This window comes from Rhodobacteraceae bacterium Araon29, assembly GCA_039640505.1.
GTDB lineage: Bacteria > Pseudomonadota > Alphaproteobacteria > Rhodobacterales > Rhodobacteraceae > CABZJG01.
In genome coordinates, this window is record CP046865.1 from 3,546,621 (window position 1) to 3,602,500 (window position 55,880).

The 55,880-nt window shown below is 49.2% G+C and carries 50 protein-coding genes and 2 rRNA genes (2 of these 52 cut by a window edge); 35 read left to right on the forward strand and 17 right to left on the reverse strand.

Annotated features, from left to right (window positions below; genetic code table 11):
• A protein-coding gene (locus GN278_17265) for an argininosuccinate synthase (protein XAT62366.1) crosses the window boundary here: on the reverse strand, positions 1 to 773 show its 5' portion. It extends 451 nt beyond the left edge of the window; 773 of the gene's 1,224 nt are visible here — the first part of the coding sequence; its start codon is at positions 771 to 773; its stop codon lies off the left edge, out of view.
• Between the two features lie 157 nt (positions 774 to 930).
• On the opposite strand from GN278_17265, the gene GN278_17270 reads away from it, so the two are divergent.
• The 3 genes from GN278_17270 (at position 931) to ilvA (ending at position 3,821) form a co-directional block, all read left to right on the forward strand.
• Positions 931 to 1,701 (forward strand): hypothetical protein, encoded by a 771-nt coding sequence (locus GN278_17270; protein ID XAT62367.1) that lies wholly within the window; start codon positions 931 to 933, stop codon positions 1,699 to 1,701.
• A gap of 94 nt (positions 1,702 to 1,795) precedes the next feature.
• A complete protein-coding gene (locus GN278_17275) occupies positions 1,796 to 2,548 on the forward strand; it encodes a hypothetical protein (GenBank protein ID XAT62368.1) in 753 nt (250 codons plus the stop codon).
• Positions 2,549 to 2,594: 46 nt separating this feature from the next.
• Positions 2,595 to 3,821, forward strand: a complete 1,227-nt coding sequence (gene ilvA / locus GN278_17280) for a threonine ammonia-lyase IlvA (protein ID XAT62369.1) — start codon at positions 2,595 to 2,597, stop codon at positions 3,819 to 3,821.
• A 246-nt stretch (positions 3,822 to 4,067) separates the two neighbouring features.
• Here ilvA and GN278_17285 read toward each other — a convergent pair whose 3' ends face one another.
• On the reverse strand, positions 4,068 to 4,625 hold the full coding sequence (locus tag GN278_17285) for a TetR family transcriptional regulator (protein ID XAT62370.1): 558 nt from the start codon (positions 4,623 to 4,625) through the stop codon (positions 4,068 to 4,070).
• Between the two features lie 131 nt (positions 4,626 to 4,756).
• On the opposite strand from GN278_17285, the gene GN278_17290 reads away from it, so the two are divergent.
• Positions 4,757 to 5,692: an SDR family NAD(P)-dependent oxidoreductase gene (locus GN278_17290; GenBank protein XAT62371.1), complete on the forward strand. Its 936-nt coding sequence runs from the start codon at positions 4,757 to 4,759 to the stop codon at positions 5,690 to 5,692.
• Positions 5,693 to 6,010: 318 nt separating this feature from the next.
• Entirely contained in the window at positions 6,011 to 6,682 is a 672-nt protein-coding gene (locus GN278_17295; GenBank protein ID XAT62372.1) for a hypothetical protein, read from the forward strand.
• An 87-nt stretch (positions 6,683 to 6,769) separates the two neighbouring features.
• Here the strand turns inward: GN278_17295 and GN278_17300 are convergent, their stop codons facing one another.
• Positions 6,770 to 7,102, reverse strand: coding sequence for a hypothetical protein (locus GN278_17300; protein XAT62373.1), 333 nt, complete (start codon positions 7,100 to 7,102; stop codon positions 6,770 to 6,772).
• Between the two features lie 160 nt (positions 7,103 to 7,262).
• Here GN278_17300 and GN278_17305 point away from each other — a divergent pair, with 160 nt between their 5' ends.
• Positions 7,263 to 8,549 (forward strand): SpoIIE family protein phosphatase, encoded by a 1,287-nt coding sequence (locus tag GN278_17305; GenBank protein XAT62374.1) that lies wholly within the window; start codon positions 7,263 to 7,265, stop codon positions 8,547 to 8,549.
• Here the strand turns inward: GN278_17305 and GN278_17310 are convergent.
• Entirely contained in the window at positions 8,515 to 8,964 is a 450-nt protein-coding gene (locus GN278_17310; protein ID XAT62375.1) for an NUDIX domain-containing protein, read from the reverse strand. The two genes, GN278_17305 and GN278_17310, sit on opposite strands and share 35 nt — an antisense overlap.
• A 78-nt stretch (positions 8,965 to 9,042) precedes the next feature.
• Between GN278_17310 and GN278_17315 the strand changes: the two genes are divergently transcribed.
• The 16 genes from GN278_17315 (at position 9,043) to GN278_17390 (ending at position 27,623) form a co-directional block, all read left to right on the forward strand.
• Entirely contained in the window at positions 9,043 to 10,041 is a 999-nt protein-coding gene (locus GN278_17315) for an Hsp33 family molecular chaperone HslO (protein XAT62376.1), read from the forward strand.
• Positions 10,025 to 10,630 (forward strand): CoA pyrophosphatase, encoded by a 606-nt coding sequence (locus tag GN278_17320; protein XAT62728.1) that lies wholly within the window; start codon positions 10,025 to 10,027, stop codon positions 10,628 to 10,630. The genes GN278_17315 and GN278_17320 overlap by 17 nt, the downstream gene beginning before the upstream one ends.
• The gene (locus tag GN278_17325) at positions 10,627 to 11,775 is read left to right on the forward strand and encodes a CCA tRNA nucleotidyltransferase (GenBank protein ID XAT62377.1); all 1,149 of its coding nucleotides are present in this window, start codon (positions 10,627 to 10,629) and stop codon (positions 11,773 to 11,775) included. Before GN278_17320 ends, GN278_17325 begins: the two co-directional genes overlap by 4 nt.
• A gap of 47 nt (positions 11,776 to 11,822) precedes the next feature.
• Positions 11,823 to 12,425, forward strand: a complete 603-nt coding sequence (locus tag GN278_17330) for a LysE family transporter (protein XAT62378.1) — start codon at positions 11,823 to 11,825, stop codon at positions 12,423 to 12,425.
• Between the two features lie 116 nt (positions 12,426 to 12,541).
• Positions 12,542 to 14,371 (forward strand): ATP-binding cassette domain-containing protein, encoded by a 1,830-nt coding sequence (locus GN278_17335; GenBank protein XAT62379.1) that lies wholly within the window; start codon positions 12,542 to 12,544, stop codon positions 14,369 to 14,371.
• Positions 14,361 to 16,208, forward strand: a complete 1,848-nt coding sequence (locus GN278_17340; GenBank protein XAT62729.1) for an ATP-binding cassette domain-containing protein — start codon at positions 14,361 to 14,363, stop codon at positions 16,206 to 16,208. The genes GN278_17335 and GN278_17340 overlap by 11 nt, the downstream gene beginning before the upstream one ends.
• 117 nt (positions 16,209 to 16,325) lie before the next feature.
• A complete protein-coding gene (locus GN278_17345; GenBank protein XAT62380.1) occupies positions 16,326 to 18,164 on the forward strand; it encodes an ATP-binding cassette domain-containing protein in 1,839 nt (612 codons plus the stop codon).
• Positions 18,161 to 18,694 (forward strand): AAA family ATPase, encoded by a 534-nt coding sequence (locus GN278_17350; GenBank protein ID XAT62381.1) that lies wholly within the window; start codon positions 18,161 to 18,163, stop codon positions 18,692 to 18,694. The genes GN278_17345 and GN278_17350 overlap by 4 nt, the downstream gene beginning before the upstream one ends.
• Before the next feature lie 135 nt (positions 18,695 to 18,829).
• Positions 18,830 to 19,507, forward strand: coding sequence for a hypothetical protein (locus tag GN278_17355; GenBank protein XAT62382.1), 678 nt, complete (start codon positions 18,830 to 18,832; stop codon positions 19,505 to 19,507).
• Between the two features lie 593 nt (positions 19,508 to 20,100).
• The gene (locus GN278_17360) at positions 20,101 to 20,769 is read left to right on the forward strand and encodes a hypothetical protein (GenBank protein ID XAT62383.1); all 669 of its coding nucleotides are present in this window, start codon (positions 20,101 to 20,103) and stop codon (positions 20,767 to 20,769) included.
• A 588-nt stretch (positions 20,770 to 21,357) separates the two neighbouring features.
• Positions 21,358 to 21,900 (forward strand): hypothetical protein, encoded by a 543-nt coding sequence (locus GN278_17365; GenBank protein ID XAT62384.1) that lies wholly within the window; start codon positions 21,358 to 21,360, stop codon positions 21,898 to 21,900.
• Positions 21,901 to 22,016: 116 nt separating this feature from the next.
• On the forward strand, positions 22,017 to 22,778 hold the full coding sequence (locus tag GN278_17370; GenBank protein ID XAT62385.1) for a hypothetical protein: 762 nt from the start codon (positions 22,017 to 22,019) through the stop codon (positions 22,776 to 22,778).
• Positions 22,779 to 23,052: 274 nt separating this feature from the next.
• Positions 23,053 to 23,685, forward strand: a complete 633-nt coding sequence (locus tag GN278_17375; GenBank protein XAT62386.1) for a hypothetical protein — start codon at positions 23,053 to 23,055, stop codon at positions 23,683 to 23,685.
• 272 nt (positions 23,686 to 23,957) lie between these two features.
• Positions 23,958 to 24,563, forward strand: coding sequence for a hypothetical protein (locus GN278_17380; GenBank protein XAT62387.1), 606 nt, complete (start codon positions 23,958 to 23,960; stop codon positions 24,561 to 24,563).
• 272 nt (positions 24,564 to 24,835) lie between these two features.
• The gene (locus tag GN278_17385) at positions 24,836 to 25,441 is read left to right on the forward strand and encodes a hypothetical protein (protein XAT62388.1); all 606 of its coding nucleotides are present in this window, start codon (positions 24,836 to 24,838) and stop codon (positions 25,439 to 25,441) included.
• A 961-nt stretch (positions 25,442 to 26,402) separates the two neighbouring features.
• Positions 26,403 to 27,623 carry a class I SAM-dependent RNA methyltransferase gene (locus GN278_17390; protein XAT62389.1) on the forward strand — a complete coding sequence of 407 codons (1,221 nt, stop codon included), beginning with the start codon at positions 26,403 to 26,405 and terminating at the stop codon, positions 27,621 to 27,623.
• A gap of 6 nt (positions 27,624 to 27,629) precedes the next feature.
• On the opposite strand, the gene GN278_17395 is transcribed toward GN278_17390, so the two are convergent.
• The 4 genes from GN278_17395 to GN278_17410 form a co-directional block, all read right to left on the reverse strand.
• On the reverse strand, positions 27,630 to 28,844 hold the full coding sequence (locus tag GN278_17395; protein ID XAT62390.1) for a cytochrome P450: 1,215 nt from the start codon (positions 28,842 to 28,844) through the stop codon (positions 27,630 to 27,632).
• 120 nt (positions 28,845 to 28,964) lie between these two features.
• On the reverse strand, positions 28,965 to 29,687 hold the full coding sequence (locus GN278_17400) for a hypothetical protein (GenBank protein XAT62391.1): 723 nt from the start codon (positions 29,685 to 29,687) through the stop codon (positions 28,965 to 28,967).
• Positions 29,688 to 29,938: 251 nt separating this feature from the next.
• Positions 29,939 to 30,559, reverse strand: coding sequence for a hypothetical protein (locus GN278_17405; GenBank protein XAT62392.1), 621 nt, complete (start codon positions 30,557 to 30,559; stop codon positions 29,939 to 29,941).
• Positions 30,560 to 30,601: 42 nt separating this feature from the next.
• The gene (locus tag GN278_17410) at positions 30,602 to 30,880 is read right to left on the reverse strand and encodes a hypothetical protein (protein XAT62393.1); all 279 of its coding nucleotides are present in this window, start codon (positions 30,878 to 30,880) and stop codon (positions 30,602 to 30,604) included.
• A gap of 157 nt (positions 30,881 to 31,037) precedes the next feature.
• On the opposite strand from GN278_17410, the gene GN278_17415 reads away from it, so the two are divergent.
• From GN278_17415 to GN278_17440, 6 genes are all read left to right on the forward strand, one after another.
• Positions 31,038 to 31,823, forward strand: coding sequence for a methyltransferase domain-containing protein (locus GN278_17415; GenBank protein ID XAT62394.1), 786 nt, complete (start codon positions 31,038 to 31,040; stop codon positions 31,821 to 31,823).
• A gap of 187 nt (positions 31,824 to 32,010) precedes the next feature.
• Positions 32,011 to 33,879 carry a DNA mismatch repair endonuclease MutL gene (gene mutL / locus GN278_17420; protein XAT62395.1) on the forward strand — a complete coding sequence of 623 codons (1,869 nt, stop codon included), beginning with the start codon at positions 32,011 to 32,013 and terminating at the stop codon, positions 33,877 to 33,879.
• A gap of 2 nt (positions 33,880 to 33,881) precedes the next feature.
• Positions 33,882 to 35,021 carry a DNA recombination protein RmuC gene (gene rmuC, locus GN278_17425; GenBank protein XAT62396.1) on the forward strand — a complete coding sequence of 380 codons (1,140 nt, stop codon included), beginning with the start codon at positions 33,882 to 33,884 and terminating at the stop codon, positions 35,019 to 35,021.
• A 234-nt stretch (positions 35,022 to 35,255) separates the two neighbouring features.
• Positions 35,256 to 36,299, forward strand: coding sequence for a C4-dicarboxylate ABC transporter (locus GN278_17430; protein XAT62397.1), 1,044 nt, complete (start codon positions 35,256 to 35,258; stop codon positions 36,297 to 36,299).
• Between the two features lie 175 nt (positions 36,300 to 36,474).
• Positions 36,475 to 37,284, forward strand: coding sequence for an AAA family ATPase (locus tag GN278_17435; GenBank protein XAT62398.1), 810 nt, complete (start codon positions 36,475 to 36,477; stop codon positions 37,282 to 37,284).
• A gap of 110 nt (positions 37,285 to 37,394) precedes the next feature.
• A complete protein-coding gene (locus tag GN278_17440; GenBank protein XAT62399.1) occupies positions 37,395 to 37,757 on the forward strand; it encodes a glyoxalase in 363 nt (120 codons plus the stop codon).
• Positions 37,758 to 37,769: 12 nt separating this feature from the next.
• On the opposite strand, the gene GN278_17445 is transcribed toward GN278_17440, so the two are convergent.
• The 7 genes from GN278_17445 to cysQ form a co-directional block, all read right to left on the reverse strand.
• A complete protein-coding gene (locus GN278_17445) occupies positions 37,770 to 39,191 on the reverse strand; it encodes a nodulation protein NodH (GenBank protein ID XAT62400.1) in 1,422 nt (473 codons plus the stop codon).
• Positions 39,192 to 39,197: 6 nt separating this feature from the next.
• The gene (locus tag GN278_17450; GenBank protein XAT62401.1) at positions 39,198 to 40,895 is read right to left on the reverse strand and encodes a glycosyl transferase; all 1,698 of its coding nucleotides are present in this window, start codon (positions 40,893 to 40,895) and stop codon (positions 39,198 to 39,200) included.
• A 7-nt stretch (positions 40,896 to 40,902) separates the two neighbouring features.
• On the reverse strand, positions 40,903 to 41,919 hold the full coding sequence (locus tag GN278_17455) for a glycosyltransferase family 2 protein (protein XAT62402.1): 1,017 nt from the start codon (positions 41,917 to 41,919) through the stop codon (positions 40,903 to 40,905).
• A 103-nt stretch (positions 41,920 to 42,022) separates the two neighbouring features.
• Positions 42,023 to 43,060 carry a glycosyltransferase family 2 protein gene (locus GN278_17460; protein XAT62730.1) on the reverse strand — a complete coding sequence of 346 codons (1,038 nt, stop codon included), beginning with the start codon at positions 43,058 to 43,060 and terminating at the stop codon, positions 42,023 to 42,025.
• A 40-nt stretch (positions 43,061 to 43,100) separates the two neighbouring features.
• Positions 43,101 to 44,084 (reverse strand): UDP-glucose 4-epimerase GalE, encoded by a 984-nt coding sequence (gene galE, locus GN278_17465; protein ID XAT62403.1) that lies wholly within the window; start codon positions 44,082 to 44,084, stop codon positions 43,101 to 43,103.
• A gap of 17 nt (positions 44,085 to 44,101) precedes the next feature.
• Positions 44,102 to 44,995 (reverse strand): NTP transferase domain-containing protein, encoded by an 894-nt coding sequence (locus GN278_17470; GenBank protein XAT62404.1) that lies wholly within the window; start codon positions 44,993 to 44,995, stop codon positions 44,102 to 44,104.
• Positions 44,996 to 45,147: 152 nt separating this feature from the next.
• A complete protein-coding gene (gene cysQ / locus GN278_17475; protein ID XAT62405.1) occupies positions 45,148 to 45,942 on the reverse strand; it encodes a 3'(2'),5'-bisphosphate nucleotidase CysQ in 795 nt (264 codons plus the stop codon).
• Between the two features lie 153 nt (positions 45,943 to 46,095).
• On the opposite strand from cysQ, the gene GN278_17480 reads away from it, so the two are divergent.
• The 7 genes from GN278_17480 to GN278_17510 all read left to right on the forward strand — a co-directional run bounded on the left by GN278_17480 (position 46,096) and on the right by GN278_17510 (position 53,983).
• A complete protein-coding gene (locus GN278_17480) occupies positions 46,096 to 46,917 on the forward strand; it encodes an ABC transporter permease (GenBank protein XAT62406.1) in 822 nt (273 codons plus the stop codon).
• A gap of 201 nt (positions 46,918 to 47,118) precedes the next feature.
• The gene (gene dnaK, locus GN278_17485) at positions 47,119 to 49,029 is read left to right on the forward strand and encodes a molecular chaperone DnaK (protein XAT62407.1); all 1,911 of its coding nucleotides are present in this window, start codon (positions 47,119 to 47,121) and stop codon (positions 49,027 to 49,029) included.
• Between the two features lie 74 nt (positions 49,030 to 49,103).
• Positions 49,104 to 50,243, forward strand: coding sequence for a molecular chaperone DnaJ (gene dnaJ, locus GN278_17490; GenBank protein XAT62408.1), 1,140 nt, complete (start codon positions 49,104 to 49,106; stop codon positions 50,241 to 50,243).
• A 64-nt stretch (positions 50,244 to 50,307) separates the two neighbouring features.
• Complete coding sequence (gene radC, locus GN278_17495) at positions 50,308 to 51,072, forward strand: DNA repair protein RadC (protein XAT62731.1); 765 nt, start codon at positions 50,308 to 50,310, stop codon at positions 51,070 to 51,072.
• Positions 51,073 to 51,236: 164 nt separating this feature from the next.
• Positions 51,237 to 51,794: an ATP-dependent protease subunit HslV gene (gene hslV, locus GN278_17500; GenBank protein ID XAT62409.1), complete on the forward strand. Its 558-nt coding sequence runs from the start codon at positions 51,237 to 51,239 to the stop codon at positions 51,792 to 51,794.
• Positions 51,791 to 53,098: an ATP-dependent protease ATPase subunit HslU gene (gene hslU / locus GN278_17505; protein XAT62410.1), complete on the forward strand. Its 1,308-nt coding sequence runs from the start codon at positions 51,791 to 51,793 to the stop codon at positions 53,096 to 53,098. The genes hslV and hslU overlap by 4 nt, the downstream gene beginning before the upstream one ends.
• Positions 53,099 to 53,209: 111 nt before the next feature.
• Positions 53,210 to 53,983, forward strand: coding sequence for a hypothetical protein (locus GN278_17510; protein ID XAT62411.1), 774 nt, complete (start codon positions 53,210 to 53,212; stop codon positions 53,981 to 53,983).
• A gap of 102 nt (positions 53,984 to 54,085) precedes the next feature.
• Here GN278_17510 and rrf read toward each other — a convergent pair.
• Together rrf and GN278_17520 are read right to left on the reverse strand one after the other, a co-directional pair.
• Positions 54,086 to 54,200 (reverse strand): 5S ribosomal RNA (gene rrf / locus GN278_17515).
• A gap of 103 nt (positions 54,201 to 54,303) precedes the next feature.
• Positions 54,304 to 55,880: ribosomal RNA gene (locus GN278_17520) — 23S ribosomal RNA — on the reverse strand; it runs 1,266 nt beyond the window's last position.

Sequence of the window (55,880 nt, forward strand, 5' to 3'; positions counted from 1 at the left end):
CCGTGTTTGCCGCCCAACTCGTTCAGGCGGGTCAGGATCGTCGCCGGCGACATGGCTTCGCCGTTGATCGACACCGCATCGCCGCGCTCAAAGCCGATCTCGATAAACTCGGCGGCATCGGGCGCCTCTTCTGGGCTGACGGTGCGCTGATAGACATAATCGGGCGCTTCGACGGCAGGGTCTTCCAGCACCTTGCCCTCGGATGAGGTGTGCAGCAGGTTGGCATCCACGCTAAAGGGCGCCTCGCCGCGTTTGTCTTTGGCGATCGGGATTTGGTTTTCTTCTGCAAAGGCGATCAGTTTGGTGCGGCTTGACAGATCCCATTCGCGCCAAGGGGCGATGACTTTTATGTCGGGGTTAAGCGCATAGGCGGCCAGTTCGAACCGCACTTGGTCATTGCCTTTGCCGGTGGCCCCATGCGCCACTGCATCGGCGCCAGTTTGCGCCGCAATTTCCACCAGCCGCTTTGAAATGAGCGGCCGCGCAATAGAGGTGCCCAGCAGGTAAAGCCCTTCATAAAGCGCATTGGCGCGAAACATCGGAAAGACGAAATCGCGGACAAACTCTTCGCGCACATCCTCGATAAAGATATTCTCGGAGCTGATCCCCAGTAGTTCGGCCTTTTTGCGCGCCGGCTCAAGTTCTTCGCCCTGCCCCAGATCGGCGGTATAGGTCACCACTTCGCAGCCGTATTCGGTCTGCAACCATTTTAGAATGATCGAGGTATCAAGACCGCCAGAATAGGCAAGAACAACTTTTTTCGGCGCAGACATGGGGTTTCCTGTGACAGTGGATGTTTGAAAGCTCGCAGGCGCGGATAACGGGTTTTGCGGCGCGGGGCAAGAGCAATGGCAAACATGACTTGCGCAGCGGATCAGGTTGGGGTTATTATTTCTGCAATTTTAAAGTGTATTTAAGAAAGTTATTTATATGCAGGCTTGGAACTTACTTCGTCATTCCTTTGTTATGTTATTTGGAAACTTTGCCATCGCGCTGCGCTTATCGGCGGTACTATACGCCGTGCAAGCGATCCCAAACATCTATTTTTTGAATTTCATGTCCGGTGTTGCAGATGCCGAGCTTGGGTCAAGCCCACAATTTTGGCTTTTCGGGTCTTTCAACATGGTCATTTTGATGATCACCGGCTATTGGATCGCTGTGGCCTGGCACCGGTTTATTTTAAGTGAAGAAATACCAAGCGGATATATCCCAAAATTCCATGGCCGGCGCATAATGGCCTATTTTGGCCAAAGCGTGTTATTGGCTTTGCTGATTCTTGCTCTAGGTTTGGCTCTAAGTATCGGATTGATCCCAATAACCATATTTCTTGCCTTTCCCTTGTTCGGTGATCTTAGCCAAACCTATCTAACCTATATATTTTATTTATTGATTGGTCTGCTGATTGCACCCATACTTTTTCGCTTTTCTACGGTTCTGCCTGCGGCTGCATTGGGCAAGCGGTTCATTTGGGGTGCAGCATGGCAGACTACCAAAGGCAGCACAGGCTCTTTAGTGCTGGTCTCACTGGTGCTTTGGGGGGGCTTGGGTTTGGCAGATTGGCTTGTGACCGATCTGATTTCAGGCAGTCTCTTTCTTCTAGTGCTTTGGACAATCCCTTTTCAGTGGGTCTTTCTGATGATCCATATCAGCATTCTCACCACGCTCTACGGTCACTACGTGGAAAAGCGGGCGTTGGTTTAAAGTCGCGGGACACGGATGCGTTAGGCTTGCGCGGCGGGTCAGGTTGGGGTTATGGTTGCTGCAATTTTAAAGTGTATTTAAGAAAGTTATTTATATGCAGGCTTGGAGATTACTTCGCCATTCCTTTGTTATGCTGTTTGGAAATTTTGCCATCGCGCTGCGCTTGTCGGCAGTGCTGTTCGCGGTGCAAAACATCTCAATGATGGCATATTTCGCGTCCGGTACTTCAATTGCCAAGCTTGGATTAAGCCCACAATTTTTGATCATCTGGTCTTTCGACAAGGTCATATGGATGATCACCGGATATTGGATCGCTGTGGCTTGGCACCGGTTTATTTTACGTGAAGAAACACCAACCGGATTTATCCCAAAATTCCATGGCCGGCGCATGATGGCGTATTTTGGCCAAAGCTTATTATTGTTTTTGCTCTGTTGGGCTTTAGGGATTGGATTGACAATGATATTTGTAGATCTTGTTATGTCCCGGTTCGATGATCTTAGCCTAACCTTTACAAAGATGACAGTAATTGGTGCGATAGTTATGCTTATTGCACCCATATTCTTCCGTTTTGCAGCGATCCTCCCTTCGGCGGCATTGGGCGAGCGGCTCGCTTGGGGAGCAGCATGGCGGGCTACCAAAGGCAGCACAGGCGCTTTAATGCTTGTCTCACTGGTGCTTTGGGTGGGCTTGATTTGGGTCAGTGAGCATGCGACCAACCTGATTTCAGGCAATCTCTTTCTTCTGACGCTTTGGGTCATCCCTTTTCGATGGGTCTTTCTCATGATCAATGTCAGCATTCTCACCACGCTTTACGGTCATTACGTGGAAAAGAGAGCGTTGGTTTAAAGGTGCGGGGCTTGCCTTTAGCCTTGCTCTGCGGCACAGCTAGGGCATGAATGATTTTGCCGCCCTTGCCCGCAATTCCGAAACCCAGATGCGCGATGTTTTTGCCGAAACACCGCTGCAGAAAAATCACCATCTATCCGCGCTTTATGACGCCGACATCTGGCTCAAGCGCGAAGACCTTGCGCCGGTGCGCTCGTATAAGCTGCGCGGTGCGTTCAACGCCATGCGCAAACGGCCCGAACAGAAAAAATTCGTCTGCGCCAGCGCCGGCAACCATGCCCAGGGCGTGGCCTATATGTGCCGCCATTTCGGCGTGCAGGGCACTATTTTTATGCCGGTCACCACCCCGCAGCAGAAAATTCAGAAAACCCAGATTTTCGGCGGCGATACGGTCAAAATTAAACTGGTCGGCGACTATTTCGACGAATGCCTTTTGGCGGCGCAAAGCTTTTGCCGCCAAAGCGGAGCGCATTTCCTGTCGCCCTTTGATGATGCGGATGTAATCGAAGGTCAGGCTAGTGTTGCGGTGGAAATTGAACGCCAGCTGGGCGCCACGCCGGATCATATTGTGCTGCCGGTTGGCGGCGGCGGGCTTGCCTCTGGGATGCTAGGATATTTCGGCGATCAGTGCCGCGCAACCTTGGTTGAACCGATGGGCGGGGCCTGTCTTTGGGCCGCGCTCGAGGCCGGTCATCCAGTGGCGTTAGAGCGGGTGGATACCTTTGCCGATGGCGCAGCCGTGGGCCAGATCGGCGCGCTTACATTTGCCCGTCTTAAAGAGGTTGGCCAAGAAAATCTGCTGCGCATCCCCGAAGACCGGATTTGCACCACGATGGTTGAGATGCTCAACCTCGAAGGCATCGTGCTTGAACCGGCCGGCGCGCTGGCCATAGATGCGCTCAAAGATCTGCGCGATGTCATTCGCGGCCGGCGTGTGGTTTGTGTGTCCTCGGGGGGGAACTTTGATTTCGAACGCCTGCCGGAGGTCAAAGAACGCGCCCAGCGCTATTCAGGGGTCAAGAAATACCTCATCCTGCGGATGCCGCAACGCCCGGGTGCGCTCAAAGATTTTTTGAATTTTCTAGGCCCCGATGATGATATCACGCGGTTTGAGTATCTCAAAAAGTCTGCGCGCAATTTCGGCTCGATCCTGATCGGGATCGAAACCAAATCCCCCCAGCAGTTTGACGGGTTTTTCAAACGGCTGGATGAGGCCGGCTTTACCTATTCCGATATCACCAATGACGAGATCTTGGCGCAATTTGTGATCTAGGATCAGGGCCTTTAGGGTGAATGCCCCAATGGCACAGTTGGATGTCAGTTTAGAGGCCAAAGCCTACCTAATTGCAATTGCAATTGAGTGTAGGATGAGTTGACAGGAAGTTTGTGTTTACACGAGATACTTCTGCATCGGCGCAAGTCAGGCTCAAGCCCTTTTTCGCAAGCTGTATATGTGCAACCATCCCTTGCTCATAGGAGTTAATTCATTTGTCAGTCCTGAAAAACACTAGGTGTTAATTTAAGAAATCAACGATAGTACCGCTTGCTTTAAGACCTTTAGGCGGGTCTCAAGAACCTCTCGGTTTTGTGCGTAGTATTTCGCGTTCATACTTGTGGAATAAACAAAATCTGCCAACGCCTTTGCATCGGGACTTGATGGCGAACTGTTAGTTAAATGTAGCTCAAGTAAGGCTGCGAACTTGTTTGCCCATTGATTTGAAAGGTCGATAAGTTCCTCATGTGCGATAGAATTTATACCATCAATCAAATCTGCAATTTCAGGTGAGCTTTGAACGGCATCATACCAATACAGTGGACCTAACTCAAAAAAGGTATCCAACTTGTCACCAAGGTCTTGTTGATTTCGCCATCTCGCTTCGACGGCGGCCATCGTCTTTTCTGCGCCAAAACGTAGCGTTGCGCGTAGAACGGACGCTTTGTTCGGGTATTCATTGTAGAGCGTTTGTCTCGCCACACCGGCAGTTTTTGCGATGTCATTCATCGTCGTCTTGCTGACACCATAACGTGAAAAGACGATTTCAGCGGCTCTTAGGATCTGTACTTTGCGTTCGCTCATTTAATGTATTTCGCTCTATTGACACCAGCTGTCAATTGTTTCAAATAGACATTTGTTGTCTAATTGTATATTTGTGGTGATAAAATACTATTAGAACCACCGGACAAAATATTTTGAAAAGGAGATTTACAATGGCTAAAAAGATCAACCAATCTGGATTTTCCGATTGGAAGCCAAGCCAACTACAGGATCTGAGCGGAAAGACCTATGTCATAACTGGGTCAAACTCGGGGATTGGTTTTGAAGCGGCACGCCTCCTTGGCGAACGCAGCGCTAAAATCATCATGGCTTGCCGCTCAATAAACAAGGGTGAAAAAGCGCGTGATAAACTGAAAGAGACCTGCACCGGTGACGTCGATTTGGTTCAGATCGACTTGAGCGACCTTTCGTCAGTTCGAAAAGGCGCAGATGAAATCAGGGCTCGAGCCAACTCGATCGATGGTTTAGTCAACAACGCCGGGATCATGATGACGCCGCAGGAAAAGACCGTGGATGGCTTTGACCTGCAAATGGGTGCCAATCATCTGGGCCACTTCCTGTTGACCGGTTTGTTGCTGGAAAAGGTCGAAGCCGCCAAGGGGCGTATCGTTGTATTATCGAGCATTGCACATAAGGGCGGCGCTCTCGATTTGGACGACTTCATGTCTGATCGAAAATACTCGCCAACAAGGGCCTACGCGCAATCAAAACTGGCAAATCTGATGTTTGCGTTCGAACTGGACCGCCGTCTTCAAGCTGCTGGCAGTAAAGCTATCTGTATAGCTTGCCACCCGGGTTATACTGACACGAACCTTCAAAGCACTGGGCCGACTGGGCTTCTTAAGGTATTTTGGAGCACAATGAACAAGCTGGCCGCACAAGGTTTGGAGGCAGGTGCAACCCCTACCGTACTCGCTGCCGCTGGAAAAGAGGCCAAACGGGGTGCTTATTATGGCCCCGGTCGATTTGGTGATACACGAGGTCCTATCAGTGATGCAAATGTTGCGGATCATGCCCTCGACCAAGACAAACAGACGCGCCTATGGGAAAAGAGCGAGAAGCTTGCAGGGCTTGAATGGGGTATTTGAAACTGGCAGTGATAGATTTTGACTAAAACCCAACAACGCCCAGTTTGTCCGTAATGCAGCCTTTCGCAAACCCAACCCCCCAGCAGTTTGACGGGTTTTTCAAACGGCTGGATGAGGCCGGCTTTACCTATTCCGATATCACCAATGACGAGATCTTGGCGCAATTTGTGATCTAGGATCAGGGCCTTTAGGGTGAATGCTTCAATGGCACGGTTGGCAGTCCGTTTAGGGCTCGAAGAAGGCCGCATAATCCACTTGAGTTTTTAAGAATGTCAATTGAGAGTGGGCAAAGAGCCGTTGCAAAAACCGAAGTGGGATATGAATAAACCTTCCATCCAAAGAATTTATGGAGAAGCAAAAAGCGCGTTGCAGTTGGCTTGTGGCAAGAGCCCCGTTTTTGTTGATCTGTTGAATTTCTTGAATGCGCAGAATTTCTCTGTTGAAACCATTAACGAATTTACCGGCGGCGTTCCTCGGCATGAAACGCTGCTTTATTCTGCCATTTCTAAAATACCGGACACGTCATTTTTCAAACTAAAATCCGCTTTGATGGCTGGCTACAATCAATTGCAGTGGCGGGTTGATGACGGCGGCTTTTATGCCAAAGGCTCTGACGTTGGTGATGGATATAGGCGTGGAAACTTGCACGCCCTGCTGGTTGGTCCAGAGGACTGCCCATTTGTGGCAAATGACTTTCTGCTCGGTTTCTTTCTCTTGTCGCCAAACACGCTTTACCGTGACCATAAACACTTGGCGCCTGAAATATACATCCCATTGACCGGCCCCAGCGGGTGGCGGTTTGACCAAGGCGCTTGGAAAGATCACACTGCCGGCAGCGCCATTTATAATCCGCCTAATCTCGTCCACGCCACACGGGTTTACGAAACGCCGTTTCTTGCGCTTTTTGGATGGTCGCAAGATATAGGATCAGCCTGCGAAGTTGTTTTTGCAGACGACTGGGAAAACGTTGAAAAAGAGCTCGCACCCTAAAACCCAATGTTCCGGTTGGCGCGTCCAAAGTGTGCTTTTGCCACGATGTAAAACGCTGCGCTTCTTCTGTTTATTTATAGTCCAACCCTAGGCCGCGAACCGCTTTGGTGATTGTTCCAAAAACACCGCGCGGGCGCTGTCATAAACGGTGATAATCGCGCCAAGATCAACGCTGTCGCTGCGCCCTTGGGCGGCGGCAGTTTCACCCGCTTGGCACAGATCGGCAAATTGCGCAAAGCCCAAGTTAAGCGCGCTGCCCTTTAAAAAATGCAAATGCGCTTCAAGATCGGACAGCCCCTGACCATCGCGGAGCAGTTCAATTATGGCGTCCACCTCTTCTAAGAACAGCTCGATAATCTCGGCGAAATCATCAACGCCAACTTCTTCGCGTAGCTCGGCCACGCGGTCCCAATTTATCATCTGATGTCTCCTACTCGTCCCCGCAAATAGCCTGCGCTCCAATAGTAAACAAATCCTTGACCGTTAAGATTTTAGCAACTCAAATTTAACCTTTTAGAGGTTGTTAACCCTATGGCCCCAGTTTGAGTTTGGGTAAAAACGGGGGGGTCAGGTGACACATATGGCACAAACGGCCGAAGGGCCGCATTGCGGCGCGGTAGAACATATTCTGGTGGTTGACGACAGCCGCCTGCAGCGCCGGATTGTATCGGCGATGCTCAACCGCTGGGGCTACCGCGTCACCGAGGCAGGCACTGGCGCGGATGCTTTGCTTCAGTGCAAAGAAAACTGCCCCGACCTGATTGTCAGCGATTGGATGATGCCGGGGATGACCGGGCTTGAGTTTTGTCTGCAGCTGCGTGCGATGAACGCGGATCGCTATAGCTATTTTATCCTGCTGACCTCAAAATCGGAAAAGGATGAAATTGCGCATGGGCTGGAAAACGGCGCCGATGATTTTCTAACCAAACCGGTCAATGCGCATGAGCTGCGTGCGCGCATATCTGCCGGTGAGCGGATTTTACAAATGCAGCGCGAATTGCAGGATAAAAACGCGCTGATCACCACCACCCTGGATGAATTGCAATGCCTTTATAGCGCCTTGGACAAAGACCTGATCCAGGCGGAAAAACTGCAACAATCGCTGATCAAGGACCGACATAAAAGCTTTGGGCCGTTTGATTTATCGCTGATGCTGCACAGCGCTGGACACGTGGGCGGTGATCTAGTCGGGCTGTTTCCCGCCGGCCCGAACCATTTGGGTATCTATGCAATTGATGTATCGGGCCATGGGATCAGCTCGGCGTTGATGACCGCGCGGCTGGCGGGATATTTGTCTTCGGCCTCGGTGGCGCAAAATATGGCGCTGCGCTATGACGATAAAGGACGGGTTCAGGTTTTGCCCCCCGATGAAGTGATCGCCAAGCTCAACACCGCCGTACTGGACGAGCTGAAAACTGATCTCTACTTTACCTTGCTTTTGGCCGATCTTGATCTGCGCTCGGGCGCGGTGCGCATGGCGCAGGCGGGCCACCCCCACCCGCTGATCCAGCGCGCTGACGGGCAGATTGAACAACAGGGCCCCGGCGGGCTGCCTGTGGGGTTGGTCGAGGGCGCGACGGTCGAAGGCTTTGGCACCACGCTTGCCCCCGGTGATCGTCTGCTCATCCTATCAGATGGGGTGACCGAATGTCCAAGCCCAGCAGGCGAAATGCTGGCCGAGGAAGGGCTGGCGCAAATGGTGGATACCCTGCGCCCCAAGCGCGGCGCAGAATTTTTAAACGGTCTAATGACGCAGCTGACGGCATTTTCCGGCAGCGGTGATTTTCCCGATGATGTCTCGGGCATCTTGCTTGAATACTGCGGCGGCGCGGCTAAAGACCCGCCTGCTCTAGATAGTCCAGGATAAAGGCCCGATCCCCGGGGTTTTCGACGAGCTCGGCCGCCAGCGCAGCTGGTACCAGATGATCTGTGTGACCCTCTTCTGTCGGATCCCCCAACCGGCGCACTGGATCGGCGCAATACACCGTGCAGATTTTATCCGCCCAAAGATCATATTCCGGCATATAAACAAAGCGCCGAAATGCGCCCACCCGCCGCGGGCGGGTAATCCGCCAGCCGGTTTCTTCCATCACTTCACGGTAGAGTGCCGAAATAGGATGCTCGCCGGGATCTATACCGCCTCCGGGCAATTGAAATTCAGCCGTGACCGCAATTTGATGGGTCAGCAAAAGCTGATTGCCCAAAGGCAAAATCGCATAAATGCCAGGACGAGACACATATTTTGTCCCACTGCGTGGGGGGATACCATACCGTTTTATCATAGCGCATACCCTTGGACCGATACTTGCCCCCCTTATATAGACAGGGTAAGGCACCACAAGCCGTTAAAAGGAAAGCGAATGTCACGAGCAAAGCAACTGGCCTGGGACGATACGGTTTTACCGTTCCAGTTGGATAAATCAGATATCAGGGGCCGCGTGGCCCGGCTTGATGGCGTGCTAAGCGGTGTTCTTCGCCAGCATAATTATCCACCGCAAGTCGAAGCGCTGGTGGCGGAAATGACCTTGCTCACAGCGCTGATCGGCCACAGCATTAAGTTGCGCTGGAAACTGTCGCTTCAAGTGCAGTCGAAAGGCGCGGTTCGGCGCATTGCCACCGATTATTATGGCCCCAGCAAAGAGGGCGAACCAGCGCGCATCCGCGCCTATGCAAGCTATGATGCCGACCGGCTTGCAGAGGGCGATCCGTTCGATCAGATCGGCGAAGGGTATTTCGCCATTTTAATTGATCAGGGCGAAGGCACACAGCCCTATCAGGGCATTACCCCGATTGCGGGCGGCTCTTTGGCGGCTTGCGCCGAGGCTTATTTTGCCCAGTCCGAACAATTGCCAAGCCGGTTTTCTCTTAGCTTTGGCCGTTCAAGCGAACCCGGGGTCGCCGAACACTGGCGCGCCGGCGGGATCATGCTGCAGCACATGCCAAAATCAAGCCTGTCTGCCACTTCTGGCGAGGCCACGGGCGAAGATGGTCTGCTGGCGGCCGATGACCTGCTGAAAGGCGACGATAGCGAAAACTGGAACCGTGCGAATATTTTGCTCGACACTGTGGAAGAGCTGGAATTGATAGGCCCAACCGTATCGCCGGATGACGTTCTGGTGCGCCTGTTTCACGAAGAAATTCCACGGGTTTATGACGCGCAGACCCTGCGCTTTGGCTGCACCTGCTCAGAAGAGAGGGTGCGCCAATCACTGTCGATCTACTCGGCCAAAGACATTGAATCCATGACCACCCCAGAAGGACGGGTCACTGCCGACTGTCAGTTCTGTGGGGCGCATTACGATCTTGATCCAGCCACTGTCGGGTTCGAGGCCAAAGCTGATGATGTCGCCCAGCGCTGATCCTTTGGCAGCGGTGCACAGCGCGCTTACGTCTTTGTCGGGCGGATCGTCGGATTATGATCTGAACCCCGCAGTGGTTTTGCCCCCCAATCGGGTTTTGCGGCGTGCAGCCGTACTGGTGGCGATCGAACCGCATCCAGATGGCCCAAGGGTGCTGTTGACCAAGCGTGCGGCACATCTTGACCAGCATCCAGGTCAGGTCGCCTTTCCTGGCGGCAAAGTCGATGCCGGTGACCGCGATGATACCGCCGCCGCACTGCGCGAAGCCAACGAAGAGGTTGGGCTTGACCCGTCCAATGTGGACGTGCTTGGTCATTTGTCTGTCCATGAAACAGTGACCGGATTTCGTGTCACCCCTGTGGTCGGTGAACTCTCCACTAGCTTCACACCCGTTCCAGAAGCCGGTGAGGTGGATGAGGTGTTTCATGTTCCTCTGGCGTTTTTAAGCGATCTGTCCAACTATAACGTCGAAGCGCGGCACTGGAACAATCAGTGGCGGCGCTATTACACCGTGCCCTACGGACCCTATTATATCTGGGGGGCTACGGCGCGAATTCTCTACGGGCTGGCCGAAAGGATGCAGCGATGAAACTGACGGGGGACTGGTATAAGACCGCAGCGCCGCAGCGCCTGTGCCGCGTGCTGGATGCAGGCGGCCATCAGGCACTTTTTGTCGGCGGCTGCGTGCGCAATGATCTGCTACACCAAGCGGTAAGCGATATTGATATCGCCACCGATGCGCGGCCCGAGCGGGTGATTGAGCTGGCCAAGGCCGCCGGATTAAAGCCCATCCCCACAGGGATTGACCATGGCACAGTAACCGTTGTGGTCAGCGGCACGGCCTTTGAGGTGACCAGCTTTCGCACCGATGTCAGCACCGATGGCCGGCGCGCAGTGGTGGCGTTTTCCGATGATATTACCGCTGATGCCCAGCGCCGGGATTTTACCATGAACGCACTTTATGCACAGGCCTCGGGCGCGGTGATCGACCCGCTTGAGGGCCTTGGCGATCTTCGGGCGCGGCGGGTGCGGTTTATCAAAGATGCAGCCCAGCGTATCGAGGAAGATTACCTGCGCATCCTGCGTTTTTTTCGCTTTTCTGCATGGTATGGCGATCCGCAACTGGGCTTTGATCCAGAGGCGCTGGCGGCAATTGGTGCCCATATCGACGGATTGGACGGGCTGTCCAAAGAACGTATCGGCAATGAGCTTTTAAAGCTTTTGGCAGCGGCTGATCCGGCGCCCAGTTTGGCGGTCATGCGCGCTACAGGCGCATTGGTGAGGGTTTTGAATGGCGCCGATGATAGGTCCATTGGGCTTTTGGTGCATCTTGAGCAGAGCAACAGAGTTCAGCCCAACCCCATACGGCGCTTGGCAGCGCTTGGCGGCATGGATGTGCAAGCCGCGCTGCGGCTGAGCAAACAGCAAGATAAAACCCTAACGCTTTACAAAGGCGAAATGGGCAGCGCATCGGGCGCAGGGGAACTGGGCTATCGCCACGGCGTGATTGCGGCGCAGGATATTTTACTATTGCGCGCGGCGCAGTTTGAAACCGAAGTGGCGAGCGGGGATTTTAATGCCGCTGACATTGGAGCCAATGCAAGTTTTCCGGTTGCAGCTCAGGATTTGATGCCGCAGTATTCCGGTGCGCAATTGGGCGCAGAGCTACGGACATTAGAGCAGCGCTGGATTGACTCAGGCTTTCAATTGAGCAAAAAGGCGCTTTTGTCTTAAGAAGTTTCGACGCCGGCCGTTAGGGCTGTTGGTTTTTATATTGGGGAATACCTTTGGACCTTTACAGCCTGTTTACTCTTATTCTTTTGGCCGCGTCCTCGGCCTTTACCCCCGGTCCAAACAACGCTTTGGTCGCAGCCTCGGGTGTGAATTTTGGCTACCGCCGAACGCTGCCGCATATTTTTGGCATTGCGCTCGGGTTTGCGGTGATGATTTTCATCATTGGGCTATTTATAGGGCAGCTGTTCCAACAAAGCGCCGTGCTGCGTGAGCTCTTGCGCTGGGCCGGGGTTTTTCTGCTGCTCTATGTGGCGTATAAAATCGCCACGGCAGGCGGGCTCACCGACAGCAGCGGGCAAAGCCGGCCGTTCCGGTTTATTGAAGCGGCGGGGTTTCAATGGATCAATCCCAAAGCCTGGGCCATGGCCGGTGCAATCACCGCACAGTTTATTGATCCGCTGGCAACGTTAAAAACGGCCTTGATTATCGCAGCAGTTTTCGTGGTCACGGGGCTTTTCTCGGCATCTGCCTGGACATTTCTAGGCCAATGGCTCGCGCAGTTTCTAAAAAGCCCAGAGCGGCAGGCTTTGTTCAACAAGGTCATGGGGGCCTTGGTTGCAGCCTGTGTTTTCGGATTGGTGTTTGAGTGATCGTTTGATCCGCGCTTGGAAAACGCGTTTAAGTAGAGCCGCGTTAGATTGCCTCTTTACAAAATTTACGAAGGGCGTATTCTGAGCGGCTTTTTATGACCCGCTGAGGCGCTTTTATGTTCCGCTTTTTTGAAAACCTTGTAGATCCCTATTGCGACTACGCGCAAACCGATCAGCCACCCACCGGTATGTGGCCCTTTATGCTTGAATATTGCCGGCCGTTCTACCGTATTTTTTGGCTGGCCGCATTCATGTCTTTTGTTGTCGCAGCCAGCGAGCTGGGGCTTATATACTATCTTGGGTGGATCGTGGATGCGATGCAGGGTGATCCGCAAACGGCGCTTACAAAGCTTGCACCAACCCTGATTGGCCTGACAATTTTCATTTTGCTTTTGCGGCCGCTGATGTACGGCCTGCATGTTTTGCTTTTGAACCAGACAATATTGCCCAATCTGACCACCGTGGTGCGGTGGCGGTCGCACCGCCATGTGATGCGGCAATCGGTGGGCTGGTTTGAAAATGATTTTGCTGGCCGTATTGCCAACCGTGTGATGCAAACCCCGCGCTCGGCCGGCGAAGCGGTGTTTCAGGTGTTTGATGCTCTTAGCTATTCTATTGCCTATGTCATCGGTGCCTTTTTCCTGCTGTTTCAGGCTGATGTACGGCTAACTATTCCGCTCGTGATTTGGTTTGGCCTTTATCTGGTCTTGCTCAAATGGACAGTGAAAAATGTCGAGCCGGCCTCGAAAGCTTCGTCAGATGCGCGCTCTGAGCTCAACGGCCGCGTGGTCGACAGCTATACCAACATTCATTCCGTCAAAATGTTTGCGCATGAGGATTATGAAATCACCTATGCCAAGGAAGCGATTGAAAACAACCGTCGCAAATTTATCCGTGAGATGCGCATTTACAGCGTCATGGATTTAAATCTTATGGTGCTGAATGGACTGCTGATCATAGGCGTTGTGGGCTGGGCTGTTTTGCTATGGGTCCAAGGCAGTGCAAGTGCTGGCATTGTGGCCGCAGCAGCCGCATTGGTGCTGCGTTTGAATGCAATGACGGGATGGATCATGTGGGCCATAACCTCGTTTTTCCGAGAATTGGGTGTGGTCGCCGAAGGGATGGAAACCATCGCCCAACCCGTGACCTTGGTGGATGCAGCGCAGGCCAAAGACCTAAAGGTGCCAGAGGCCAAAATCGAAATTCTTGATGTAACCCACCATTATGGCCGCGACAGCGGCGGGCTTGACCAGCTTTCGCTGACCATCCAGCCGGGGGAAAAAATCGGTCTGGTGGGCCGCTCAGGCGCGGGGAAATCCACGCTCTTTAAACTGCTGCTGCGGTTTTACGATAGCGAGTCCGGTCAGATTTTGATCGACGGTCAGGACATTGCAGCGGTCACCCAAGACAGCCTGCGCGCCCAGATCGGCATGGTGCAACAGGACAGCAGCCTGTTGCACCGATCCTTGCGTGACAATATCCGTTACGGGCGCAATTCGGCAAGCGAGGCCGAGATTAGCGCCGCCGCCGCACAGGCCCAAGCGGATGAGTTTATCGCCGATCTGCAAGACCTTGAAGGGCGCAGCGGCTATGATGCCCGCGTCGGCGAGCGCGGGGTGAAACTGTCCGGCGGGCAGCGCCAGCGGATTGCACTGGCGCGGGTGATTTTAAAAGACGCGCCGATCTTGTTGCTGGATGAAGCCACCAGCGCGCTCGACAGCGAGGTTGAAGCGGCGATCCAAGACACGCTTTACGGCATGATGGAAGGCAAAACCGTGATCGCCATTGCCCACCGGCTGTCCACGATTGCGCATATGGACCGCATTTTGGTGATGGATGAGGGCCGCATTGTCGAAGATGGCAGCCATAGCGATCTGCTCGCCCAAGGCGGGCTTTACGCCGGTTTCTGGGCGCGCCAGTCGGGGGGCTTTATTGATGTGGCGTAAGCTCTTTGATCCTGCCAGTTGGATTGACACCCAAGCGCCAGCAGACGGCGCGCCGCCCAACCGGCTTTGGGCGTTTGTCCATTGGTGCCTCAAAGGCAGCTATGGCGTCATTGGTCTTGGCGCCGCGACCACCATCGCCGCCGGCGTGCTTGAAATGATCACTGCCGCCTTGCTGGGCTGGATTGTCGATGTGGTGTTGATTACAGGACCCGAGCGCGTCTTTACCGAGCAGCTTGGCTTTATGCTCGCCGCAGTGGTGTTTATTCTTTTGATCCGGCCCGCCATGTTCATGCTGTCGGCCTATGTGCAATCGGTGGCCATTGGCCCGGCGCTGCGCAGTATGATCCTGACCCGCCTGCACCGCTGGACATTGGGGCATTCCACCCAGTTTTTTGAAAATGACTTTGCCGGACGGATTGCACAAAAGGAAATGCAAGGCGCACGGGCGCTGACCGATGTGGTGGTGGATTTTCTGCATACTGTTTTGTTTGCCCTGTCTTCGATTGTGGCTGCGCTGGTGATTGTGGCCAGTATCGACTGGCGCGTGGGCGCGATTGTCGGGCTATGGATTGTGGGCTTTTACGCACTGCTACGCTATTTTCTGCCGCGCATCCGGCAAAGGGCGGCGCGGCGTGCTAATGCTCAGGCGGTGACCACTGGTCAGGTCGTAGATACCATTAGTAACATCAGCATTGTGAAACTTTTCGCCAATGCGTTTTACGAAGACCGCGCCGCGCTAAAAACCTTTGAAGACCTGCAAGGCACGATGACCGATTACGGCAAATTGCTGGTCTGGTTTCGCGCCTGGCTGCTGACCTATGCGGGTGTGATCTTTTTGCTGGTGGTGGGCAGTACGGTGGCGCTGTGGTCGATGGGAAGTGCCACCCCCGGCGCTGTGGTGGCCGCCGGATCGGTGGCCATGCGGCTGATGATGATGTCCGGCTGGGTCAGCTTTTCGATGATGACGCTTTATACTAACTTGGGCGAGGTCGAAGATGCCATGCGCACGCTAAGCCCGCCGCATGGGTTGGTCGATACCCCCGAGGCAGCCGACCTGCAGGTGCGCGATGCCAAGGTGCATTTCGACGCTGTTAGCTTTGCCTATGGCCGTGAAAACGGCGGGGTGCGCAATATCAATCTAACCGTGCAACCGGGCGAAAAGCTGGGCATCGTGGGCGCATCGGGCGCCGGCAAATCCACCTTGGTTGCGCTGCTGCTGCGGCTGCATGATACAGAAGCCGGCAGCGTGCAAATTGATGGCCAGAACGTCAGCGCGGTGACCCAAGACAGCCTGCGCAATGCCATCGGCATGGTCACCCAAGAAACCGCCATGTTCAACCGCTCGGCGCGCGATAACATCCTTTATGGCCGCCCAGAGGCCAGCGAAGCCGATCTAAACGCTGCCGCGCAAAAGGCCGAAGCCGACGCGTTTATCGCCGAACTTCGCGATTTTAAGGGCCGCAGCGGCTATGACGCCCATCTGGGCGAGCGCGGCGTTAAACTGTCGGGCGGGCAGCGCCAGCGCATTGCACTGGCCCGCGCCATACTGAAAGACGCGCCGATCTTGGTGCTGGATGAGGCCACAAGCGCGCTCGATAGCGAGGTTGAAGCGCTAATCCAAAACGCGCTCAATCGGGTGATGGAGGGCAAAACCGTGCTGGCCATCGCGCACCGGCTGTCGACCATCGCGCGGATGGACCGGATTATCGTCATGGATCAGGGCGAGATCGTCGAGCAGGGCACGCATCAGGCGCTGCTGGACCGAAACGGTCTTTATGCACGCTATTGGAACCGCCAGTCCGGCGGCTTTATCGGGGTTGAGCAGGCCGCCGAATAGGCACGCCTTTAACAACCTGAAATATAATATAATTGTTCTTTATCAATTTTAAGTATTTACATCTGCGCCCAACCGCGTATTCTGGGCGGCTTTTTATTATTTATATTGGACGCCCCCATGTTGCGCTTTTTTGAAAACCTTGTTGATCCTTTTTGTGATTACCCACCCGATGATAGCCCGCCACAAAAGGTCTGGCCTTATCTGCGCGATCAGTGCCGGCCGTTTTATCGAACGCTTTCGGTCTATTGCGGCATATTGATCGCAGTTGCCGGGATTGAGCTTGTAATGATCTATGGCATTGGCTGGTTTGTTGATGTAATCCAAAGTACCCCCGAAGTTATCAGTCAGAACATTCCCGCGGCACTGATTGTGCTGATCGGTTTTTTCCTGCTGATCCGGCCACTCATTTATGGGCTGGATGCTTTGCTGATCAATCAAACGCTGGATGTAAATATCGTCGCCTTGGGGCGGTGGCGGGCCTATCGTCAGGTGATCCGCCAATCGGTTGGCTGGTTTGAAAGTGATTTTGCCGGCCGGATTTCAAGCCGGGTGATGGAGGCGCCCAAAGCGGCTGCGCAGGTTGTGCAGATGGTTTTTGAAACACTGCTCTATGCTCTCGCCTATACGGTGGGGGTGTTTATCTTGTTGCTTCAAACCGACCCAAGGCTGGCCGTGCCCATGGTCATCTGGTTTGTGCTTTACGGTTTTTTGATGCGCTGGACCATTAAACGGGTCACCCCCGCGTCGAAAGCCGGATCAAATGCAAGATCGGAGTTAAACGGCCGGGTGATCGACGGGTTCACCAACATCCATGCGGTGAAAATGTTTGCCCATGATGCGGCAGAGGTGGCCTATGTCCAAGACGGCATGAATGCCACACGCAGAGCGTTTTACCGGCTCAACCGCATTGAAACCATCATGAATATCATGCTTTGGGTTTTAAACGGGATGTTGGTCGTCGGCGTGACTGGCGGCGGTATTATCCTATGGAACATGGGTCAGGCCAGCGTCGGAATGGTGGTGGCCACAACCTTTTTGGTGCTGCGGATTGACCACATGAGCAATTGGGTCATCCGCAACGTTGGCGGGCTCTTTAAGGAAATTGGGGTGGTTGCCGAAGGCCTTGAAAGCATTGCCCACCCGGTGACATTGGTGGATGCGCCGGGGGCCAAGGACCTGACCATTTCCAAGGCGGCGATCACAGTGCGCGGCCTCACCCACCATTACGGCCGCGACAGCGGCGGGCTTGACCGCCTATCGCTGACCATCCAGCCGGGGGAAAAAATCGGTCTGGTGGGCCGCTCAGGCGCGGGGAAATCCACGCTCTTTAAACTGCTGCTGCGGTTTTACGATAGCGAGTCCGGTCAGATTTTGATCGATGGTCAGGATATCACAGCAGTCACCCAAGATAGCCTGCGCGCCCAGATCGGCATGGTGCAGCAGGACAGCAGCCTGTTGCACCGATCCTTGCGCGACAACATCCGCTATGGCCGCAATGCTGCCAGTGAGGCCGAGATTAGCGCCGCCGCCGCACAGGCTCAAGCGGATGAGTTTATCGCCGATCTGCAAGACCTTGAAGGGCGCAGCGGCTATGATGCCCGCGTTGGCGAGCGCGGGGTGAAACTGTCCGGCGGGCAGCGCCAGCGGATCGCTCTGGCGCGAGTGATTTTAAAAGATGCGCCGATCCTGTTGCTGGATGAGGCCACCAGCGCGCTCGACAGCGAGGTCGAGGCGGCGATCCAAGACACGCTTTACGGCATGATGCAGGGCAAAACCGTGATCGCCATTGCCCACCGGCTGTCGACCATTGCCCATATGGACCGTATTTTAGTAATGGACGAGGGCCGCATTGTCGAAGATGGCAGCCATAGCGATCTGCTCGCCCAAGGCGGGCTTTACGCCGGTTTCTGGGCCCGCCAGTCGGGGGGCTTTATTGATGTCGAGGCCACAGAATGAAACGGATAATGGTGGTCGGCTGCCCCGGATCGGGCAAATCCACGGTGGCGATCAAGATCGCCCAAACGCTTGACCTGCCCGTGGTGCATCTGGATCAAATCCACTACGCACCGGGCTGGCAAAAGCGTACAAAAGCCGAAAAGATAAAGCTGGCAACGCGCGCGGAACAAGCTGATAGATGGGTCATCGACGGCAATCTATCGGCCACCTATCCGCATCGCCTTAGCCGCGCCGATTGCTGTGTCTGGCTTGATATCCCTTTGCACATCCGGCTCTGGCGGGTGCTAAAACGGCGGCTTTCTGGCGCGCGCAAAGGTCTGCCGCGGGGCAGCCTCGATCGGCTGACCTGGGAGTTTATAAAATATGTTTTGCGCTCTGATCGGTTGACCCGTCCAAAATACCAAAAATTACATCTTGAGGCAGGCAGCACGCCATTTCATCACCTGCACAGCACGCAAGAGATCAACAGTTTTCTCTCAACGCTTTCTGCGCCCCTGCTCAAGGCAACAGATAGAGGAGATAGAAATTGACGTTTTTCTTGGCACGCGCGTTGGTAATTCAAACAAGTTTGGCGCCTGTTATGTGGCACTGGCTTATATCAAGGCTAAACTGGAATGTTGCCGCCATAGTAATGGTATCAAGCATAGCCGCATTTACCGCCGTCGGTGCGCGGATACGGCCAAAGCACGTGCTGCGGAAAAGAAGAAAGCTTTTCACCAACAGATGTAAAGGGCGCTGTGCCCCAGCTGCAACAGGAATTGGGGCGCTGTTTTCAAAACCTTAAAAACGGGATGATTGAAATGAAGAAATTTCTAAATAAATTCATTACGCTATTTTCTTTAGGCGCAATGAGTATGTTCATGACCGCATGTGAGACGGCTGAATCGCATACAATATTTCATAAACCATCAGAAGATTTTCGTTCTGAGGAAATAAAATCAATACCAAAAGATTCACCTTTTACTGTAGAGGATATATATTTTGCCATCGAAGGTAAGGAGGCTGAACACGATAAGCACTATATTTGGTTAGGCGCTTATACCTCCTCTAAAAATAGGGAAATTGATATCTTAAAATCTTCATTGATTTTTGGAGAAACAAATATTGAGAATAAATTCAATGAAAAAATATCATTGAGTACAAAAACCGACACAGAAAATATATACCAAAATTCTTTGGATAGCTTTAAATTATTTACGATAGATCCGGCAACAACCAAGCAATTTTTGAACGAGACGGGTGAAAGAAAACTAATTCTGTCCGTTCTCGTAGATGGGAAGGAATTTAGTATTACTTTTGAATTAGATGTCAGAACCGACACATATACGGTGTTCCCAACTTAAGGAAAGTTTTTGTCATATCGTCACCTGCGGTCATTACCGGCGCGGCCGGTGTTAGTTTAGGTGCTACAGGGGTCGGATACGTCACAGGTAATTCATAATAACCCTTTCTGGCAAGGATAGCATCCTTGCCAGTCGCTCAATGGAGAAAATCATGACAAATATGTGCAAGGACTTTCCGATAGGTTTCAAAAAGAAATTTCTTGTTGCAGCACTGATTGCCACAGTTAGTTTTTGTATGTTTATCTTTGCGACTCTTTATTCAGGCATAAATACGTTACAAAAAGTTTTCACAACACTCTTTTTCCTAAATATATCCATTCCTATCTGGAAATGGTTTCAAAGAAAACGAGATGAATTTGTCAACGAAAATGATTATTCCAAAAATGTCATGGATATTTCTATTAAATTGATACGCGCGTCAATTGTTATGATGGCCGTTACCTTAACGATCTTAATTTATCTTGAGTACTTTGCCTAAGGTTTTTGACTGATATTTTTATTACTCTTGGCCCTGGGCCAACAAAGCCACAAAATGGTAAACGCACCGCACCTACAAATCCTAATTTTGTAGCTGCACATTTTAGGAAAGTCACATGATCATTCGTCAAACATTGTTCCAAGTAAACAGCTTTTGTAAGACAAACCCTTGGACAGTCCTTTGTTTGTTTGTCAGCTATCTGGTGCTCGAAGGCGTATCTTTTATATTTGATAACCACGTTGCAACATTTTTCGATATCTTTGGGTATCTTGCAATATTTTCAGTGACCGTGACACTGTTTGCCGCAGATATGAAATTATTCGAACCGTCCATCAAGTTTACCGCTGCAAAAAAACATTTTTGGGCAACCGTAATCGTATTTTTTATAGTTGTGTTAGTGGTGGTTTTTTTCTTTTTCATTTTTGTGGGGGCGCTCATTTTTTTAAATATTGACGTCGAAAATCTGGTTATAAGCCCATGGTTTTTTGCCTGTTTGTCATTTTTTATGACTTGGTTACTGCTAAGGTTAAGCATATACGTTCCACTGAGCCATTTGCCCGCGGAAACCCGGCCTACTCTTGTGAAATCCTATATTTCCTCGCGCCGTATAAACCGTGACATTTTTCTGGTGGCTTTTATTGAAGCTCTTGTTTGTTTGCAGATGATTTTTGATAGCCCAAGCCTGTTCTTTGAAGCCATGGTAACCGCGCTCTATTCTGTGATTTCCATTTTCAGCGCAGGGTTCATAGTTACAGCAGGAAAGAAACTCTATACCGAGGTTTGAGTTTTTTGCATTTTTATATCAACGCATGCCAGAGAGCCGTGGTGGGTATTTGTGCGTAGGGGTTTTGATCGAAAGGAAAAGTTGCAATGGGTTTAACGTCACGCATCATCATCGCAGTGGTTATTTTTGCTACCATGTTTGGATTTCTTATTTTGTTTGGTCCTCTGCCTCTTTGGCAAATGGGCGTTCTTGGCGGGGTATCTGCTTGCTTAGGCTTGATCGTTGAGAAATTCATACGGAAAATGTTATGAGCCACTTTTCCCCAACTGCCGGTTGGACTGTGTCTATAATTTGTACTACAAAATAGCGGATGCGCCGCCGTTTGCCTGTTGCAACTTTAACGGTGTCGTTTTCTTTAGATGATAGAAAACTGCCAATATTAAGAATGTCACACGTATTTAAAAATCTGCCTTCCGATGATCTTTTGGTTGTGGTGGCGATGCTGTCGTCCGCCCTCAGTGCGTGGATACGGCCTGCACGTGCTGCGGAAAAGAAAGCTTTTCGCCAACAGATGTAAAGGGCGCTGTGCCCCGGCTGCAACAGGAATTGGGGCGCCCTTTTCAAAACCTTAAAAACGGGACGACTGAAATGAAGAAATTTCTAAATAAATTCATTACGCTATTTTCTTTAGGCGCAATGAGTATGTTCATGACCGCATGTGAAACGATGGAAAAACATACAATATTTCATAAACCATCAGAAGATTTTCGTTCTGAGGAAATAAAATCAATACCAAAAGATTCACCTTTTACGATAGAGGATATATATTTTGCCATTGAAGGTAAGCGGATCAGCCCCGATGAGCACTATATTTGGTTAGGCGCTTATACCTCCTCTAAAAATAGGGAAATTGATATCTTAAAATCTTCATTGATTTTTGGAGAAACAAATATTGAGAATAAATTCAATGAAAAAATATCATTGAGTACAAAAACCGACACAGAAAATATATACCAAAATTCTTTGGATAGCTTTAAATTATTTACGATAGATCCGGCAACAACCAAGCAATTTTTGAACGAGACGGGTGAAAGAAAACTAATTCTGTCCGTTCTCGTAGATGGGAAGGAATTTAGTATTACTTTTGAATTAGATGTCAGAACCAAAACATATACGGTGTTCCCAACTTAAGGAAAGTTTTTGTCACATCTGGTGAAGAGAGCGGGCTCACTTTCGCAGCACGCGCCTGAGCCGCCGTTTGCCTGTTGCAACTTTAACGGTTGTTGTTATCGTTAGAAAATAGAAAAATGCCAATATTAAGAATGTCACACGTATTTAAAAATCCGTCTTCCGATGATCTTTTCGGTTGTGGTGGCGATGCTGTCGTCCGCCCTCAACGCGTGGATACGGCCTGCACGTGCTGCGGAAAAGAAAGCTTTTCGCCAACAGATGTAAAGGGCGCTGTGCCCCGGCTGCAACAGGAATTGGGGCGCCCTTTTCAAAACCTTAAAAACGGGACGACTGAAATGAAGAAATTTCTAAATAAATTCATTACGCTATTTTCTTTAGGCGCAATGAGTATGTTCATGACCGCATGTGAAACGATGGAAAAACATACAATATTTCATAAACCATCAGAAGATTTTCGTTCTGAGGAAATAAAATCAATACCAAAAGATTCACCTTTTACGATAGAGGATATATATTTTGCCATTGAAGGTAAGCGGATCAGCCCCGATGAGCACTATATTTGGTTAGGCGCTTATACCTCCTCTAAAAATAGGGAAATTGATATCTTAAAATCTTCATTGAGTGTTGGAGAAACAAACATAGAAAATAGGATAAATGAAAAAATAACTTTGGATACAAAAACCGACACAGAAAATATAACCCGAAACCCTTTGGGTAGCATGAACATATTTACGATAGATCCGGCAACAACCAAGCAATTTTTGAACGAGACGGGCGAACGAAAACTAATTCTGTCCGTTCTCGTAGATGGGAAGGAATTTAGTATTACTTTTGAATTAGATGTCAGAACCAAAACATATACGGTGTTCCCAACTTAAGGAAAGTTTTTGTCACATCTGGTGAAGAGAGCGGGCTCACTTTCGCAGCACGCGGCTCAGCCGCCGTTTGCCTGTTGCAACTTTAACGGTTGTTGTTATCGTTAGAAAATAGAAAAATGCCAATATTAAGAATGTCACACGTATTTAAAAATCCGCCTTACGATGATCTTTTCGGTTGTGGTGGCGATGCTGTCGTCCGCCCTCAACGCGTGGATGCGGCCAAAGCACGTGCTGCGGAAAAGAAAGCTTTTCGCCAACAGATGTAAAGGGCGCTGTGCCCCAGCTGCAACAGGAATTGGGGCGCTCTTTTCAAAACCTTAAAAACGGGACGACTGAAATGAAGAAATTTCTGAGTAAACTCATTAGGCTATTATCTTTAGGCGCAATTATTATATTTATTTTTTTAGGCGCAATTATTCTGATGATGGCTGCATGGGGGACGGCTGAATCGCATACAATATTTCATAAACCATCAGAAGATTTTCTCTCTGAAGAAATAAAATCAATACCAAAAGATTCACCTTTTACTGTAGAGGATATATATTTTGCCATTGTAGGTAAGGAGGCTGACCACGATGAGCACTATATTTGGTTAGACGCTTATACCTCCTCTAAAAATAGGGAAATTGATATCTTAAAATCTTCATTGATTGTTGGAGAAACAAATATTGAGAATAAATTCAATGAAAAAATATCACTGAGTACAAAAACCGACACAGAAAATATATACCAAAATTCGTGGGATAGCTTTAAATTATTTACGATAGATCCGGCAACAACCAAGCAATTTTTGAACGAGACGGGTGAACGAAAACTAATTCTGTCCGTTCTCGTAGATGGGAAGGAATTTAGTATTACTTTTGAATTAGATGTCAGAACCAAAACATACACGGTGTTCCCAACTTAAGGAAAGTTTTTGTCACATCTGGTGAAGAGAGCGGGCTCACTTTCGCCGCGCGCGCCTAAGTCGCCGTTTGTCTGTTGCAACTTTAACGGTTGTTGTTCTCGTTAGAGGATGGCAAACTGCTAATATTAAGAATGTCGCGTATTAAAAAAAACATCTTCCGATGATCTCTTTGGTTGTGGTGGCGATGCTGTCGTCCGCCATCGGTGCGTGGATACGCCCAAAGCACGTGCTGCGGAAAAGAAAGCTTTTCGCCAACAGATGTAAAGGGCGCTGTGCCCCAGCTGCAACAGGAATTGGGGCGCTGTTTTCAAAACCTTAAAAACGGGATGACTGAAATGAAGAAATTTCTAAATAAATTCATTACGCTATTTTCTTTAGGCGCAATGAGTATGTTCATGACCGCATGTGAGACGGCCGAAGTGCATACAATAATTCATAAACCATCAGAAGATTTTCGTTCTGAAAAAATAAAATCAATACCAAAAGATTCACCTTTTACCATAGAGGATATATATTTTGCCATCGAAGGTAAGGAGGCTGACCACGATGAGCACTATATTTGGTTAGGCGCTTATACCTCCTCTAAAAATAGGGAAATTGATATCTTAAAATCTTCATTGAGTGTTGGAGAAACAAACATAGAAAATAGGATAAATGAAAAAATAACTTTGGATACAAAAACCGACACAGAAAATATAACCCGAAACCCTTTGGGTAGCATGAACATATTTACGATAGATCCGGCAACAACCAAGCAATTTTTGAACGAGACGGGCGAACGAAAACTAATTCTGTCCGTTCTCGTAGATGGGAAGGAATTTAGTATTACTTTTGAATTAGATGTCAGAACCAAAACATACACGGTGTTCCCAACTTAAGGAAAGTTTTTGTCACATCTGGTGAAGAGAGCGGGCTCACTTTCGCCGCGCGCGCCTAAGTCGCCGTTTGTCTGTTGCAACTTTAACGGTTGTTGTTCTCGTTAGAGGATGGCAAACTGCTAATATTAAGAATGTCGCGTATTAAAAAAAACATCTTCCGATGATCTCTTTGGTTGTGGTGGCGATGCTGTCGTCCGCCATCGGTGCGTGGATACGCCCAAAGCACGTGCTGCGGAAAAGAAAGCTTTTCGCCAACAGATGTAAAGGGCGCTGTGCCCCAGCTGCAACAGGAATTGGGGCGCTGTTTTCAAAACCTTAAAAACGGGATGACTGAAATGAAGAAATTTCTAAATAAATTCATTACGCTATTTTCTTTAGGCGCAATGAGTATGTTCATGACCGCATGTGAGACGGCCGAAGTGCATACAATAATTCATAAACCATCAGAAGATTTTCGTTCTGAAAAAATAAAATCAATACCAAAAGATTCACCTTTTACCATAGAGGATATATATTTTGCCATCGAAGGTAAGGAGGCTGACCACGATGAGCACTATATTTGGTTAGGCGCTTATACCTCCTCTAAAAATAGGGAAATTGATATCTTAAAATCTTCATTGAGTGTTGGAGAAACAAACATAGAAAATAGGATAAATGAAAAAATAACTTTGGATACAAAAACCGACACAGAAAATATAACCCGAAACCCTTTGGGTAGCATGAACATATTTACGATAGATCCGGCAACAACCAAGCAATTTTTGAACGAGACGGGCGAACGAAAACTAATTCTGTCCGTTCTCGTAGATGGGAAGGAATTTAGTATTACTTTTGAATTAGATGTCAGAACCAAAACATATACGGTGTTCCCAACTTAAGGAAAGTTTTTGTCACATCTGGTGAAGAGAGCGGGCTCACTTTCGCCGCGCGCGGCTCAGCCGCCGTTTGCCTGTTGCAACTTTAACGGTTGTTGTTATCGTTAGATGACAGCAAACTGCTAATATTAAGAATGTCACAGGTATTTAAAAATCCGCCTTACGATGATCTCTTCGGCACCGCATCCTTCGGCGGGGGCAGTGTTGGCTGCAAAAAGATTAGCTGAGCAAACGCGGCAAGGAGAAATCATGAAACACAAGCTAATTTTTCTATTCATAAGTGCAACCGCAGCATTTTTTTCTGCCGTGTTACTAAGCTTTGTCCAAGAAATAAACTATCTCGAATTTATCGGTATTTCAAGTAACGTCAGAACACCTTCGTGGATATTTGGTATCATAATGTGGCCATCATTTTATCTGTACTTAACAAAGATATGGCGGCACGAACTTCGAGAGAAAAAACGATGATCAAAAACATTCAAATTCTCGGCCTGGTGGGCCTAGCAACAGTGAATCCTATCTGGATCATGCTAAACCAATCATCAATGTCTCTAATCATAGTTTCATTACTTTTAATTCTTAACTGGGTTGGGATTTCATATTTGATAAAACAAGCGATCAAATAAATACGACAAATACTTCTTAAATAATGACTAAGTGGATATCGTCTTTCGCTCAATGCGCTAAAAACATTATCCACAATGGGCTCGAAGAATTAGCTGATAAGCCGCCTTGCTCTCTTTAGGCTTAAACGATTGTCGACGAGGTTTGAGAGTTATCAAAATACAAACAAGAATGATAATCATGTGGTGATATATTCGCCGCCGCGCCTTCTAATCTTCCGCTGTGATTGATTGATGCGCCCTAACGATCACAAACAGCAGATCGGGCAGGCAGCACGCAAGAGATCAACGGTTTTCTCTCAGCACTTCCTGCGCGGCAAAAAACCCGTTAAACGCGGCGCATGAATGAATTTACCATCACACGGCTTGGCCATCAGGGCGACGGCATTGCCGAGGGCCCGCTTTATGCGCCGCTCACCCTACCCGGTGAAGTGATTACCGCTGTGCAAGATGGCCAAAAGCTGGGCGATATCCGGATCGTTAAACCTTCGCCCGACCGCGTTGCCCCGCCCTGCCGCCATTTCAAATCCTGCGGCGGATGCCAGCTACAACATGCCTCGGACAGTTTTGTGGCGGGTTGGAAAGTCGATATGGTGCGCACAGCGCTTGCGGCGCAGGGGCTGCAGACCGATCTGCCGTCCGTGCTTACATCGCCAGCCGCCAGCCGCCGCCGCGCCGTATTTTCCGCCCGCCGCACCAAAAAATCCGCGCTGGTCGGCTTTCACGCCCGCAGCTCGGATGTCATCATAGACATCCCCGATTGCCAGCTGGTGCACCCCGATCTGCGCGCCGCGCGCCCGGCGCTTGCGGCGCTGACCACGCTTGGCGCCAGCCGCAAGGCCGAGCTAAACATTACGCTGACACGCTTTGATCAGGGCCTTGATGTGGCGGCCCACGGCGGCAAACCCCTAGATGGCCCGCTGCGCGCAGCCTTGGCGCAGCACATGGCCGAGCACCGCTATACCCGCCTAAGCTGGAACGGCGAGGTGGTGGCCATGCAAACCCCGCCGCTGCAACGCTTTGGTAATGCCGCCGTCACCCCGCCGCCGGGCAGTTTTTTGCAGGCCACCGACGCAGGCGAAGCCGCGCTGGTCCGCAGCGTGCAAAATGTGATCGGCAGCGCGCGCAAAGTGGTTGACCTTTTCAGCGGCTGCGGCACATTTTCATTGCCGCTTGCCCAAACGGCCGAAGTGCACGCGGTCGAGGGCGAAGCCGAAATGACCGCCGCCCTTGATGCCGGTTGGCGCCGGGCCGAGGGATTGAAAAAACTCACCCATGAGGCGCGCGATCTCTTTCGCCGCCCGCTGCTGGTGGATGAGCTGGACAGGTTTGACGCTGCCGTGATCGACCCGCCCCGCGCCGGCGCCGATGCGCAGGTGGCCGAGCTGGCCAAAAGCACACTGAAAACCATCGCTTATGTATCGTGCAATCCGATAAGCTTTGCCCGCGATGCCGCGCATCTCTGCGCCAATGGCTACAGGCTCGAATTTGTGCAGACCGTGGATCAGTTTCGCTGGTCCACCCATATCGAGCTGATCGCCGGCTTTACGCGCAACACTTGACCGCGGCTACGGCGCAAGACGGTACGCAAGGGGCAAAACTTCGGGGCTGGTATTGCCGCTATCGGGAAGATAGCGCGGCGTTCCAATCACCTCAAAATCTTCAAGCGCCACCACCAAAGCACGCAAAGCCGAAGCCATATCCGTGCGCGCCACAAAATGCCCAAGACAGTGATGCGCGCCGCCGCCAAACCCGTGATGGCGCCGCTGTTTTGCTGTGATGTCAAACTCAGGCAGCGAACCAAGCGCTGGATCCTTGGCGCTGACATGCACCAAAAGATGCAGCGTTGTGCCCTTGGCAATTTCTACCCCGTCATAGACAAAGCTCTCGGTTGCCTCGCGGGTGACCCATGTGGTGGTCGGCCAAGCACGAATGGCTTCCTCGATGGCATTGGGCACCAAGGATGGATCACGTTTTAGCGCCTGCCACTGCATCGGATGACGGTCAAAAAGCGCCATCAGAAACCCCAACTGGCTGCGCGTTGTGTCCACCCCGCCGAATATCAGAATAACGATTAAATCCAACAGCTCTTGCCGCCCGATCTGCGAAAATTTCTGCGCCGCGCGCAGCAACCGGGCGGCCAGACCTTCACGGTCCTGGCCCCGCTCGGCCGAACCGATCAGCTGATCTGCCAAACGCATCAAGCGATCACAGGCGGCGTTGACCTCATCTTCATGGGTTTTGTAGTTGAGCCCCATGGCCAGCCCAAGCGTGCTGGCATCGCGCGCCACCGACTGCCATGTCCGCAGCGGCAGGTTCAAAAGAACGCAAATCGCCTGACCGGAAAAGGGCAGTGCAAAATCGCGCTGAAATTCGCATTCCCTGCGGGTTTTAAGCCCATCGCAAAGCCTTTGGGCAATGGCATCAAAAGCGGGCACAAGCGACAGGATAAAGCCCTCATCCAGCGCCGCGAGTGCCACCTGCCGCAGCTGCTTATGCCCCGCGCCCTCTTGCGAAATGACACTGCGCTGCCAGAAATTGGCAAAACTGCCCTGCGCGTTTTGACTTTGCGGCCAGGCATAGCTGCCCTGCCGCAACCGGCGATCGCGCAAAAGCCGGCCCACATGATCATAGGACAGCACCGCAAGCCCCAAGGGCGTTCGCGCGCACCAATGCTGATCGCGCGCCGCAAACACCGCCCCCGATTTTGTCGAAAACCCCGGCGCGCTTAACGCGAGAAACGGCAGGTTGGCCGTAGTCCCTTGATCGTTATCCTTTACCATACTCCTCCGCGAAGATGGGCGCCTTATGTACCCTAGTGCCGAGGCCAAAACCCTGTCTATAGGGTTTTTCCACGCTTTCGCGCCGTTTTGGGCAAATTTAGTGGTGGTAAAGTCCCCTCCTTACAATTTTTTGATTTCGAACTCGTAAATTTTGAATGATTTGCAATCTTGTGTACTGATAAGCTCGATCTCTTCGGGATATATTTGCCCCTCATAGAGCCATCGATAGATTGCTCCATAGCCATTATTTAGAGCAAGCACGCGGTTTAAAGCTACGCGTTTGAACCGTTTTTGTTCTTGGTTAATGATGGTGTTAATATTCACCGTATTGCTTAGGACCGCGACATACACCGTGGCCCGTCTAAAATTCAAACTTAAAAACTTACGCCGTACTGTTTTGACATGCGCATATACGGGGGAATTCCATTTCCAAAAACTTGGCCAATGCATGCCTGGGATTGGAAGGCCCTGCCCCTTGGCATTCCATTCTCTATACAGTTCGGGCGCTTTCTTTTTGCCGATCAGCCAGTCTTCATACCCTTGGATAACAAAATCATCACAGTCTAGGGATTTGGAACTGTTCCTTATCGGCGCACCGGGCACCCGCCGCAATGCACGCTTAATTTCCGGCTGGCGCGGGGGCTTATTGCGGTCAATTCCACGTGCCCGTTCGATGGGCGCTGATCCATCGATTTGAACCCGAAACAAATTTTGAAAAAACGGTCCAAGATCATCCTGCGGATCACCCATAGCCTTGCCCTGCGATGCCAATAACATCAAAAACACAGCTACGACGGGCACCACAAAAGCAAAAGGAAAAGCAGTTAGTTTTGGTCTATTCATTCGATTGCACCCCTTTTGAAATGTGCTGTTGCGTTTGACGGCCCAGATAAAACTCTGGGCTGCCAGACCTCTCGTATTCACACTCTTCGTCCACATCATTCCATCTACCGCCACGATCTAGGCAGGCGTCTATCGAAATGTGATCACCGAATATTATCCAGCAAGAGACCAAAACAGCGAACAGCACTATAACTATCAAAAATGCGTTCTCCATATCGCTATATTTCTGCAATAGACGCCCAAATTATGGGTCATTTATGAACGCCCTCTGTCACAAGTTCTTGCCAGATGCGGACCGCATGTTTTTCCCAAAACGCTCTGACATCTTCCAAACTGCCGTCGACCGGAAAATCTTGATGATATAAAAGGCGGGCATATAAAATATCCGCAAAAGTTGCCGTTTTATATTTCTTATCATTGCGATAAAGGTCAGTTATTGATGGGATCGACAGCCACGTGGATTTTAAACCAATTGCAGCAAGAAGCGCTTTTTCCAAACAGTCGTCTATGCCATTTATGTTGACGTAAATTATGATTTTCCCGGCGCTTTTCCATGCCTTTTCTGACACATAACAAAATGGTGGATCGTTCTTTGTAACACCAAAGATCGACAGAATTGACCGCCCGCCTGTTTCATTTTTCCAGCGTTTGATTTCTTTCAGTCCAATTTCATCGGAATAATCTATGAATAAGGGCCGCATATTTGTGGTGGGACCAATCTTGAATATCAGGTCAGCATGATCAATATCGCTTGCAGGCTTTGTTGTAATACCAATTGCATTCACGGAATTGATCATCGCTGCCGATATGTTTTCCATATCACGATCTGAAACTGCAACACTGTTTAAGGATGGCTTTACATGAACGGGCATGACAGAAATTGTTTTTTCTTTGTATCGCCGGGCGCTGCGGGGTCAATCATTGAGGTATTCTCGACATTCAAAAAGGCTGGCTTCAAAGCCAATTCGCATATAAACTTCGTTGAGCAGCGAGGAATGATCTATGGGATCGCTCGGCGATCTTCTGGGTCCATCAATCAAAATGCCCTGATCATCAAAGCTAAAAAGGTCTGCTTGCAGCTCAACTGCATAGTCACTTACAGTGCCATCATTTTTAGCTATATCAGCCAGAGATGCGCTAGCAAAGAAGCCCAATATGAGAGATGCGCGCATAATTTTTGAACAATTTTTCATCTCATCCTCTGGCTAAATTAGAGTGATTAAAACGGCGCGCACTCTTTAAAATATATTTTTTCTTTGCAAAATACTCGCATAACGTGCAGCGTGCAATGGCATTCTATCACCCGCTTTGAACCCCGCGCTTTGCGAAAAAATCATTACAGGCCACCCGATGTCGATCACAGATACCAAGACCCAGTATAAAACCCCCAGCAATTTTAAATCCCGCGGCAATCTGCACGCCAAATATGCAAGCCAGAACTGGCAATTATGGCTGGCACAGCGCATCCATATTCCAGACCACAGTGATGTGCTTGATATCGGATGCGGCACCGGCGGGTTTTGGCGTGCGGCGGTTGATACCTATCCCGAAAGCCTATCGCTCACCCTGCTCGACAGCGCCGAGGCCATGCTGGATGAGGCGGTCAAAACCGTCACCTCGGCCGGGCATTACCGCGCGGTGCGCGGCGTGCTGGCCAATGCTATGCAGCTGCCGTTTGAGGGCGGTCGCTTTGATGCGCTGTGCGCCATGCATATGCTCTATCACCTGCCAGACCCGGCGCAGGCCCTGGGTGAAATGCGCCGCGTGCTGCGCCCCGGCGGATGCATCGCCATAACCACAAGCGGGCGGGACAACCTGCGCGCTTTGCATGCGCTTTCTGCGCAGGTCTTTGGCGGCGCAGGGGTGGATCCGGCCGCTGCAACCTTTGGACCCGCAGATGCCGAGGCGCTTCTGGCGGATGGGTTCAAAGACATTAAAACAGAGGTTTTGCGCGACCCTTATGCGGTGACAGATCACCGCGATCTGCTGCACTACCTGCGCTCTTTTCCGCCCGCAAGTGATGCCAGCGAGGATCAGCTTGCGCAGTTGGAAAAACTGATCTTAGATGAAATGAACGCCTCGGGTGGCATATTTCACCTGCGCACCCAAGCGGCGCTGATCACCGCCCGCGTCTAGCTCAGTGGGGCGCATTTTGCCGCCGCCGCGTTACAGCCGCCATACCGACGCGATACCGACATCGTTTTTTGGCCGCTTTTAGGTGGCCAACGACATGGCAAAGCGGCCTCTGCTGCAGCCGCAAGGCTGTAGTGTTAGGCAAATTTCACATGGTAGAATCGGAAAAGATTATGCTAGGTTTTGTGGTATGGTCACACTCAGCCCCAATATGGCGGAAAGTCCGGGCAAAATCCGCCAGCTCGATGACGCCGCAATAAACCGCATCGCCGCCGGCGAAGTGGTCGAAAGGCCGGCCTCTGCGATCAAAGAATTGGTGGAAAATGCCCTAGACGCCGGCGCCACAGACATCACCATAGACACCGCCGCCGCCGGCAAAACCCTGATCCGCGTGACCGACAATGGATGGGGCATTTCACCCGCTGACCTACCGCTTTCCTTGGCGCGTCATGCCACGTCCAAAATTGACGGATCAGACCTGTTGAATATCCACAGCTTTGGCTTTCGCGGCGAGGCACTTCCTTCACTGGGCGCTGTTGGCCGGTTGACTTTAACCAGCAAAACCAAAGGACAAGACGCGGCTCAGATCACCTGTGCTGGCAGTGTTATCTCAGACGTCAAACCTGCGGCTTTGAACCAAGGCACTGTGGTTGAGCTGCGCGATTTGTTTTATGCCACTCCGGCGCGATTAAAATTTCTACGCAGCGACCGCGCCGAAGCCCAAGCCATTAATGACATCATTAAACGCCTTGCGATGGCGCAGCCAACGATTGGATTTTGGCTACGTGATGTCGGCGGCGACACACCGAGAACCATATTTCGGGTCGCCCGCCAAAGTGGCGATATGTTTGACGCCTTACAAGGCCGCCTATCTCAGGTTTTAGGGCGTGATTTTGTGGCCAATGCCCTGACCATAGATGCAGAGCGGGATCAGCTAAAGCTGTCCGGCTTTGCAGCTCTGCCAACCTTTTCGCGCGGCGCGGCAGTGATGCAGCATCTTTTTGTCAACGGCCGGCCAGTTCGTGACAAACTGCTATACGGGGCTCTGCGCGGTGCATACTCAGATTTTCTATCACGCGATCGCCATCCGGCTGCTGTACTTTTCATCAATTGCGATCCGCATTTGGTGGATGTTAACGTACATCCCGCCAAGACCGAGGTTCGCTTTCGCGACCCTGGAACGGCGCGTGGATTAATCGTCTCAGCCCTGCGTCACGCTTTGGCCGAAGCTGGGCACCGCGCGTCGAGCACGGTCGCCGGGGCCGCTTTGGGGGCAATGCGGCCCGAAACAGATAAAAGGCCAATATATCAAATGGACCGGCCCAGCGCCCGATCCCTCTCCAATAGCTATCAAGCCCAAGCGCCACAATTTGCCGAAACGGCCGCAGTCTTTGCACGCATTTATGAGGATAAAACGCCGGCCCCTGAGGCAAACGGCCCCTCCCAGTCCCAAACCCAAACGGACCCAGCAGAAAATGACTTTCCCTTAGGGGCTGCACGGGGTCAGGTGCATGAAAATTATATCCTTTCCCAAACCACAGACGGTCTCGTGATTGTCGATCAACATGCAGCGCACGAGCGGCTGGTTTACGAAAAACTCAAAAAGCAAATGGCCGAAAACGGTGTGGCCGCGCAAGCACTCTTAATTCCAGAAATTATTGAACTTTCTGACACAGACTGCCAAAGGCTAATTGATTTTGCAGAGGCCTTGAAGCCATTGGGATTGGTTCTTGAGGCTTTTGGCCCCGGTGCTGTGGCCGTTCGAGAAACTCCTGCGATTTTGGGCAATGTGGATGTAAAAAGCTTGATTTTAGATATTCTTGATGAACTGACGGACAGCGGCACATCACAAGTCCTTAGTGATAAAGTAGAAGCGGTGCTCAGCCGCGTCGCCTGTCACGGATCAGTGCGCTCGGGCCGCCGAATGCGCGCCGAGGAAATGAATGCGCTGCTCCGCGAGATGGAGGCAACCCCGCATTCCGGTCAATGCAATCATGGTCGGCCAACGTATATTGAACTGAAACTGGCTGATATCGAACGGCTTTTCGGGCGTACATGACCATGGACATCGACTTTAGCAATCCTGTAATACAGTTGGCCTTTCTGGGCGCTGGCATTTTTATCATCCTGCTGCTTCTAATGGTGCGCGCCGCCACTAAGTCAGCTAAAGTTATCGCGCCTCTGGCGCGTCATATGTCGGACCTTGGCCAACGTGTGCAAGCCCTTGGAGATGGGCAGGAACGTTTGGCTGGCGGGCTTCATCATGTCTCAGAAGCTCAAGCCCAAGCGCAGGCTAATATGCTAAAGCTGATGGAACAAAGATTAGCGATGGTCCAACAGCAGATGAACGAAAACCTTCACGGAACAGCGCGGCGCACAGCACAGTCTTTAGGCGATCTTCAACAACGCTTGGCAACCATTGATAAAGCACAGGAAAACATCACGAAACTATCCGGTGATGTGCTTAGCCTGCAAGATATCCTGTCGAACAAACAAACCCGTGGTGCTTTTGGGGAAATTCAGCTGAATGATATCGTCTTAAATGCGCTGCCCAGCGACAGCTACACTTTACAAGCCACACTTTCTAATGGCCGCCGTGCGGACTGCCTAATCCATCTGCCCAATCCCCCGGGGCCAATTGTGATTGATAGCAAATTTCCCCTTGAAGGCTATGAAGCGCTGCGCAATGCATCCACGGACTGGGAGGTAAGCGAAGCAAGAAAAGCCCTGCGCACAGCAGTCAGAAAACACATTAGGGATATTTCTGAAAAATATATCCTAGAAGGCGAAACTGCCGATGGGGCGTTGATGTTTCTGCCTTCAGAAGCGGTCTATGCCGAATTGCACGCGAATTTTTCTGATGTGGTGCAAGAAGGTTTTGCTGCGCGGGTGTGGATTGTATCACCAACCACCTGCATGGCCACCTTAAATACAATGAGGGCCATATTAAAAGATGCCCGCATGCGTGAGCAGACCGGCGCAATTCGGCGCGAATTAGGGCTTCTATTTCAGGATGTTGAGCGCCTTGGAACCAGAGTTGAAAACCTTGATCGGCATTTTGGGCAAGCAGCAAAAGACCTGTCTGAGATAAAAATCAGTGCTGACAAAGCAGGACGACGGGCGCGGCGGCTGGACAATTTTGATTTTGAAGAACTGGCCAATACCAGTGATCCCTCGCCGATCCCCCTTGAAAAACCATAAGCCCAATTCGTGATACGCGTTGCTAAAAAGATGGCCAAGACCATTGCGGTTTAACCAGCCAACACCTGCAATAGTTCTTTTCAATGGAAAAAATTTCCTATCTGCACCCTGAAATATGGAATTTTCGTCCTCATGGGGTTTTGCGTAAAATTTTCACCTTGTATCAACTGGTCTCAAGGTTTAGGCCAACCCATTATCTTGCTCGACATATCAGGCATTGTCAGGAGACCAAAAATGTCATTTCTGAAAACCATTGTTGCCAGTACTCTTGCCTTCACAGCTTCACTCGCAACATTTTCTGTAACAGCTCAAGCACAAGAAGTGACACTGAGGTTTCAACATTTCGTTTCTCCACAATCGGCAAACCCTAAATACTTCATCGAACCGTGGGCGCGTAAAGTTGAAAAAGATAGCAAGGGACGGATTAAAGTTGAAATCTATCCGTTCATGCAGTTGGGCGGCGCCGCCAAGAACCAATATGATTTGGTACGCGATGGGGTACTAGATGGCGGATGGGTCATCCCCGGCTATCAACCCGGCCGCTTTCCCGAAGCCGAAGCCATGGAACTGCCCTTTATGGTCACAAAATCGGCAGAGGCTGCCAGCCGCGCAGCTTGGATATTCACCCAAAAACACCTTGCTGATGATTTTGCCGACGTCCACCTGATTGCGGCCCATATGCACGGACCCGGGATTGTACATAAAAAGGGCCCTTCGATTTCATCTGTCGCTGATTTCACCGGGCTTAAGTTGCGCGGGCCGTCCCGCCCTGCAACATTGCTGCTGGAAAAGCTTGGCGCGTATCCGCTTGGGATGCCTGTCCCTGCCTTCCCTGAAGCTCTGTCAAAGGGTGTTGTTGACGGCGGTGTTATCACTTGGGAAATGGCTCCATCGCTCAAATTGAACGACCTGACCGATAGCCATACTGATGTTGCTGGTAACAAATCGCTTTATAACCTTTATTTTATCTGGGCTATGAACCGCGATAGCTATGCCGCGCTGCCGGATGATCTGCGCGCTGTTATTGATGCCAACTCGGGGGCAGAAACATCGGCCTGGGCCGGCCGGGCACATGATATAGGCGACACCGAAGGCCGTGACTTAATGGCCGCATCCGGAAACCAGATTGCCACATTAGGTCAGGCTGAAACAGACGAGATCAAGGCCCTCGGCGACGCGGTCATTCAAGAATGGATTGCTGATGCCAATGCCAAAGGCCTGGATGGGCAGCTTTTGGTCGATGATGCCAGAAGCGCTGTGGCTGGAACCTTAAACTAACTCTGCGGCGGGTTGCTCAACAGCCACAGCGCAACTGGGCAAAACTTTTTAACTCTGTGCCACTTGTTTCAAACACCACTGTTTCATTAAAGTTGCATAATCATTTCTCTTCACCTTGACAGCACAAGGGCTTATAGGCTCTGTGAAAAGAGTTGCAGTTTGCAGGACGAAATAAATGGCCCATATAATTGTTGTAGGCAATGAAAAAGGCGGCGCTGGAAAATCTACCGTTTCCATGCATGTGGCAACCGCATTGGCCCGCATGGGCTTTCGGGTCGGCGCATTAGATCTGGACCTTAGACAACGTTCATTGGCCCGCTATTGCCTCAATCGTAGCACTCATATTTCTCAAGATGGGCTCGAATTGCCCGGTCCAACAAGCTATGAATTACCAGAAATTGACAAAGCCAGCGTGCCTGAAGACGAAAACATATTTGACCATAGGCTTTCCGCCGCAATTGCCCGGATGGAGCCACAAAGCGACTTTATTCTTATCGACTGTCCGGGCTCACACACGCGCTTAAGTCAGGTTGCGCATTCACTTGCTGATAGTCTGGTGACACCACTGAATGACAGTTTTGTTGATTTTGACCTGCTGGCACATATTAGCAGTGATGGTGAAACCATTGAGGGGCCTTCTGTATATTCCGAAATGGTTTGGAACGCGCGTCAGCTGCGCGCTCAGGCCGATCTGTCCCCAATTGATTGGGTTGTTTTACGCAACCGTGTTGGCGCACAGCAGATGGTCAATAAACAAAAAATGGAGCGCGCTTTGGAAAAGCTGTCCAATCGCATCGGGTTTCGAATTGCCCCGGGCTTCAATGAACGTGTCGTGTTTCGCGAACTGTTTCCCCGCGGCCTTACTTTGCTTGATCTCAAAGATGTAGGCGTCAAGCAACTCAATATCTCAAATATTGCCGCGCGGCAGGAATTGCGCGATCTGATCAAGGCCTTGAACCTGCCAGATGTAACGCTCAATTTTTAACTCTAGCGGATTGAAGCAGATCTACTGCTTAGCCCAAACCATCAGGCTTTTTCTTTGCAAAAATACTCCCGCCGGAGGCAGTCTAGGAATCCACTACTGACAGATTTTAAATGAAAATTGATCATATCCAATTGGCAATACCAGAAAATTCCGAACAACTTTGTCGTAGATTTTGGGCTACGATATTAGGCTTTGAAGAACTGGAAAAACCGGAAAACCTGCGTGCCCAAGGCGGTGCTTGGTTCCGGCATGGAAGTGTTGAAGTTCATCTTGGCGTCGAAAAAAAATTTCGCCCCGCAGAAAAAGCCCACCCTGCTTTTGCCGTGGCAGAGATCACCCTTTTGGCAAATACCCTAACGACCAATGATTACGATGTTTTTTGGGATACCTCAATTCCCACTAGACGCCGGTTTTTCACCAATGATCCGGCCGGCAATCGTATTGAATTTGTGGAAATTTTTCGCACTACGTGAATTTTAGTGTTCTTAGCGCCAAGTCTTAAATCCGAACATTGAATAATCCCGATGGTATATTTCTTTAACTGAGCCTTCGATATCGCTGTCATAGATTTCATCAAGCCAATTTAACTTCGGGTCATGCTCGGGCTCAAACCGGGGCGCTGTTTTGAGGGCGATCTGGTCGCACAAGCTTACAAGGCCTTGGGTTACCTGATCTTCTCTGATCACTTGATCGGGCAAACAAAACCCTGCAAAACCTGTTACAATGGCGCTTTGACTTGCCCAGTGGCTATCAATTCGGATGTTGGTTTGCAAATTTAGATTTGGCTTCAAGAACTGAAGAAATGTTTTGAATGCTGATTTGTGCATTTCGACTTTAAATTCTTCGTCCGGCGGCGGTAGAGTGAGTCCATAGTTTTTTTCCAGATGATGCTTGATGCCTGGATAACTGTGCTCGCTATCAGTAAGGATTTTATCACAAAACGCTTGATACGCCCGGGCAACCGGATGTCGCAGAACTGTAAAAGACCGATGGATCGAATGTTGATTTTTCCATTTTCGGAGAGTGTTTTGTGAAAAATTCTGCTGTAATTCATTTTGCTGCACGCTGTCCAGTTTTGCCATCCATTTCAGGATTGATGGCGTCGGCCCTGAGGGGATCGGCATGAACAATAAAGGCGCTTTTTTTGCAGCTATAAAATGGGGTACCGAGGGCCCTCGCTGCGGTTCGAAGTTTGGAGTATGCGTTAAGATAAACGGATCAAGTGTTGCCAATTCCGCGCGCATTTTTGGATAATTTTTAACTTTGGCCTTTAGAGGCTGAGGGTTTTGCGGTTTGAGTTTTCGACCTAGCCGATCAAGAGGCTTTTGTGACCCAATGTAACGGGCTAATCCATTGACAATATCCAACTCTGTCAAATCATCATAGGTGATGTAAAAACATGTCTGCCCAGATTTTTGTAGCTCTTGAAGAAGTAACTTTTGGAAGAGTTGCAAATTTTGCAACCGACCGGTGAATTCCTGTAGATTAAATTCAATACTTTGCTCTTTCCTTTTTGCCACGTTGGTCAATTTCCATTGATCTGTAGCCTGCGCTATTTTCCAGGACACATAGCTATCTAAGGGATTGCGGGTTAGAACAATTTTGGCACAATCCGGGTCTGGTAAAATAACCTTCAAAACTCTGGGGTCGTGGTCATGGAAAAAACGAAAGCCAACGGTTTCAGAGCTTTGATCACGGATCGCATAAAGCAACTGCATTGGATCACCGTCGCGCTCTTTTTGACTGATCCCCAAAAGATCAGTCCTGTTTGGATACCCAATAAAGCTTGGATTAAACGCCTCTCCAACGCATGAAATATCATCATAGGCGTTAAGATGGGTTTCAAGCAGATTAGATCCCGTTCGCATTTCAGCAAACACAACAAAATATTTGAATTTTTGTGCCATAATATATTACTTTTTTAAATACGGCTTAATTGCCGGCTTTTTTCTAGGTTCGGTATTCAAAGCGGAAATATTTCCAATCGCATAGGGGTGCATACCTTGATTTTGAAGCTCTCGCAGGAACGCATTGAAGCCTGTTAGGTCATGCATTTTGGGAAGGTTTATCAAAGGATCCTGTGCTGGCATACCAGTGGTTGATAAAGCCATCTGCAACGCCTCAGCGGGTGATGAAAGCAAATCCTCAAAAGTCCACAAATGGACCTGTGCTCTGGTCCATTTGTTTTTCAATTGCTCAATATACTTCATTTCGCGCTGTTGCAGCAGCGCTGCTTCTTGGCGTAATTGTGAAAATGGCTTTTCCGATCTGAACAGGGAAATAGCCCAAGCCCCACTGACCACCATAATCCGCGCATTGCTATCCAATGCGATAATATCGCCTAATTCTGGGGTATCTGCCGGGCCATATTGAAAACATTGATGTTCTCCTTGGGTGTTCCAGATTAAATTGGTCAAAAACGCTTTGACATTACGATCACGCAGCTTGGCGCTCGAACTTAACCCACCTTTGAAAACATCGCTTTGATTAGAAAAATAGGCACATTCAGGATCGAATAAATGCCCGTGAACGCGGGCTTTTGAATGCTCTTCAAACCAGCTTTCAAAATCAATGAATATCTCAGAAAACCCTTGAAAGACCGAATATTCGCTTGCAGTAACCTCTTGGACATAATCCGCATTTGGAAACCTGCTTTGCATATAAAGACCCGGGCGGCCTTTTGTGCTGCGTTCACGCGCGCGCACAAAATATCGCTTTACTTGCTCAGCATTTGGTAGCGAGTCTGAGGTTTTCTGGTCATTTTCGCTTAGAAAATGACTATACAGTCGATCAGCACTCGGCCAAATTTTGCGCGCAACAAAGCAATTTGAACGCCGCAGTAGCTGTAAATGATCATCGTAAAAGATGTGCGGTTTTCCCTGATGATCAAAGACTGATAAAGTCAAAGATTGACTTTGAATATTCTTGCTGTGGCGGCGAACCAGCGTTTGGAAATAGCTTTCATCAGGAATCCACACCCGTTTGAAATAGTAATCAAGATCAGATCTCTGGGGATCAGCCATGATAGCTTTCAAGGTCACAGATGAAAGACACCACCACTGCGAACCCATATGGGGCACAATTGAGTTTGGAATCTTTCGCTTGACGCCCAGAGCACGTTGAATTTTTACCGATAAATCAAACAATCGCCTTTGTTTTTTCCAGGAAAATGGAAATCTTAAAGTAAAACGCTCGGCATCAAGGCCCCCTTCCGTCCAAGAGACATCCGCCGTGGTTGCCGACTCAATGAAATCTACATCCGGTTGCCCAGCTAGGTAACTTTTTAAGTCTTGAACTGGCCGCAATGGAAGGCAAGAGCCCGAACATAAAAAAACATGATCTGTTTGGGGAAAGTCCTGAAACATAAGCTTGACCGAAGCGAGTGTGGCTGCAACCAAACCCCAGGTTCCCCATTCGCACTTGTGCCGTTTGGAAAACCGTATGAAAGAGTTTCCCGATAATCTGTCCTTTAGGGCCAAGATATCTTCATGTGCAATTCTTTGGTCAAGGTGCAAAACAACTGGGCAATTTGCTTTGGTCCAGAACTCGGAAACCTCAACCACCCTATCAAGCGATTGGTGAACCAAAATTATGATACCTAACGAGTGCATTGATATGCTATGCCCAATTCCCTTTGGAGATCAGCCCAAGTATTTCAAGCTGCCGCCAATTTGAATATTTTTCAGACCAGTTGGTCCACATCTCTTTATTGTCCTGCAAGGCATCATGGTATTTTTTATATTCATAACTCTGAGCATAGTGTTCATTGCGCTGAATTTCCAACTTTGCCTTTTCGGATAATTCTTCTAAGTCCACAAATTTTGTATGCAGCAAGACCCCGCACGCCTTTTCACCGCCATCCCGGTCATAGATGAGATTTAGACCACGCGGCAAAAGCATATGCGTCGACAAATCATAAGCATATCCTGTTTGCCATTTAATAAGGGGAATTTTATTTAACGCTGGTGCTTTCAAAGGGTCATTTTGAAAAAACTGACGGGCGCGGGGTCCACCCTGAATCCATAAGTTTTGCATCAACGGGTTATGCTCAAAAGTGTAATTTCCGGTGTCAAACCAACCCGACATATCCAGCGGGTTTTGCCCAGCACGATACGGTGTTTTTTCTAATTCGGCCTTTGGATACATATCTAAAAGCATCGCACCAAAAGCACGGGTACAAGATGTATCTAGCCAATCGGTCAAAGCACTGAGCGGTCGAGTATCACAGTATGGATAGACAAAAAGCTCGTCCGCATCCACTATTAAACACCAATGATTGTGCCCATATGATCTTAATAGCCATGTAATCCAATCCATTCCAAAACGGGATTTTCGGTAACTACCTTTGGTACTCCAAACGGAAACATCAGTTTGTTTTTTTAAATAGTCCGGTCCTTCATCACTGCTTCCATTGTCTACAATTAGAAAATGACCAACACCCAGATTACGATAATATTCAAGAAAATAAGGCAGCCGGATATATTCATCTTTTATCGTTGTGAAAAGTAATACATCTGATTTTTTGATAGCAGTTGTATGATCCAGTGAAAGCGCTAGCTCGCGCCGTTTCCGCAGCGCTCGAAGGTTTAAGCGCCTACGGCGCAAACGTAGCCGATAAGACTGTCCAAACTTCATAGCACGCACCAATTTGTAAATCTTATAACACAGCAAGGCTGTTCAATACATGAATTAACAAGTGCAAAAATACCAGCCTCTTCAAACGAAGAACTTTTATGCATCATACCCACCCTCCTTTGGACATCAGTCCCAAAGCTTCGAGTTGCCGCCAGCCTAAAAATCGTGTCGATGCTGTGCACCAAAGTTCTGGTTTGGAAATCACACGATTATAATAATCTTCATAAAGCGCGCTATTTTCAAAGTGCTCTTTTCGATGTCTCTCTTCTTCTGATTTTGTGACAATTTGAGGTAAGAATTTACTATGGAGCAAAATACCGCTGGGCGCTATACTGCCATCCTCTTGGTAGGTTTTATTGAGCTGTCTTGGTAAAGCTGAATGTGTAGAGCTCACATAGGTAAAGCGCCTGTTCCATTTGATCAAAGGCACTTTATTGAGCGTTGGCGATTTCTTCGGGTCTTTGGCAAAAAAACATCTTGCGCGCGCGCCGCCTTGAATCCAAAGGTTTTCCAAAATCGGCTTTTTTTGAATGGTATAATTACCGTGATCAAACCACTTTAGAATCTCAAAAGGGGACCTGACCTCGGGACTATTACCCTGCCCAATCCGGCCTTTGGGATACATATCAAGCATCATTGCGCCAAATGAACGGCGGCCGTTTTGCTCTAACCATTTTGTTAATGCTGGCAACGGACGAGTGGTCCAATTTGGATAGATTAGGATTTCATCTGCGTCGAGCGTCAGGCACCAATGGCCATGGCCGTATTTAATCATCAACCAAGTGAGCCAATCGATACCAAAGCGTGATAATTTATAACTATGCTCAGTACGCCAGATAGAAATATCTGGCTGTGCTTTGAGATACTCAAGTGTTCCATCAGAGCTGGCATTATCTACGACTATAAAATGACAAATACCCAACGCCCTATGATGGTTTAAAAAAAAGGGCAATCTTTGTAATTCATTTCTGACGGTAACGAATAACAAAATATCATTATCTTTTATAGAACCCGTCTGGTTGAGAATAGGGTTCAATTGATAGCTTTTTCGCCAAGCTCGAAACAGAAAACGTCGTCTTTTGATGCGTAATTTATATGCGGTCCAACCATCAAGACCAGATTGCAATAAACGTTTAATCATATGGGTAAGAGGTGGAAACGTGAACCGCGCCAAATGCGTTTTACTTGACATAATCAACCTTTTGATCCCAGCGCCAAGCATCGGTAATCATTTGTTTTAGATTTGACCGATGCGGCGTCCACCCTAATTCCTGTGCAGCGCGCTTTGATCCAGAAACGAGTTTTTGACAATCTCCGGGGCGCCTGTCACCGTTTTTTATCGGAATGTTGTGATTGGTAATACGCGAGGCCTGATCAATAACTTCACGTACGGAATATCCCTGACCAGTTCCAAGGTTAAAAATTTGATTACTTTTGCCTTGATTTAACCACTCAAGTCCAAGGATATGAGCGTCAACGAGATCACTTACATGAACATAATCACGAATGCATGTGCCATCTTTTGTATCATAATCCGTTCCATATACAGTCAACATATCACGCTTGCCCGAGAGCGTTTCCAAAATCAAAGGTATCAAATGTGTTTCCGGATGGTGACATTCGCCAATATCGGCATCCAGATCCGCGCCAGCAACATTGAAGTAGCGAAAAATCACGTATCGCAAATCACTTGAAGACGAAAAGTTTTTGAGCATTTCTTCGATTGTGCGTTTCGAAGCCCCATATGCATTAATCGGATGCTGAGCGCAGGTCTCGTCAAGGACCACATTGTCTTGTTCGCCGTATGTTGCGCATGTGGATGAAAATACAAACTTGTCACATTTATGGGCGACGGCAGCTTCGATCAAATTAAGCGACCCCTGCACATTATTGCGCCAATACATGCCTGGCTCTTTCATACTTTGCCCGACCTGACTAAGGGCTGCAAAGTGCATCACGGCCTTTGGATTGAATTTCGTGAAAACTGCATCTAATGCAGTTGGGTCCAATAAATCCCCTTGAAAGAACGGACCAAACTTTACTGCATCTTTCCAGCCTGTAGAAAGATTATCAAAGGTGACCGGTACATATCCTAGGCGCTTTAGTGCTTTACAGGCATGCGAGCCAATATAACCGGCGCCTCCCGTGACCAAAATATGTGTCAATTTTTGCCCCCAGCGCGTTATTGAGCAGCCTTGTTTGTAACAAGTGTCTCATGCAAATAATCAGTGAGTTCGGCATTTAAATCGCTGCGCGCAAGTGCAAAAGATATTGTTGCTTGGAGAAAACCAGCTTTCGAACCACAATCAAAACGGCGGCCATCAAAGCGAAATCCGTTTACAGGGCGCCCCTCTTTGATCTCTTGGGCAATCGCATCTGTAAGCTGTATTTCTCCGCCAGAGCCTACTTTAAGATTACCAATATTTTCCATAACAGATGGCGTCAAAAGATACCGCCCAATGACTGCTAAATTAGAAGGCTCAGTTCCAGCTAATGGCTTTTCCACCATTTTCTTGACCGGCAATAAGTGACCAAACTGCTTTTCCACATCCAAAATACCAAAGGATGATGTTTGATGACTTGGTACTTCCATCGCAGCAACCATGCTGCCACCGGTTTCCTGATACGCTTCTATCATTTGCTGCAAACACGGTTTTTCCGCGGCAATGACATCATCGGGCAAAATAACTGCAAAAGGCTCATTCCCGATTAATTTGCGGGCGCACCAAACTGCATGCCCCAAACCCAACGCGCTGTGTTGACGAATATAGGCGATTGATCCGCTATCCATATTGGTGGTTTCAAGGGTTTGTAAAAGCTCATTTTTGCCCTTTTCCCTTAATATAGCTTCAAGCTGTGGAGCATGATCAAAATAATCCTCTAGGGCGCTCTTGCCCCGGGCTGTTACGAAAATAAACTCGGTAATACCGGCGGCTCTTGCTTCGTCAATTGCATATTGAATCAGGGGACGGTCAACGAGCGTTAGTATTTCTTTTGGAATTGACTTCGTGGCCGGTAAAAACCGAGTGCCAAGCCCTGCCACCGGAAATATTGCTTTTGTGATTTTTGTATGCATTTTAAAATTACCCCATAGTATATTTCTGTACCCTAGGGGATATGTGTGAATTAAAAAAGGTAGAAATGTGGCCAATTTTGGGAAACTATGCCCGTTCAGTCATCAATACAAATGGCAAAAAATGTCACTGAGCAGCCATGACGGTGACTATTTTATTTTTTTAAATTTACGCCCTTTACCAGGGCTATAAAATACGGATTCTCATACTTAGACTTGCCATACTCTAGAGGCGCATGCGTATCAAATCGAACCACTGCACCACCAGCTGCATTTAGAATCGCATGACCTGCAGCTGTATCCCACTCCATAGTTCTACCCAACCGTGGGTAAAAATCGGCCTCACCAGCCGCAAGCAAGCAGAACTTTAAAGATGATCCAGCACTGGTTGATTTTGCCACTGAATATTTAGATATATAGTCATCTGTATTTTTATCACGATGTGATTTTGAGGCTACGACGATCAACGATTCATTGTTAGGGTGTTTGACTGAAATGGGTAGAAGCTGCCCCTTTGTTTTTTCTTCAAAAAATCCTTTTTCCTCTAACGGCTGTCCTGTGGCATCAGTGTAAAAAAGCCGTTCTATGGCCGGGGCGTAAACAATTCCACGGGTTGGAACGCCTTCCTCAATTAAAGCAATATTCACAGTGAACTCAGAGGTTTTTTTGATAAATTCTTTGGTACCATCCAAGGGATCGACGATCAAAAATGTTTTGTGCTGCTCCTCTTGCGAGCTTGCCTGCTCCTCCGTCACAATGGGGAGATCAGGAAACGCCAATTTCAAACCAGCAAAAATTATCTGATCTGCAGCTTTGTCGGCTAAGGTGACCGGGCTGTCGTCAGCTTTTGTTTCAAATGAGAGGTGATCTGCATTATAAATATCCATGATCACTTTGCCCGATCTCAAGGAGAGGTCACGCAAAACGCGCGTTAATTTTTCGTAATCCAATGTAAATAACTTTCTGCTATTTTTGGCCCTACTTGACTTTCCCACTTGAAAGTATGCTATTATAGAACATTATTTTTTTGCTTATGCTACTTAATTCACTTTTCAGCAAGGTATTCTGGGTCACATTTCCCATCGGTTATTTAGGTGCTTTTAATGTTTAGAACATATAAATCTCAAAGCTCAGCTGGCTTTGCTTTGAATATATCGTTGCAGATTTTTCATGCCACCGTGCGCAGCATCAGACAAAAACATCGTTCACCAATAGTGGGCTTAATGTCGGAAATGATGCAATCTGCCATGTTGGTCGGTGTCTTTCTAATTTTTTTCCAAGTTCTTGGGCTTAGGGGTTCGGCGCTTCGCGGCGATTTTGTGATTTATATCATGAGTGGAATTTTCCTTTTCATGACCCATAATAAGGCTGTCGGAGCCGTTGCAGGTGCAGAAGGCCCAACCTCTCCAATGATGCAACACGCGCCTATGAACACCGCAATTGCGATCAGCTCAGCAGCTTTGGGCTCTCTTTACTTGCAGACATTATCCATGCTGGTAATTCTATTAATCTACTACGTCGTATTTACACCTTTTGTGATTGATGATCCAGTTGGCGCGTTTTCGATGTTCCTCTTGGCCTGGTTCACTGGCTGTGCTGTTGGGCTTTTAATGTTTGCCATAAAGCCTTGGGCCCCTACGTTCACAACCGTTCTAAGGACCCTCTATCAAAGAGCAAATATGATCGCCTCGGGTAAAATGTTTGTAGCGAACACATTGCCCAGTTTTATGTTGGCGATGTTTGATTGGAACCCGCTATTTCACACAATCGACCAAGCGCGTGGCTTTGCATTTATCAATTACAACCCCCACAACAGTTCGATCATTTATCCAATTAATGTCGGAATTGCTCTTATGGCTCTGGGTCTTATTGGTGAATATTACACGCGAAAAAGGGCATCTTCGAGCTGGGGTGCGAAGAACTAGCCCAAAACTTTCCAAAATGACTGGTAATTTTGCTAAATTTTACCTCTCAAAAGTCTAGCAAAGGTTGCAGGCACCCAACAGCCTGACTATATACACGCAACGCAGATCATGCGCATGAACTAAATTGCTGATTTTGCGACACAAGCGCCAAAAAGGGTTTGTGTCGCGTGTTATTGCCTGAACCTAAGAGGGATAGAAAATATGGCCAAAGTTATCGGTATTGACCTTGGAACCACAAACAGCTGTATCGCGATCATGGACGGATCGCAGCCTCGTGTCATCGAAAACTCTGAAGGCACGCGGACAACCCCGTCAATTGTTGCCTTTACAGATGATGAACGCCTTGTAGGCCAGCCCGCAAAACGGCAGGCTGTAACAAACCCTGATAATACTATTTTCGGTGTTAAGCGATTAATCGGTCGCCGCGATGACGACGCTGATCTTGCCAAAGATAAGAAAAACCTGCCCTTTGAAGTGGTCGATGGCGGGAATGGGGACGCATGGGTTGAAGCAAAAGGCGAAAAATATAGCCCAAGCCAAATTTCAGCGTTCATATTGCAAAAAATGAAAGAAACCGCCGAAAGCTATCTTGGCGAAGAAGTCACGCAAGCAGTGATCACCGTTCCAGCGTATTTCAATGACGCTCAGCGTCAGGCAACAAAAGACTCTGGTAAAATTGCTGGCCTTGAAGTGCTACGCATTATCAATGAACCAACTGCAGCCGCGCTCGCCTATGGATTGGATAAAAAAGAAACAAAAACCATAGCGGTTTATGATCTTGGCGGCGGGACTTTTGATGTTACCATCCTGGAAATCGACGATGGACTGTTTGAAGTTAAATCCACCAATGGAGATACCTTTCTGGGCGGTGAAGATTTTGACATGCGGATTGTCAATTACCTTGCAGAAGAGTTTAAAAAAGAAAACGGCGTCGATCTGAAAAAGGACAAGATGGCCTTGCAGCGGCTTAAAGAAGCTGCCGAAAAAGCCAAAATCGAATTGTCTTCATCCAATCAAACCGAAATCAACCAACCATTTATTTCAATGGACGGCTCAACCGGCCAACCGTTGCACATGGTTATGAAAATGACCCGAGCCAAACTAGAAAGCTTGGTCAATGACCTCATCAAAGCCTCGATGAAACCCTGCCAAGCAGCGTTGAAAGATGCCGCTCTGAGCACTGACGATATTGATGAGATCGTCTTGGTTGGTGGCATGACACGTATGCCCAAAGTGATCGAAGAAGTAACCAAGTTCTTCGGTAAAGAGCCACATAAAGGGGTCAACCCGGATGAAGTTGTTGCGATGGGCGCCGCCATTCAGGCCGGCGTTTTGCAAGGCGATGTTAAAGATGTGGTTTTGCTTGATGTGACACCATTGTCATTGGGCATTGAAACTTTGGGAGGCGTCTTTACACGACTGATCGACCGTAACACCACAATCCCGACCAAAAAGTCACAGATCTTTTCGACTGCAGAAGATAATCAAAGCGCAGTGACTATCCGGGTCTTCCAAGGTGAGCGGGAAATGGCCACGGACAATAAAATTCTTGGTCAATTCAATTTAGAAAATATCCCACCAGCGCCGCGCGGAATGCCGCAGATTGAAGTTGCCTTTGATATTGATGCAAACGGTATTGTTTCTGTGTCAGCCAAGGACAAAGGCACTGGCAAAGAGCAAACCATCACAATCCAAGCATCTGGCGGTTTATCAGATGATGATATTGATCAAATGGTGCGCGACGCAGAAGAAAACGCAGAATCAGACAAAGAGCGTCGTGAATTGATTGAAGCTAAAAATCAGGCTGAAAGCTTGATCCATTCGACCGAAAAATCAATGGAAGAACATGCCGATAAAGTGGATCCAACAACTATAGAAGCCATTGAACTGGCTATTGTGGCACTGAAGGACGAACTCGAAACCGAAAATGCTTCTAAAATCAAATCTGGGATTCAAAATGTTACGGAAGCTGCGATGAAACTTGGCGAGGCGATCTACAAGGCTGGCCAAAGTGAAGCAGATGACGAACCAATGGCAGCCGATGCTGAAGGTATGGATGATGATATCGTTGATGCCGACTTTGAAGACTTGGACGACGGAAAACGGCAATAACTTCTGTAGTTATACCTAATAAGCCGGCCCAGAACCAATGGGCCGGTTTCTGCGTTTATTGAGGAACTTGATCGATGTCAAAACGTGACTATTACGAGGTATTAGGCCTATCAAAGGGCGCCTCGGCGGATGAGATCAAAAAAGGTTACCGTGCCAAAGCTAAAGAGTTGCACCCAGACCGAAATTCTGACAATCCCAACGCAGAAACCATGTTTAAAGAAGTCAACGAAGCCTACGATGTGCTCAAAGATGCAGATCGCAAGGCAGCTTATGACCGCTATGGCCACGCCGCATTTGAAGGTGGTATGGGTGGTGGTGGCCGCCCCGGTGGCGGGCCGGGCGATTTTTCAAGTGCCTTTTCAGATGTGTTTGATGATCTATTCGGAGACTTTATGGGCGGCGGTCGTGGGAACAGCAGAAATCGCGCATCCCGCGGCTCTGATCTGCGATATAATCTGCAAGTCACGCTAGAAGACGCCTATTCCGGCCTTCAAAAGTCGATCAATATTCCCACCTCTGTAGAGTGCGGGTCTTGTAATGGCACAGGCGCAGAAGGCGGATCGGAACCGACCACTTGCCCAACCTGCTCTGGGATGGGAAAAGTGCGCGCGACTCAAGGTTTTTTCACTGTCGAAAGAACCTGCCCAACCTGTTCAGGCATTGGGCAAATGATTAAAAACCCCTGCAAAAAATGTGGCGGCCAAGGTCGGGCGGAAAAAGACCGCGCGTTGAGCGTAAATATACCAGCAGGTGTTGAAACAGGCACGCGTATACGTCTTTCGGGCGAAGGTGAGGCCGGGCTGCGCGGCGGACCCTCAGGCGATCTTTATATTTTTATTGAAGTTCGGGAACACGGTATTTTTCAACGCGAGGGGGGCAATCTATTCTGCCGTGTGCCTGTCTCGATGACATCGGCTGCTTTAGGTGGTGATATTGAAGTGCCCACAATTGACGGTGGGCGCAGTCGGGTAAAAATCCCATCGGGCAGCCAATCAGGACGACAAATGCGGCTCCGAAATAAAGGGATGCCTTCGATCAAATCATCACAAATCGGGGATATGTTTATCGAACTTGCGATTGAAACTCCGGTCAACCTGACATCGCGGCAAAAGGAACTTCTGCGCGAATTTGAAGCAATGTCCGAGGACAATAACCCGGAAAGCAAAAGCTTTTTTTCGACCGTTCGCTCTTTTTGGGATACGATGAAAGGCTAATCTTACTGCAAAGCAGGTTGGCACTGTTAACCCTGCATTAATGCACATCACCGAAAAAGAAATGATGGAGCATGAAAGCGATGCAGACGAAGCCGAATTACCACTATTTTTGCAAGGTGAAATGTCGCCTTTTCTAAAAGGCGGCGCTAAACTTCCCTCCTATATAAAAGGTCATCGCAAACGCCTTCGGCATCGTTTTATGGATGGTGGGGCTTCGGCTGTACCTGATTATGAATTGCTTGAGTTGGTTTTATTTCGCGCCATTCCGCGCCGTGACGTTAAGCCATTGGCGCGTGCTTTGTTGGATCAATTTGCAGATTTCAATGGGGTTCTTTCCGCTCCTTTTGATCGCTTGAGTACAGTGCCAGGGGTTTCGTCAGCCGTTTTTGAGGAACTTAAAATAGTAGAAGCTGCTGCGCACCGGTTGGCCAAGGCAAAAATCATTGGGCAGCCGGTTTTATCGTGCTGGGACGCGTTGCTTTCCTATTGCCAAACAACACTCGCCCATAGGTCTATTGAGGAATTTCGTGTGCTTTTTTTAGATCGCAAGAACAACCTTATTGCCGATGAAAAGCAAGGCAGCGGCACAGTAGACCATGTTCCAGTTTATCCTAGGGAAATCATTAAACAGGCCTTGCAGCTGAATGCGTCAGCTTTAATTCTTGTGCACAATCATCCCTCTGGCGACCCCACACCCTCGTCTGAAGATATCAAGATGACCGATGAAATTGTGACAGCATCAGCTATATTGGGGCTTACTGTTCATGATCACCTGGTGATTGGAAAATCTTCCGAATTTAGTTTTCGGTCAGAGGGGCTATTACCCTAAAGACCATTGGCAAACCTGACTAAGTCAGCAAAGTCGTTAATTTGCGCTATTGAACTGGATATGGTTATGGATAGGCTGCATCCACTAAATTGACTTTTCCCCAGTGAAAGCCTTGCGCCCGAAGCCCATAACTTCCATATACAATTGAATTATAGGAGATATCTATGGCGGACGATACCTTTCCCGGATGGCATGGAACTACGATTATTGGCGTTAAAAAAGGTGCCAAAGTTGTGATCGCGGGTGATGGGCAAGTATCCCTTGGCCAAACAGTGATTAAAGGAACTGCCCGTAAAGTGCGCAAGCTTTCGCCCGGTGGGTATGAGGTTATTGCCGGTTTTGCTGGCTCAACAGCTGATGCCTTTACACTTCTTGAACGGCTTGAAGCAAAGCTAGAAGCAACACCCGGACAACTGGCCCGTGCGTCTGTGGATTTGGCCAAAGACTGGCGCACAGATAAGTACCTTCAAAAACTCGAAGCCATGTTGATTGTTACTGATGGCACTCAGCTCATGGTTATTACAGGAGCTGGAGATGTGCTTGAGCCCGAACATGATGTGGCGGCAATAGGGTCGGGTGGAAATTACGCATTGGCAGCGGCTCGCGCGATGATGGAAAGTGATAAAGATGCAGAAACGATTGCGCGCGAAGCCATGGCCATAGCAGCAGACATTTGTGTGTACACGAATGGCAAGTTAACGGTTGAGGAATTGTCACAATGACTGATTTGACCCCAAGGGAGATTGTGTCCGAGCTAGATCGCTTTATCATTGGTCAAAAAGACGCAAAACGAGCGGTTGCTGTGGCTCTTCGATCACGCTGGCGGCGCAAACAACTGGATGTGAATCTTCGAGATGAGGTTTTTCCAAAAAATATCTTGATGATCGGCCCAACAGGCGTTGGCAAAACGGAAATCAGTCGTCGGCTGGCAAAGCTCGCCAGAGCACCATTTATCAAGGTTGAGGCCACAAAATTTACAGAAGTGGGATACGTTGGGCGCGATGTTGAACAAATCATTCGTGATTTGGTAGACAGTGCGATCGCCATGATCCGCGAGCAAATGCGCGAGGATGTCCGCGTAAAAGCCGCCCGTGCAGCAGAAGACCGCGTCATTGAGGCAATAGCTGGGACAGATGCACGCGAGTCAACACGCGAGATGTTTCGGAAAAAATTACGTGCTGGTGATTTGGACAGCCATGAAATTGAGCTTGAGGTCTCCGATACCAGCAACCCGATGTCAATGCTTGATATTCCCGGTCAACCGGGTAGCCAAATGGGCATGATGAATTTAGGTGATATTTTTGGCAAAGCCTTTGGGCAACGCACGAGAAAACGCAAGATGCTTGTTTCTCAAAGCCATGACGTTTTGGTAGGCGAAGAAGCCGATAAATTGCTTGATGATGAAGCCGTCACCCGGCTCGCGCTTGAGGCGGTTGAACAAAACGGTATCGTGTTTCTTGATGAAATTGACAAAGTGTGTGCACGCAGCGATGCGCGGGGCGCGGAAGTTAGTCGCGAAGGTGTTCAACGTGATCTATTGCCACTTATTGAAGGCACAACCGTCAGTACCAAACATGGGTCTGTAAAAACTGACCATATCCTGTTCATCGCCTCTGGGGCTTTTCATGTTGCCAAACCTTCAGATTTGCTGCCTGAACTGCAAGGGCGTTTACCAATCCGCGTTGAGCTACGGGCTTTAACCGAAGCTGACTTTGTTCGTATTTTAACAGAAACAGACAATGCGCTTACACTGCAATACACTGCGTTAATGGCCACCGAGGGTGTAGAAGTGACCTTCGTTCAAAACGGCATCTCAGCACTTGCGAAAATAGCAGCGCAGGTTAATCATTCTGTGGAAAACATTGGCGCGCGCCGGCTTTACACAGTACTAGAACGCGTGTTTGAAGAGCTGTCTTTTGCAGCACCAGACAAACCTGGTGAAAAAATTACGGTTGATGCAGGTTTTGTTGAAGCCCATATTGGCGATCTTACCAAGAATATGGATCTTAGCCGTTACGTTTTATAATTAATTGTCTTTTGGTTTTTTTTATATAAAATAGAGATAAGCTCATGCCAAAATACATTCTCTAATTTTTCCAGTTTATGTTTTTTGATTTAAGAGGTTTTGTTATATACCATGGAAATTTCAATTAATTACATACGCCCAGAGGGCGATCCACGCAGTGGTCCGGCCAAAATTGGTTGGCTATTTGATAAACCGCTTTCCTCGATTGTCTATTTTCCGCCAGAGCGATTGCGATCAGCCGACGTCAATCGATCTCATGCAAAATCTGCATCACGCTGCCCAGCGATAATAGGACTAGAACATCGATATGTTATGGTACGCTGTCCTTTTGATCTTCACCTTGGATTTGATCGCGATAAAAATGGAAAACCCCTCCTAAAAAATCTGTTGGGCGATAAAACTCCAGTCCGACGCTCTAAGCTAAATAATTTACTGACTGTCGTTGCAGAAAGTGAATGGAGGTATGCAGATCGTCCGATCATTCAACTTAGCCTTCCCTATCTTTTCATCGCTGATGAGCCTGTGTTCATATCCCAAGTATCACCTTTTTTACATTATCAAGACTCTGATCCTCTTCCGGGGACGATTTTTGGGGGTCGTTTTCCAATAGATATCTGGCCACGGCCGTTAATGTGGGCTTTTGAGTGGCACAACACAGATAAACCGATCCGATTAAAACGCGGCCAACCGCTTTTTTACTGTCAGTTTGAGCTAGATAACCCCGAACGCAGTTTTCAAGTTGTTGAGGCTGAACGAACACCAGAGCTTGAAAACTATCTTTTGCAAATTTCGGCTGCAGTTAACTACGTTAATCAGACGTTTAGTTTATTCAAGGCGGCTCGTGAGGTTCGTCCTAAGACTTTGCTCACGCCGTTAAAGCGGTGACTAGTTTAGGTCAGCCTGCTGTTAGAGCCGAGTGATTTGGTATGTCTTGATATATTTGATTGATCATTTAAGAGAGATATTTTTTTCATGGGTCTTTATTAGGTTTGGCGGTGACTTACTCTCCCACGCCTTAAGACGCAGTACCATCAGCGCAACGGCACTTAACGGCCGGGTTCGGAATGGAGCCGGGTGTTTTGCTCGTGCTATGGCCACCAAACCGAATAAAGATCCATGATATCAAAGTGTTGTCCAAGTCAGGTAATATTTATGGGTTGGTATGCTTTATTGACCGTAAAATCAGTATTTTAGTCTGACTGTTACTGGATCAAATCAAGCCTATCGGGCCATTAGTACCGGTCAACTGAACGCATTGCTGCGCTTACATCTCCGGCCTATCGACGTGGTGGTCTACCACGGCCCTCAGGGATACCTTGTTTTGAGGGGGGCTTCCCGCTTAGATGCCTTCAGCGGTTATCCTGTCCGATCATAGCTACCCTGCACTGCTGCTGGCGCAACAACAGGTCCACCAGTGGATCGTTCACCCCGGTCCTCTCGTACTAGGGGCAACTCCTCTCAAGTATCCTACACCCACGGCAGATAGGGACCGAACTGTCTCACGACGTTCTAAACCCAGCTCACGTACCTCTTTAAACGGCGAACAGCCGTACCCTTGGGACCTGCTCCAGCCCCAGGATGAGATGAGCCGACATCGAGGTGCCAAACACTGCCGTCGATATGGACTCTTGGGCAGTATCAGCCTGTTATCCCCGGCGTACCTTTTATCCGTTGAGCGATGGCCCTTCCACTCGGGACCACCGGATCACTATGGCCGTCTTTCGACTCTGCTCGACTTGTCAGTCTCGCAGTCAGGCTGGCTTCTGCCATTGCACTCAACGAGCGATTTCCGACCGCTCTGAGCCAACCTTCGCGCGCCTCCGTTACTCTTTAGGAGGCGACCGCCCCAGTCAAACTACCCGCCACGCAGGGTCCCGGATCCGGATAACGGACCGCGGTTAGACATCAAAAGTGCGAAGGGTGGTATCTCAAGGGTGGCTCCACAGAAACTAGCGTTCCTGCTTCAAAGCCCACCACCTATCCTGCACATCACAATTCTGATGCCAGTGCGAAGCTGTAGTAAAGGTGCACGGGGTCTTTCCGTCTAACCGCGGGAAGCCTGCATCTTGACAGGCAATTCAATTTCGCTGAGTCTACGTTGGAGACAGCGGGGAAGTCGTTACGCCATTCGTGCAGGTCGGAACTTACCCGACAAGGAATTTCGCTACCTTAGGACCGTTATAGTTACGGCCGCCGTTTACCTGGGCTTCAATTCGGAGCTCTCACCCCTCCTTTTAACCTTCAGGCACCGGGCAGGCGTCAGACCCTATACGTCGTCTTGCGACTTCGCAGAGCCCTGTGTTTTTAGTAAACAGTCGCCACCCCCTGGTTTGTGCCCCCAGCCAATACTTGCGTAGAAACTGGGCCTCCTTCTCGCGAACTTACGGAGGTATTTTGCCGAGTTCCTTCAACGTAGTTCTCTCAAGCGCCTTGGTATGCTCTACCAGTCCACCTGTGTCGGTTTAGGGTACGATCTCATGGAGGGCTATTTCCAGGGACTGATCAGCGGCCTGCCCAATCCGATAAGGGCAAACAACCTTCACAATCCGTCACTTCCTCCTGGCCCAGGAATATTAACCTGGTTCCCATCGCCTACGCCTTTCGGCCTCGGCTTAGGGGTCGGCTTACCCTGCTCAGATTAGCTTTAAGCAGGAACCCTTGGACTTTCGGCGAGAGTGTCTCTCACACTCTTTGTCGCTACTCATGTCATCATTCTCACTAGTGATCTCTCCACCGGATGCCTTACAGCCCGGCTTCACAGAAAATACCTTATCCTCCAAGG

Coding starts and splice junctions, on each gene's coding strand:
- GN278_17270 (XAT62367.1), top strand. CDS start 931: ATGCAGGCTTGGAACTTACTTCGTCATTCCTTTGTTATGTTATTTGGA.
- GN278_17275 (XAT62368.1), top strand. CDS start 1,796: ATGCAGGCTTGGAGATTACTTCGCCATTCCTTTGTTATGCTGTTTGGA.
- ilvA (XAT62369.1), top strand. CDS start 2,595: ATGAATGATTTTGCCGCCCTTGCCCGCAATTCCGAAACCCAGATGCGC.
- GN278_17285 (XAT62370.1), bottom strand. CDS start 4,625: ATGAGCGAACGCAAAGTACAGATCCTAAGAGCCGCTGAAATCGTCTTT.
- GN278_17290 (XAT62371.1), top strand. CDS start 4,757: ATGGCTAAAAAGATCAACCAATCTGGATTTTCCGATTGGAAGCCAAGC.
- GN278_17295 (XAT62372.1), top strand. CDS start 6,011: ATGAATAAACCTTCCATCCAAAGAATTTATGGAGAAGCAAAAAGCGCG.
- GN278_17300 (XAT62373.1), bottom strand. CDS start 7,102: ATGATAAATTGGGACCGCGTGGCCGAGCTACGCGAAGAAGTTGGCGTT.
- GN278_17305 (XAT62374.1), top strand. CDS start 7,263: ATGGCACAAACGGCCGAAGGGCCGCATTGCGGCGCGGTAGAACATATT.
- GN278_17310 (XAT62375.1), bottom strand. CDS start 8,964: ATGATAAAACGGTATGGTATCCCCCCACGCAGTGGGACAAAATATGTG.
- GN278_17315 (XAT62376.1), top strand. CDS start 9,043: ATGTCACGAGCAAAGCAACTGGCCTGGGACGATACGGTTTTACCGTTC.
- GN278_17320 (XAT62728.1), top strand. CDS start 10,025: ATGTCGCCCAGCGCTGATCCTTTGGCAGCGGTGCACAGCGCGCTTACG.
- GN278_17325 (XAT62377.1), top strand. CDS start 10,627: ATGAAACTGACGGGGGACTGGTATAAGACCGCAGCGCCGCAGCGCCTG.
- GN278_17335 (XAT62379.1), top strand. CDS start 12,542: ATGTTCCGCTTTTTTGAAAACCTTGTAGATCCCTATTGCGACTACGCG.
- GN278_17340 (XAT62729.1), top strand. CDS start 14,361: ATGTGGCGTAAGCTCTTTGATCCTGCCAGTTGGATTGACACCCAAGCG.
- GN278_17345 (XAT62380.1), top strand. CDS start 16,326: ATGTTGCGCTTTTTTGAAAACCTTGTTGATCCTTTTTGTGATTACCCA.
- GN278_17350 (XAT62381.1), top strand. CDS start 18,161: ATGAAACGGATAATGGTGGTCGGCTGCCCCGGATCGGGCAAATCCACG.
- GN278_17360 (XAT62383.1), top strand. CDS start 20,101: ATGATCATTCGTCAAACATTGTTCCAAGTAAACAGCTTTTGTAAGACA.
- GN278_17365 (XAT62384.1), top strand. CDS start 21,358: ATGAAGAAATTTCTAAATAAATTCATTACGCTATTTTCTTTAGGCGCA.
- GN278_17370 (XAT62385.1), top strand. CDS start 22,017: ATGCCAATATTAAGAATGTCACACGTATTTAAAAATCCGTCTTCCGAT.
- GN278_17390 (XAT62389.1), top strand. CDS start 26,403: ATGAATGAATTTACCATCACACGGCTTGGCCATCAGGGCGACGGCATT.
- GN278_17395 (XAT62390.1), bottom strand. CDS start 28,844: ATGGTAAAGGATAACGATCAAGGGACTACGGCCAACCTGCCGTTTCTC.
- GN278_17400 (XAT62391.1), bottom strand. CDS start 29,687: ATGAATAGACCAAAACTAACTGCTTTTCCTTTTGCTTTTGTGGTGCCC.
- GN278_17405 (XAT62392.1), bottom strand. CDS start 30,559: ATGCCCGTTCATGTAAAGCCATCCTTAAACAGTGTTGCAGTTTCAGAT.
- GN278_17410 (XAT62393.1), bottom strand. CDS start 30,880: ATGAAAAATTGTTCAAAAATTATGCGCGCATCTCTCATATTGGGCTTC.
- GN278_17415 (XAT62394.1), top strand. CDS start 31,038: ATGTCGATCACAGATACCAAGACCCAGTATAAAACCCCCAGCAATTTT.
- mutL (XAT62395.1), top strand. CDS start 32,011: ATGGTCACACTCAGCCCCAATATGGCGGAAAGTCCGGGCAAAATCCGC.
- rmuC (XAT62396.1), top strand. CDS start 33,882: ATGGACATCGACTTTAGCAATCCTGTAATACAGTTGGCCTTTCTGGGC.
- GN278_17430 (XAT62397.1), top strand. CDS start 35,256: ATGTCATTTCTGAAAACCATTGTTGCCAGTACTCTTGCCTTCACAGCT.
- GN278_17435 (XAT62398.1), top strand. CDS start 36,475: ATGGCCCATATAATTGTTGTAGGCAATGAAAAAGGCGGCGCTGGAAAA.
- GN278_17440 (XAT62399.1), top strand. CDS start 37,395: ATGAAAATTGATCATATCCAATTGGCAATACCAGAAAATTCCGAACAA.
- GN278_17445 (XAT62400.1), bottom strand. CDS start 39,191: ATGGCACAAAAATTCAAATATTTTGTTGTGTTTGCTGAAATGCGAACG.
- GN278_17450 (XAT62401.1), bottom strand. CDS start 40,895: ATGCACTCGTTAGGTATCATAATTTTGGTTCACCAATCGCTTGATAGG.
- GN278_17455 (XAT62402.1), bottom strand. CDS start 41,919: ATGAAGTTTGGACAGTCTTATCGGCTACGTTTGCGCCGTAGGCGCTTA.
- GN278_17460 (XAT62730.1), bottom strand. CDS start 43,060: ATGATTAAACGTTTATTGCAATCTGGTCTTGATGGTTGGACCGCATAT.
- GN278_17470 (XAT62404.1), bottom strand. CDS start 44,995: ATGCATACAAAAATCACAAAAGCAATATTTCCGGTGGCAGGGCTTGGC.
- GN278_17480 (XAT62406.1), top strand. CDS start 46,096: ATGTTTAGAACATATAAATCTCAAAGCTCAGCTGGCTTTGCTTTGAAT.
- dnaK (XAT62407.1), top strand. CDS start 47,119: ATGGCCAAAGTTATCGGTATTGACCTTGGAACCACAAACAGCTGTATC.
- dnaJ (XAT62408.1), top strand. CDS start 49,104: ATGTCAAAACGTGACTATTACGAGGTATTAGGCCTATCAAAGGGCGCC.
- radC (XAT62731.1), top strand. CDS start 50,308: ATGGAGCATGAAAGCGATGCAGACGAAGCCGAATTACCACTATTTTTG.
- hslV (XAT62409.1), top strand. CDS start 51,237: ATGGCGGACGATACCTTTCCCGGATGGCATGGAACTACGATTATTGGC.
- hslU (XAT62410.1), top strand. CDS start 51,791: ATGACTGATTTGACCCCAAGGGAGATTGTGTCCGAGCTAGATCGCTTT.
- GN278_17510 (XAT62411.1), top strand. CDS start 53,210: ATGGAAATTTCAATTAATTACATACGCCCAGAGGGCGATCCACGCAGT.